We start from the raw sequence: 52,019 nt of genomic DNA on the forward strand, positions 1-52,019 counted from the left end.
ATACGGCATTTCAACAGCTTAATCTACGCTCACCGACCCTATCACGACACGCCGTGAATAATCCGGGCTAGCGCATCGCGCACCAATTTATGGTCGTCCGCGAGCAAAACCCGCATATGCCTCTCCCGGCGCCAGTTTGGTCAGAACGCCCGATTCGCCGCTATTTTCCCATATTCGTGCGCGCCACGAAATGGAGGCGTTCGCAGTCGCCAAGCGACGTCATGTGCCAACTGCCCACCCAACAAAAAAATGCAAATTCGACTGATCGTATCAATTGAAACAATTACCACTTGGCGATGTAAAAATCCTATTCATTGGAATATAGAACCTATCTTTTAGTATAGATACCCAATACATAATGGTGTCTTTGATATCCCTATGTTTCAATTAACTTTATAGTTAAGAAAGTATTATTTGCAGGTTCCATATTCCATGTGGGGAGCTTGCAAAAATGAGTATTACTAATGGTGGACCATTCCGTTTTCTTGGCGGATATGGCGCGCGCAATCGCTGCATTCGCAATGAATCGAACTCAGCCAAGCGAACCAGCTACATATTTGACCTCAGCGCCGCGCGCGTTTGCCGCGCTATCGTTCTTTCCCCCGTTTTTATCCTCGTGCTCGGCCTGGCAATTGGATTTATCGGCGTCGGCGAAGCCGCGGCCGGCGACACCACGTTCGCCTCAAATATGGATTCCGTCTCAGTCTTCGGCGCCAACGAATTGAAGGTTAAGAAATCCAATACCTTCCGTCGTTGGGACAGTATGCTGGAGCGTTATGCCGAACAAGAATTGCGCCTTGCCAAGGGACACGGTCGGATCAACGAAGAGCGTGGCTCGAAGCTGTGGGACGCCGTCATTAATAGCCTTAAAGATTTGGACCCTGTTACGCAGATTAAGGAAATTAATAGCTATTTCAATGCCTTCACCTATCAGTCCGATGCAAAAAATTATGCCATTCAGGATTACTGGGCGACCCCATTTCAGTTTCTAAGCCGGGCCAAAGGCGATTGTGAGGATTTCGCCGCAGCGAAATATCTGGCGCTCCGGGCGCTCGGATTCCATTCGAACCAACTGCGTCTCGTGGTTGGCTATGACCGCTCGCGCGGTAGCGCCCACACGGTGATCCTGGTCGTCGTCAAGGGCCGCGTGCTGACGCTCGACATTGGTGACGACAGCATTGTTGAGATGTCGGGCGTGAAACTGTTCGATCCGTTTTACTCGGTCACCGAGTCCGAAGGCTGGATGCACTTGAAGCGCGCTTGAGGGTGAACCGCAAGCTCCCTTCTCAAGCGCAAATCATGTGTAAGCAGCCAAATAGTGCCGCGCGGAGCCCGCCGGGTTAATCGGCGGCCGAGCGAAGGGCAGTTCTTATGGCGTCGATAAGTTCGCGTAACCCCACCGGCTTCAGAAGGACGGTGGAGACGCCGAGTCCTTTGAGCTCGCGCTCCATTTCGCCTGTGAAAAATCCGGTGACGACGACGATCGGAAGATTGGCATGTTGCGCGCGCGCTTCACGTACCAGCTCCGAGCCGCTGCCGCGCGGCATTTTGAGATCAGTGATCATGGCATCGGGCGGCTCCTCCGCCATCTGTTCGAGCGCGCTCACGCCGTCCGGTGCGGTCGTGACGCGGTAGCCTTCGAGGCCGAGAATGCGGGCGAGCATCTTCGACGCAACAGGCTCGTCTTCGACCAGCAGCAGATGGGTGCCGGATACGGTATCAGCGCTCATGACTCGCTGGATTCATTTACAATCGCGTAGGGCAGGGTGATAGAGAAGGACGTGCCTGCGCCACTAGCCGAGGCAGCCAGTTCGCCGCCCATCTCGCTGACGATGCTCTGACTGACGGAGAGCCCAAGGCCCATGCCCTGGCCGACTTCCTTGGTGGTGAAAAACGGTTCAAAGATTGAAACGAGCTTATCCTCAGGAATGCCGCCGCCATTGTCGCTCACCGTCACACATATATTCTCAGCCTGTTTGTCGTCGATCAGGGCTACAGAGATGCGACCCTTTGCGCCATTTGGGTCGGCCGCCAATCTATCCAAAATGGCGTCGTGTGCGTTGCTGAGGAGATTGACCAGCACCTGTTCGAGGCGGATGGGATGGCCCATGACGAGATGCGCCGTCTGTGGGATTTCGGCGTTGATTTCGATGTCTTTGACGCGGTATTGCTCGATCATCATCTCGACAGCGCGGCGGATTGAGGTGGCGGGGTCCATCAAGCAGGGCTCAAGCGCATCGTGCCGCCCAAATATGCGCAAGTGGCCAATAATATCGGCCATGCGCTGGCACTGCCCGACAATGATTTCGAAATGCTCGCGCTCGGTTTCGGGCTCGAGCGTTCCCGCATCAATTTCCATCAGGCAGCGGTCGGCGGCCATGCGGATAATGTAGAGCGGTTGGTTGAGCTCATGCGCCATGCCGGCGGCCATCTGGCCGAGGGTGGCGAGCTTCGAGGTTTGAATCAGCTGCGCCTCGACTTGCTTGCGGTCGCTGATGTCATCGATGATCGAGAGAAAATGCGTTACCTCGCCGTCGCTATCGCGAATGACGCTGGTCATGGCGCGGCACCAATAGGCGCCTCCATCGCCGCGCCGCAATTGAAATTCGCGCTGTGCCGAGCCGTCTTGCGTTGCTTCGGAAAGGATTTGCTCTGGATTCTGTGGCGGTGAGGCGGCGCGGTGCCAGGCGAATAGGTTGCCGCCAATAAAGTCTTCGCCGTTCAGGCCGGTGATGTCGCCGAAGCGCGAATTGACATACTCCACTGTGCCGTCCGGATCGGCGATCAGCACAGCATTGGGGCTTTGGGCGACGGCGCTCGAAAGTTTGTGGAGCTGGCGCTCCGCTTCCTTGCGCTCGGTAATGTCGAGCGACACCGTAATCACGTTGCGCACGCCGCCATCCTGATCGCGGAGCGGCGATTTTGTCGTGAGCAACGTGCGGGCGATGCCGCCGCCATCGTCGAAGCCTTCCTCGATCGAGGCGATCGTCTCGCCGCCCTCAAAAACCTGGTGGTCGATCTCTTGACTGCGGCGGCCGAAGTCTTGGCCCATCAGGTTGCCGACGGTCTTGCCCACCGCTTGCTCCGGTTCAACGCCGAGCGTTTCGGCGAGTTTGCGGTTAACGAATTCAAATTTGGAATTGCTGTCGGTGGCGCTAATCAGGGCGGGCACCGTATCGATCACCAGACGCAGCATTTCTTCGCTCTCGCGCAGCGCTTGATCGCCCAGGCGGGTTTTCTTTTCCAGCCTCTCCTGCAAGTGTGCGCCGTGGCGTTGCAGATCAAGCTGGTGGCGGCGCATCCGCAACAAATTGCGCAGCCGCGTGCCGAATTCGCGCGCATCGACCGGGCTGGTGATGAAGTCAGTGGCGCCGGCATCGAGAGCCCGGTAGCGGAACGATTTGTCTTCAAACGCGGTCACGATAATAACCGGTACATCGGCACAGTCTTTTTGCGTGCGGAAAGCTGCCGTGAAGGCGGCGCCGTCCATGGTGCCCATCTTGAAATCACTGATGACGATATCGGGGATATTGTCCTTGCACCATTCCAACGCCTTGATGGGATCGGCAAAACTTTGCACTTCGGCATCCGGCACGATCGACGCCGCCAAACGTGAATAGATGCGCCGGTTGGTAATCTGGTCGTCGATGATGGCGATCAGGGTCATGGCGCTGTCCGTCCGACTATCTGATGTCCGGCCTGAACCTTGCCGAGAATATCCTCGAGAATGCGCTTTTCGAACGCCGCGTAGGGGGCGAGCGCGATATCGCGCAGCTCCCGGCGCTCGGCAGGAGAGGTTTCACGAAATCGCTCATCCGCGGGCGCCTCGACGGCATCTATCCCTTGTTCGGCATGGTTCTTTTTATTACCCATTTCGCAGGCCATGTTTTCGCCGCAAGCACTCAGGTTAAATAGTATACTTTGCAACTAATTCAGCCAACCAAAGCTTGCTGCTCCATCTGCCAGGAGCATAATACCCGCATGAATTCTTGAGGAGAGAACGCATGACCGCTTGCATCGTTGGCTGGAGCCACACCCCGTTTGGCAAACATGAAAATGAAGATGTCGAATCATTGATCGTTAAGGCGGCGCAGGGCGCGCTTGCCGATGCGGGCCTGGAAGCGACGGATATCGACGAAATCCTCGTCGGACATTGCAATGCGGGCTTTTCGCGCCAGGAATTTACCGCCTCTCTTGCCTTACAAGCCGACGACGCCTTCCGCTTTATCCCGGCGACCCGAGTTGAAAATGCCTGCGCCACCGGCAGTTCCGCGATCTATCAGGGCATTAAGACGATTGAGGCCAAACGCGCGCGTTTTGTGCTGGTCATCGGCGTCGAGAAAATGACCGACACAAAAGGCCCGGCGATTGGCGAAAATCTGCTGCGCGCCTCTTATGTAAAGGAAGAGGCTGATATCGAGGGCGGCTTTGCCGGCGTCTTCGGCACCGTTGCCGAGAATTATTTTCAGCGCCATGGCGATCAATCGGACGCCCTGGCCAAGATCGCCACCAAGAACCACAAGAACGGCGCGCGCAATCCGTTGGCGCAGATCCAAAAAGACCTGGGCTATGATTTTTGCCGCAATGTCTCGGACAAAAATCCGCTCGTCGCCGGGCCGCTCAAGCGCACCGATTGCTCGCTCGTCTCCGACGGCGCCGCCGCCGTAATTCTGAGCGATGTCGAAACCGCGCTTCGTATGCCCAAGGCGGTGATCTTCCGCGCCGCCGCCCATGTGAACGACTATCTGCCGATGAGCCGGCGCGATATTCTGATGTTCGACGGCTGTGAGAAAGCCTGGGGCAAGGCCCTCGGCGATGCCCGCCTGACGCTCGACGATCTCGATTTCGTCGAAACCCATGACTGCTTCACCATCGCCGAGCTGATCGAATATGAGGCGATGGGCCTGACGCCGCGCGGCGAAGGCGCAAGAGCGATTCATGAAGGTTGGACGGAGATGGACGGCAAGCTGCCGGTGAATCCCTCGGGCGGCCTCAAATCAAAGGGCCACCCGATCGGCGCCACCGGCGTTTCGATGCATGTCCTCAGCGCCCAACAACTGACCGGCACCGCCGGTGGCATTCAGGTCAAGGACGCCAAACTCGCCGGGATTTTCAATATGGGCGGGACGGCGGTGGCCAACTTCTGCTCAATTTTGGAGCCGCTCAGATAGTGACAAAACCCTTTCCCCGCAGGGGAGAGGGCTTGGGAGAGGGGAGAACCAAAGCGCGCCAGCGCTAGGCGCCATCCGCAATGGCAAAAAGCGCTTCGCGCTTGGTTCGCCCCATCTCCCCAACCCCTCGTTCCCCTCCGGGGAAGAGCGGCTTGTCACGCTCCGACTCTAGTAAAGCTCCGACTTATCATCCACCGCGTGGCCCCTCTTTGGGATCAGCATGTTGCGCTCAAACGTCATAAACACCGTGCCGTCTTCTTTGTGGCCGGTGGTTTTGATTGTGACGATGCCGGCGGTCGGGCGGGATTTAGACTCGCGCTTGGAGAGCACTTCTGATTCGGCGTAGATCGTATCGCCGGCGAACACCGGGGCGGTCAGCTTGATATCGTCCCAGCCGAGATTGGCGATGGTTTTCTGGCTCACATCCGAGACGCTCATCCCGGCCACGACCGCGAGGGTGAAGGCGCTGTTCACCAGCGGTTTGCCGAACTCGCTGTCTTTCGCGTAGTTGAGGTCGAAATGCAACGGATGCTTGTTCATGGTGAGGAGCGTGAACCAGGTGTTGTCTGCCTGGGTAATGGTGCGCCCGGGCCGGTGTTCGTAAATATGGCCGATCTCGAAATCTTCATAGTAGCGGCCATAATCCTCACGGAAGCGGTTCGGGCCGACCTCTTTCATGCGTGCAACCATTTCGTCTCTCCCCTTTTCTAGTTTGCCGTTTGGTCAATAGGATCGCGGCAGCCCGAGCACATGCTGGGCCAAGTGATTATAAGCCATTTCCTGGCTGACCGGCGCGATCTGCAGCAGTCGAAGCTCACGGAAATAGCGCTCAACATCGAATTCACGCACATAGCCATAGCCGCCATGGGTTTGCACCGCGCGGTCAGCGGCAAAGAACGCGGCATCGGATGCCAGCACCTTTGCCATGTTTGATTCGGCGCCGCATGGCTCACCGCGGTCGAACAACCAGGCTGCCTTATAGGTCATCAGCCGCGCCGCTTCGAGGCGGCTATAGGCATCGGCGAGAGGAAATTGGATTGCCTGATTCTGGCCAATCGGGCGGCCGAACACGACGCGCTCCTTGGCATACTCGACCGCGCGGGCGACACAGGTATGGCCGAGGCCGACCGCTTGCGCGGCAACCGCGATGCGCTCCGGATTAAGCGTGTCGATCAGATAATGGAACCCACGCCCGACCTCGCCGCATACGTCGGCGGCGGGAATCTCCCAATCATCCATGAAGAATTGATAGGTCGGCACGGCGTTCCGCCCCATCTTGTGCATCTCATGTGCTTCGAGCGCGCCGGTGCTCCAGTCGAGTTCGGTGAAAAAAAGCGTGATGCCCTGGGTGCGCTTCTCGGCCTCCTCATACGGCGTTGTGCGCGCGACTAGCATGAGGATTTGCGATTCCTTGACGCGCGAGCAGAACGCCTTTTGGCCGTTGATGATATATGTGTCGTCGCCCGTCGGCACCGCCGATGTGGCGACGCGCGTGGTATCGAAGCCGATATCGGGCTCGGTGATGGCGAAGGCGATGAATTCGCCCTTGGCGATGCGCGGCAGCACCCGTTGTTTAAGCTCTTCCGAGCCATGCAGCATCAGCGGCCACGGCCCAAAGATGGAGGTGTGCACGGCGGTGGTGGCGTTGATGCCGGCATGGCGGCCGATTTCCTCGATCAGGATACAGCCTTCGGTGAGGCCCATGCCGGAGCCGCCATATTCCTCCGGAATGAGCGCGCCGAGCCAGCCGCCTTCCGCCATGGCGGTGCAGAACTCAATCGGCCATTCGGCCTTTTCCTCTTTCTCACGCCAATAGGCATTGTCGAACGGCAGTTTGTTGAGGAAATCCACAATGGCGGATTGCAGAATCTTCTGATCCTGGGTGAATTCGAAATTCATGCTGAGCTCCGTGTTTTTATATTAGACGACGCCGGAATCTTTGAGGCGCGCGCGCGCCGTTGCGTCATAACCGAGTGCCTGCAGAATTTCCTCGCTGTGCTCGCCGAGATCGGGCAGGTGATCGAACACCGGCGCTTGGCCCGTGATGCGGATCGGGCTTAAGAATTCCTTTAGCGGCCCGACTGAAGAACTCAGCTCGCCGATGGCGCCCCGCGCCTTCAACTGTGGATGTTCAAGCACTTCGCCCAGGGTGTTGACCCCGCCGCAGGGAATGCCGGCGGCGCGCAGGCGTTTCAACCATTCGGCCTTGGGCTGTCCCATAAACAGCTCGACCAGGCGGCCCTCAAGGCTGGCGCGGTTGGCGATGCGCGATTCATTGGTCTTGTAGCGCGGGTCGGCAAGCATCTCCGGCGCCTCGATCACTTCTTCGCAAAATTTGCGCCACGCCGGTTCGCTGAGCACGGCAATTGAAAACCACAGATCGTCGGCGGCTTTATAGGGGCCGTAGGGAGTAGAAGACCATGGCGCAGGCCCGTGCGGAGCGGCTCTTCGCCGCGGTGCCACATAAAGTGCGGCGCATAGCCGAGCAGCGTGGCGGCGCATTCCAGCATCGACACTTCGAACTCGCCGCCTTCGCCGCTCTGATGACGGCGGTTCAACAGACCCAGAATGCCGAGCGCGGCATAAAAGCCGGCGGTCTCATCGCAAATCGAGACGGGAATTTTGGCCGGCGCCTCGTCCGTGCCGGTCATCAGGATATAGCCGGCCTCGCCCTGGATGATCATGTCGTAGGCTTTTTCGTCGCGGTAGGGGCCGTCTTGACCGAAGCCCGAAATATGGCCGTAGATGATGTCCGGCTTAACCGCGCGCACTGCCTCGTAGTCGATGCCGAGGCGGGACATCGCGCCGGGTCGGAAGTTTTCTATCACCACATCGGCCTCGGCGGCGAGCTTGAGGAATATCTCGCGGCCCTCGTCGGACTTGAGGTTAAGTGTCAGAGATTTTTTGTTGCGGTTGAGAAAGACATGGGCGGCGGAAAAGCCGTTGCAAACGCTGTCCCAATGGCGCGACACATCGCCTTCCAGCGGCTCGACCTTGACGACCTCGGCCCCCATATCGGCCAACATGCGTGAACACCACGGCCCCGCGGCACCGATCTCGACGGCGAGGACTTTGATTCCGGCAAGCGGCGTCATCGCGTGCTGGCGGCGATTTTATCGGCGATCGCAAGCGCTCTTCGCATCGTCCGCACCACTGGCATTTCGACCACCTTGCCATCAAGCAGGGTGACGCCATGGGCGCTGCTCTCATAAGCTTCGATCACCCGGCGTGCGAAATCGATGGTTTCGGCGCTCGGCGAAAAGGCTTCGTTGATCGGCGGCAATTGAATCGGGTGGATCGCCGCCTTACCGGTAAAACCCATGCGCTGGGCGAGGCCCGCCTCGCGCTTTAGCCCGTCCTCGTCCTTGATATCGAGGCTCGGCACGTCGATCAGATCAAGTCCGGCGCTCGATGCGGCGTGAACAGCCCGGCCGCGGGCATAATGCAGCGCCTCCCAATCGAGCGATGAACCAAACTCGGCCGAAAGGTCGGCCGCGCCGAACAGCATGGTGTCGATGCGGTTGGAGGCGACCGCGATATCTAGCGCCGCCTCGAGCGCGCGGCCGGTTTCGATGATCACCATCAGCCGAGTTGCTTCGTAGCCGGCCTCATCCAAGAGTTCTGCCGCCCAGCGCACTTCCTCGGGCGAGTCGATCTTCGGCAGCAGCAGAGCAGGCGGTGGCGCGCCGAAATCGCATAGCGCCAATAGATCGCGCATCCCAAGCTGGCTTTTGATCGGGTTGATGCGCATGGCGCGCGCGGCGCTACCGCCAAGCGTAGCGTCGAACAGGGCAGGGATGGCCTTGTCGCGCGCCTCGACCTTGAAATCAGGCGCGACGCCGTCTTCGAGATCGATGCACACCATATCGGCCGGCCCAGAAAGCGCCTTGGCGAAACGCTCGGTGCGCAAGCCCGGGGTGAAGAGCAGGCTGCGGCGCAATACCGGGTCGCTATTTTGAAGCATATCCATTCCCTATTGGTTACCCATTTTATCATGCTTTACGCGCAAGCGCTTGAGATGGCGGATAACTTCCTGATTGCGCTCGGCGATGACGGCGGCGCTGCGTTCTGGAGTCCAGTCGTAAAATCCGCGCCCGGCCTCGGCGCCACTATCGCCGTCCAGGATCATACCGGTCAAATCCTCAGGCGTCTGACTGCTGTCGAGATCGGGGTATATATAGCGCGCCACACTGGCGACCAAGGAAAGACCGGCGAGATCGGCCTTCTCAAGTGGCCCTTCGGCCGCGAGGCGAAGCGCATAACCCTCTTTCACCACCTTGTCGATGTCTTCCGCATCGGCGACTCCGCTCCGCACCAGGGCGAAGGCCTCGCGCATTAGGGCAAATTGCAGGCGGTTAAACAAATGTCCGGCAAGGTCGCGTTTGAGACGGACCGGCTGTTTACCGAGACCGCTCACGAATGTGCAGAGCCGGTCCATGACGGTGCTATCCGTGGCACTGCCCGGTACCACTTCGACGACCGGCATCAAATGCGGTGGATTGGCGAAATGGGCTACCGCGATCCGCTCCTTCCGGCTGCATTGTGCGGCAATGATATTGACCGCCATGCCGGAAGTGGTGCTGGCGAGGATCGCCTCAGGCGGTGCAATGGCGTCAAGCGCCGCGAATAGCGCCTGCTTTTCGGCGGCAATCTCGGAAATTGCCTCAAACGCGACGTCGACATTCTGTGCCGCTACCGCAATGTCGGTGGTGAATGAGAGACGGCCGCGCCAGCCCTCGGCAGCACCAGGCAAAAGCTCCGCGTCGGCAAGCTCGCGATAGCCGATTTCGATAGCGCCCTCGGCCCCGGCCAGCGCTTCGCTGCGCCGCGCCGCAAGCACCGTATGATGGCCTGCGAGGGCCAAACAAAGCGCCAGGCTCGGCCCCATCGTGCCGCTCCCAATAACGAGCGTATTCATGGCTTGGTCGGTCACGGTTCGAGTTTGTTTTATTTGGCGCGCCGCTGTCCAGTGGATAGAGCCTCAGGCAACAAATTCACAAATATCTCAGGGTGAAAATGGCGATCGGTCTTGGCGTACCATGCCGGAGTTACGGCATTATTATTAATCTAATATATTAATAAAAACGTATATACATCTGTAAACAAATGAAAATATATTGATATTATTTCCAATATAAGGATGCGCGAAGACGGTTTTGATAGGTACGAGGATTTCGTCGGCGTCACTCGGGCCCTGCCGAAGCGGCCTACAGACACGTTCAGAGAAATATTGCTTGGGTGTTTGGGTTCCTGCGGACACAATGCGGCGCAGAAGCGAACAAAATTGGGGAGACGGGAACAATGGCGAATGGCAATGAAATCTGCCGCATGGACGCGGTTACGCTGGCTAGCAAGGTACGCGCCAAGGAGCTTTCGCCGGTCGAGGTGATCGACGCCAATATCGCGCGCATGGAAAAACTTGAGCCTGTGCTGCACGCCTTTTGCACCCCCGGGCCCGAGCTGGCGCGCGCCGCGGCCAAGCAGCTTGAGGCCGACATCATGGCGGGCAAGGATCCGGGGCCGCTTGCCGGGGTTCCGGTCAGCGTCAAGGATTTGATCTGTACGAAGGATTTGCCCACCGCTTCGGGCTCGTTCATCTATAAGGATTTCAATGGCGGCGTCGATGATATCGTGGTCGAGCGCCTGCGCGCCGCCGGCGCCATCGTCACCGGCAAAACTAATGTGCCCGAGTTCGGCTATAGCGGCGTCGGTCATAATCCGGTGTTTGAGACGACCCGCAATCCGTGGAATCTGGAGCGCACGCCGGGCGGTTCAAGCGCTGGCGCCGGCGCGGCGGTGGCGTCCGGCATGGGGCCGTTCGCGATCGGCAGCGACGGCGGCGGCTCGGTACGTATTCCGGCTTCGTTCAGCGGCCTGGTCGGCATCAAGGCATCGATGGGCCGCGTGCCGCTGTGGCCGGGCACAAAAGACGAGACCCTGCCCGGCGTCTCAAGCTGGGAAAGCCTCGAATGCATCGGCCCGATCAGCCGCACCGTCGCTGACAGTGCTCTCATGCTCTCCGTTATCTCCGGCCCTGACATGCGCGACCGGCGCACGCTGCCCGAGGCCAATTTCGATTGGATGGAAAGCCTTAAGGGCGACCTCAAGGGCCTCCGCGTTGCCTATAGCGCCGACTGGGGCTATGCGGCAGTTGATCCTGAAGTGCGCCAGATTGTCGGCGACGCGGCCCAGGTATTTGCCAGCGAACTCGGCTGCACCGTGGAAGAAGCCGATCCCGGTTGGGAAGATCCCTATGCCGCGTTCTGGGGCCTTGTCGCCGCCGAATCCGATCTGGTCGGATTGCGCAAGCTGGTCGATGAGCATGCTCATCATATGACGCCGCATCTCGTTGATTTCATCCGCGCACCGTGGACCGCGGAAGCTTTCACCGACGCCTTGATGGCGCGCAAAGCGGTCGCCAACAGATCGGCGGAATTCATGGCGAATTATGATTTGCTGCTGACGCCGACGCTCACGGTTCCGGCGTTTGGTCTGCATATCCAGGGCATCGAAAAGATCGACGGGCAGATTGTGCCGCCGTTCCAATGGCTGGCGTTTACCTTCCCCTTCAACATGACCGGTCAACCGGCGGCCTCCGTCCCCGCCGGCTTCACCAAAGACGGCCTGCCCGTTGGTTTACAAATCATCGGCCGCCATCTCGACGATCCGGCGGTAATTCGCGCCTGCGCCAATTTCGAGAAAGCCCGTCCCTGGGCCGATAAATGGCCGCCGTTGTTGGATGAGATGGGGCTGTAGCCGAAACCTGAAGCCATGACTGGCACAGTCTTCGCCGCTTTTAAGGAGACGTTGGCGCGCGCGGGCAAGGTGGCGTGACGGCGCGCTTGGCGCGCGGTTATGCAGGTGTCGCCGCTGCGGTGCCGGTTACCATTCCCTATGCGCGGCGCTCCGAACATGGCGTGCATTGGTGGTTTGGCCGAGCGCTCGCCGAACTCGTAAAACAATCGGGCATCGCCAAGCACGAGATCGACGGCCTGATCACCGCCAGCTACACACTCAGGCCCGATACCGCTGTGTCGCTGACCGAGTATTTCGGCCTCACTGTGCGCTGGCTCGAAGATTTACCGATGGGCGGCGCCTCGGGGCCGATTGCGCTCCGCCACGCCGCCCGCGCAGTCGAAGCTGGCGACGCCGAAATCGTGGCCTGTCTTGCCGCTGATGTTCTGGGCGGTAACGCCTTCGGTTCGTTGATGGAGAATTACAGCAGCTTTTCGCGCGACGGCGCGATGCCTTACGGCGAGGCCGGCCCCAATCTGCCTTTCGCCCTCATCACGCGCCATTATATGGAACGCACCGGCGCCACACGGGAGGATATGGGGCGTATCTGTGTTGCCGAGCGCCACAATGGAGCGGCATTTCCGCACGCGCTTTTAAAGAAGCCGCTGACCATCGAAGAATATTTGGGTTCGCGACCCATTGCTGAGCCGTTGCACCTTAACGATTGTGTCATGCCGTGCAGCGGGGCGGAGGCTTTCCTGGTGATGAGCGAAGACCGCGCGAAAGCTTGCCGGCTACCCTATGGGCGCATTCTGGCCGGCATAGAGCGCCACAACGCCTACCCCGAGAACGACGTGCAAATTTCTGGCGGCTGGGCAATGGATCGCGACGTCCTCTACCAGGCCGCCGGGCTCGGGCCGGGCGACATGGCGTTTCTCCAGGCTTATGACGATTATCCGGTAATCGTGATGTTCCAGCTTGAGGGCTTAGGCTTCTGTGCTGCCGGCGAAGCGCCGGCATTTGTCCGCGCGACCGACCTTACCGCCGATGGCAGCGGCCTGCCGCTCAATACCGGCGGCGGGCAATTGTCGCTCGGGCAGGCCGGCGCCGTCGGCGGCTTTGTCGGTATGACGGAAGGCCTGCGCCAAGTGACAGGGCAGGCGCTGGGCATTCAAGTGGAGAACGCCGGTGTCGGGCTGGTTTCAGGCTACGGCACAGTGAATTTCGACCGCGGCCTTTGTTCCTCGGCGGTTATTCTGGCTGCCGGGGGTGGCGGATGACAGCAGGCACCCTCAGTTTGCCGCATTGCCAGTCCTGCCACCGCGCGCATTGGCCGCCGCGTGAAATCTGCCCGCATTGTTTGAGCGAAACCGTCGCCTGGCAGCCGGCGGATAACGGTGGGCGGGTGCAGACAACGGCCACACTCCACCACAGCTTGTCGCCCAATTTTCGCCCGCATTTGCCTCTGCAGGTCGCAACGGTTTGGCTCGATTGCGGCGTGCGGGCGGTGGTGTTTTTGGCTGATGGGCCGCTGCCGGCCGGATCGCGCGTACATGTGGAATCCGCCGCCGGCCCGACTGGCAAAGAGGCTTTTGTAGCAACGCCGGGCGCGCCGCGATAAGTTTAGAAAAATCGAAAGGAACGTTATGTCGATAGGTCCAAATCTCCCCAGCGTCGCGCAATTGCTCGACATCGCCGAGGATTTCGGCATCGAAATGACGGCTGAGCGCGCCGGCGAATATCGCGACGCCATGTCGGGCGGCATCCGCGCGCTCAGGCGTATCGACGACATGGTCGAGGAGCGTCCGGAGGTCAAATATCCGCGCACGCCAGGACGCCGCGCGAGGCCGGAGGAAAATCCCTACAATGCCTGGTATTGGCTGACCGATATCAAGGGCGCTCCAAGCGGCCCGCTGGCCGGTGAGCGGGTTGGCATCAAAGACACGGTTTCCGTGGCCGGCGTGCCGATGATGAACGGCTCGCGGGTGCTCGAGGGCTACGTGCCGCAAATCGACGCCACGGTCGTCACCCGCTTGCTCGACGCCGGCGCGGTGATCGCCGGCAAAACCGCATCGTCAGATTTCTCGTTTTCTTCTGGCGGCCACACCAGCGCCTACGGCCCGGTCCGCAACCCGCACAACCCCACCCATTCACCGGGCGGCTCGTCGAAGGGCAGTGCTGCGGCACTTGCGGCCGGCGATGTCGAACTCGCGCTCGGTGGCGATCAGGGCGGTTCGATCCGTATCCCTGCCGCCTGGTGCGGGGTTGTGGGCCTCAAACAGACGTTTGGCCTGGTGCCCTATACCGGCTGCATGGGCATCGAAATGTCGCACGATATTGTCGGGCCGATGGCCAACAGCGTCGAGAATGTGGCGCGCCTCCTATCGGTGCTGGCCGGGCCAGACCCATTCGATCCACGCCAGCGCGGCGTCATCCCCGAGGATTATGTGCGCGACTATATGCCGGCCATCGGGCAAGGCTGTAAGGGGCTCAAAATTGGCGTGCTCGAGGAGGGTTTTGGCCATAAGGCGGACACCTGGCCCGACATTCAACTGCAGCCAAGCGACCGCCGTGTCGATGCCAAGGTGCGCGCCGCGCTGAAAGGTCTCAAGAAGAACGGCGCGGTGGTGCAGAAGGCTTCGGTGCCGATGCATTTTGATGGCATACGAATTTGGTTCGCGTTGGTGGCAGAAGGTGCGGTCGAGACGCTGTTTCACGGCTCCGGCCTCGGCACCAATTGGCAAGGGTATTACGACACGCCCATGCTCGATCACGTCGCGAGCAGCTTCCGCGCCCGACCGAACGACATCCCGCCAACGGTGATCAATGTCCTATTAATGGGCGAATATCTCAGGCGCCATTATCACGGGCGCTACTATGCCAAAGCCCAGAACCAGCGCGGCAGCCTGAAGCGCGCTTATGATGCGGCGCTGGAGGAGAATGACGTCCTGGTCATGCCAACCATTCCGCAACTGCCCGGGCCTATCCCGCCGCCCGACGCGCCGTTCAAGGAATATATGTTCCGCGCTCTCAATATGCTTAACAATGTCCCCCAATTCAGCACCACCGGCCATCCGGCGATCAGCGTACCCTGTGGCATGATCGATGGCATGCCCGTCGGCCTGCAGATTGTCGGTCGCCATTTCGATGACCTCACGGTGCTGCGCGTCGCCGACGCGGTCGAAAAGCTTGGTGATTGGCGCGCCAAATGAGAATGCGTTGACACGATGAGTTATCGTTTGGGCGTCGATATCGGCGGCACCTTCACCGATTTCGCCTTGTTCGACGAGGCGCGCGGCGAAATGTTCATCCATAAGCAACTGACCACGCCGGACGATCCGTCGCGCGCGGTGCTGGAAGGCTGCAAACATCTATTGGCGCGTAAGAATGTCGCCATCGCCGAGCTTGAATCGATCGCTCATGGCACCACGTTGGTGACCAACGCGGTCATCGAGCGCCGTGGTGCGCGCACCGGAATGGTGGTGAGCGAAGGCTTCCGCGACGTGCTCGATATGGCGCGCGAGACTCGCTACGAAGTGTTCGATCTTCGCCTAAAATTCCCCGAACCGCTGGTGCCGCGCCAACTCCGTCGCGAAGTGGCGGAGCGGGTGAAGTTCGACGGTTCAGTGGAAACTGCGCTCGATGAGGCAGCCGTCCACGCCGCCATCGCCGAACTGGTAGATGAGGGCATCGAGGCGCTGGCCATCTGTTTTCTCCATTCTTATGCCAACCCGGCGCATGAAAACGCGGCGCGGCAAGTGGCCGAGCGCGATTTTCCCGATCTCTACGTATCGACCTCGGCCGATATCTTTTCCAACATGCGCGAATTCGAGCGCTGGACCACGGCGACGATAAACGCCTACACCCAGCCGTTGTTCGACAGTTACTTGCAGCGCTTGGCGGATGGCCTGGAGGCGGCCGGGTTTTTGGGCCGCCTGCTGGTGATGACCTCATCCGGCGGCATGTTGACGCCCGACGTAGCGCGGCGCTATCCGGTGCGTGTGCTTGAATCCGGGCCGGCGGCGGGCGCGCTGATGTCAGCATTTCACGGCCGCGCGCTTAACCTTCCCGCGCTGTTGTCGTTCGACATGGGCGGCACCACAGCCAAGGGCGCTCTGGTAAACAATTTTCAGCCGCTCAAACAGTATGATCTCGAGATCGCGCGGCTACATGATTTTAAGCGCGGCAGCGGCTTGCCGGTCAAAGTGCCGGTGATCGACATGGTCGAAATCGGCTCGGGCGGCGGCAGCCTCGCCGAAGTTGACGAGCGCGGCCTGATCCGCGTCGGACCGCGCTCGGCTGGTGCCGATCCGGGCCCGGCGTGCTACGGCAAAGGCGGCAGCCAGGCGGCGTTGACCGATGCCAATTTGGTGCTGGGCTATCTCGACGCGGATTTTTTCCTCGGCGGCGATATGAAGCTCGACGTAGCAGCGGCACGCACCGCGATAGACACAAGCGTCGCCAAACTCCTCGGCGTAACGGTTGAGCGCGCCGCCTGGGGCATGCATGAAATTATCAATGAAGACGTGGCACGCGCCTTCCGCATCCATGCTTCTGAGCGCGGCTTCGATTATCGCGGCGCCAGCATGGTGGCATTCGGCGGATCGGGCCCGGCGCACGCCATGGGCGTGGCGCGCAAGCTAAAAATTTCACGCGTCGTCTTTCCGGCTGGCGCCGGCGTGATGTCGGCATTTGGTCTGTTGGTGAGCCCGCTCGCTTTTGAGCTGGCGCGTTCTGAGCCCTGTCTGATCACCTCCGTCGACAGTGAGGGATTCGCCGCTGGCTTCCGGGCGATGGAACAGGAGGCATCGGAACTCCTGCTCCAGGCTGGCGTTGGTGCTGCAGAAATTCGTCTGCGCCGCCGCCTCGATATGCGCTACCAAGGGCAAGGATATGAAGTCGAGGTCGACCTGCCGGACGGTGCTGCGATGGCGGATCTTTTTGCACGCCTGCCCGAGTTGTTTCGCCAGACCTATGCCGCGACTTTTTCCTCTAGTAGCCTGGACGAGCCGCTCGAAATCATCACCTGGAAGGTCGAGGCGGTCGGGCCGGACGTGAGCCTGGCCGACGGTTTTGTGCTGGAGGATGCCGCCGCGTCGGGGGACGCACGCAAAGGCAGCCGCAAAGCCTATTTCAACGATAGGTACCACGATTGCCCAGTTTATACGCGCGGCCTTCTGGCGCCGGGTACCGAGGTGATCGGCCCGGCGCTGATCGAAGAACGCGAATCGACCTGCGTGATTGGCCCGGGGGACGTGGTACGGGTCGATGAAAGGCGTAACCTGATCGCCGAATTGGCAGCGCAATCATGACCGCTAGGGGAAAACAATTGGACGCTATCAGCCTCGGCATCATGTGGGATCGATTGATTTCGATCACCGATGAGATCGTCTCGACCCTGGTGCGCACATCTTTTTCGACGATTGTGCGCGAGGCCTATGATCTAACCGCTGTGGTGACCGACGCCGAAGGGCATTTGCTCGCGCAAGGGCGCTGGAGCGCGCCACCCTTCATCGGCACCGCGCCGCTCACCATGGCCCACACCATGGCAAAATTTCCGCCGCACACGCTCAAGCCCGGCGATGTGCTGGCGACCAACGATCCCTGGATCGGCACCGGGCATATGTACGATATCACCGTGATGCGTCCGGTGTTCCGCGGCGAAAAGCTGGTCGGTTACACCATGAGCATCACCCATCTGCCCGATGTCGGCGGCACCGGCTTCGGTACCATGGCCACGGAAATCTATCATGAAGGACTGCGTCTGCCGCTTTGCAAACTGGTACGCGAGGGCGAGGTCGATCAGTTCATCCTCGATCTGATCGCCGTCAATGTGCGCGTGCCGGAACAGGTGATCGGCGATGTGATGGCCAATGTCGCCTGCAACGAGGTCGGCGGCCGGCAACTGCTCGAGTTCATGGAGGAGTACGACCTCGATGATCTCAGCGAATTGTCCGGCGCCATCCGCGACCAGTCGGAGCGTATGACGCGCGCGGCGATATTGAACATCCGCGACGGTACCTATCGCAACAGCATCCGTATCGAGGGCATCGACGAGGCCATCATCCTGGCCTGCCGTGTCGATGTCGAAGGCGACAGCGTGCGCATCGATATGGATGGCACCGATGCGGCCGTGCAACGCGGTATCAACGTGCCCTATTGCTACACCAACGCCATGTCGCTTTATTCCATGAAATGCCTGACCGTGCCGTCGCTGCCCAACAATGAAGGCTCGACCAAACCGATCCATGTCAGCGCACCCAAGGGCTGCATCCTTAATGCTCAGCCGCCGTCGCCAACTGGTGGGCGCCATATCATCGGCCATTTTGTGTCGCCGCTGATCTTTGGTGCTTTGGCCGAGGCCGCGCCGCAAGACGTGCAGGCCGATACCGGCATGATTGATCTGATGAATTTCGTCGGCACCCATAAAGACGGGCGCGGCGTCTCCACCATCTATTTTGCCGCCGGCGGTTTTGGCGCGCTCGATGGCCATGACGGCCCGGCGACAGTGCCTGGTCCGTCTAACATGGCGGTGGTGCCGACCGAAGTCTGGGAAGGGGTCACCAGCACGCTGGTTGAGCGGCGCGCCCTGCTGCCGGATTCAGGCGGTGCCGGCGCGGCGCGCGGCGGCCTCGGCCAGGAGATCATCATTCGCAATGACAGTGGCCACCCGATGACGGTTTTCTCGATGGCCAACCGCAGTGAGTTTCCGCCGATGGGCCTGTTGGGCGGTGGCAACGGTCCGTTGCGCGAGCATCTAGTCAATGGCAAGACGGTCCACCCCAAGGGCCAACAGGTGCTGGCGCCCGGCGACCGCGTGGCATTGCGCCAACCGGGCGGCGGCGGCTTCGGCCCGGCAAAGGATAGGCCGCGCGACAAAATTCTCGCCGATATCCGCAATGGCTATGTCACCCGCGAAGGGGCAAAGCGCGATTACGGCTTCGAAGAGAAGGAATAAATCGAAGATGGGCGGAATTCTCTTCAACAATTGCCGCATCTTCGATGGCGCCGCGATGGTGCCCGGCGAGAGTATGGCGGTGCTGGTCGAAGACGGCCGCATCAAGGAAATATCTGATCAGCCGATTTCGCTATCGGACGCCCGGCTGATTGAGGCCGAGGGACGGACGCTGATGCCGGGCCTGATTGATGCGCATTACCATGCGTTGCTGGCAGATTTGAACGTCGCCAATCTCGATATCATGCCGCCGTCGCTGCTGCATCAGCACGCCAATGTGAATTTGAAGGCGACGCTCGACAGAGGCTACACCAGCGTGCGCGATGCCGGCGGCGCCGATATTGGCCTGGTGCGGGCAGTGGAAGATGGTTTGATTCCCGGGCCACGCATTTTTCACGCCGGCAAGGCATTGAGCCAAACCGGCGGTCACGGCGATATGCGCCCCAACACACATTTCGAGCCCTGCGCCTGCGCCGCCTATCACGGCCCGATCTGCGCTGTTGCCGATGGCGTGGACGAAGTCCGGAAGGCGGCGCGCGAAGAACTGCGCAAGGGCGCAACGCAAATAAAGCTGATGCTGTCGGGCGGGGTGCTTTCCCCGTCAGACCCGGTGTGGATGGATCAATATTCGGAAGCCGAGATCCGCGCCGCAGTAGAGGAGGCGGCGACGCGACGCACCTATGTCATGGCCCACGCCCACACGGCAAGCGCGGCGCGGCGCTGCGTCGACTACGGCGTGCGCTCGATCGAACATGGCAGCTTGATTGATCGCGAGACGGCGGAATATGTCGCTGCCAGCGACGCCTATGTGGTGCCGACACTCTCAACCATTCACATGATGAAGGCGCGCGGCCCGAGCCTCGGCTTGCCCGCCATCTTCGCCGACAAACTCGGCACCCTGTTCGAAGACGCCCAACGCGCCGTCGCCCATTGTCAGGCCGCCGGCGTCAAGCTCGGCCTCGGCAGCGATTTAATCGGGCCGCTCCATGAATTTCAGGCAATGGAACTAGTGCTCCGTGCCGAAGTCACGTCAACAGCCGAGGCACTCACTGCCGCCACCCGAACCAATGCAGCACTGCTCAATAGGGCAGGGCAGTTGGGCACCGTCGCAACCGGCGCCATCGCCGATCTGCTGCTGGTGGACGGCGACCCCCTCGCCAATATCGATCTCCTGCAGCATCAGGGGGCGCATCTGTCCGTTATCATGAAGGCCGGCACCCTGCATAAATGCACGCTGTGAGCATCGACCCGGTTACGCTCGCCGTTTTGCAGGGCCGCTTCGAGCAGGTGGTTGATGAGATGGACGCGACGCTGTTCCGCAGCGCTTTCAATCCGATCATTGCCGAGGCGCATGACGCCTCGCACGGCATTTACCACCGCAATAGCGGCGCGACCCTGGCGCAAGGCAAGTCAGGCCTGCCGATCTTCGTCGGCGCCATGTCGTTCGCGGTGAAAATGGTGATCGACAAAGTGGCGCGCGGGGCGAGCCTCGGCGACGGCGATGTTTTTATTTTCAACGACCCCTATGAGGGCGGCACGCATCTTTCCGATTTCAAGCTGGTGCGGCCGATCTTCCGTGGCGGTGAACTTTATTGTTACATGGCATCGGTCGGCCATTGGCACGATGTCGGCGGCAATGTGCCGGGGAACTATAATCCCGCCGCCGTCGAGAGCTTCCAGGAAGGCATGCTGATCCCACCGGTCAAACTGATCGAAGGCGGCGCGCTGAATGAGGATATCGTCGATATCCTCAAAGCAAATTCACGCCAGCCGGTCAGCCTTTACGGCGATTTGAACGGCCAGATAAATGCCCTCGATCTCGGCGTCGGGCGGTTCTGCGAATTGCTCGACGAATATGGCGATGCGCTGGTGGAGGAGGCATTTACCGAATTGCGCGCGCGCGCCGCACGCCTGATGCGGGCGCATATCACCGCGCTGCCGGACGGCGTTTATTCCTGCGACGATTGGCTCGACAATGACGGCATCGTTGATGAACCGTTGCCCATCGCGCTCGATATGAAAATCCAAGGCGACTGCATGACGCTGGATTTTGCCCGCTCCGCGCCAGCCTGCGCCGGCCCCGTCAACATCTCGCGCGCGACCGCCATCGCCGCCTGCTATGTGGCGCTCAAACATATCTTCCGCGATGTGCCGGCCAATGCCGGCGTGCTCGAGCCGATCGAATTCGTCATCCCCGATGGCTCGATCCTGCATGCCACGGCGCCGCGGCCAGTCGGCGGGTATACTGAAACCATCCTACGTCTGATCGATGTGGTGTTCGGCGCCTTGGCCGAAGCCGCGCCAGAGCGCTCCAACGGCTGCGCCTATGGCACCATCAACGCGCTCTCGCTCACCGGGCATCGCGAAGATGGCCGGCGCTGGGTGATGTTCTCGTTTTTCGGCGGCGGCCATGGCGGCCACCCTGAAGGCGACGGCCTCAGTCACGGCAATGCACCGATCTCGACTGCCACCATTCCGCCAGTCGAAATTCTAGAGGCCGCCTATCCCGTGATGTTCAGCCAATGGGCGCTGCGGGTCGATAGCGGCGGGCCAGGCCGGCATCGCGGCGGCCTTGGCGGTGTCTATGAGATTGAACTATTGGAGCGCTCGGCGGACGTGTTTTTGTTTGGCGAGCGCGGGCGCTATCCCCCGCAAGGCGTGGTCGGCGGCGGTCCCGGTGCCTGCAATATATTTGAATATGACAGTGACGGTGGCAGACGCACGCCGCCGCTGGTTTCCAAAATGACCGGGCTGAAGATCACCCGTGGCCAGCGCTTGCGCCTCGAAAGTCCAGGTGGCGGCGGCTATGGCAACGCCTTCGAACGCACACCTGACGCGGTCGCGGAAGACGTGCGCCTCGGCTATGTCAGCCGCGATGCTGCGGCCCGCGACTACGGTGTGGCGCTCGATGAACAGGGGCAGGTAGACGCGGCGGCAACGCAAGCCTACCGAACGGCGGCACGAACATGAGCGCCGGCGTTATCGTTGGTGTTGATGTCGGCGGCACCTTCACTGATGTGTTCGCCATTGACCGCGCGAGCGGCCGCGCCACCATCGTCAAAGTACCTACGACACCCGACAACCAGGCGGATGGCTTCGCGCGTGGCGTCAGCCAAGCTGCAGGCGCAGTGGCGGGTATAGAGACCATCGTGCATGGCACCACGGTCGGCACCAACGCGCTCCTCCAACGGCGCGGCGGGCGCACCGGCATGATCGTCACCACGGGATTTCGCGACGTGCTTGAAATGCGGCGTCGCGACCGACCGGAAACTTGGGGCCTGTGGGGCAGCTATGCGCCGGTAGTGCCACGCGATTTCAGCCTCGAAGTCGCAGAGCGCACCCTGGCAGACGGCACCGTGCGCCAAGTGGTTGATGGCGCGGAAGTGCGTGCGGCGGCGGCGCAATTGGCGGCGCAGGGCGCCGAGGCGCTGGTGATCTTTTTCGTTAACTCCTACGCCAACAACGCCAATGAACGGGCCGCGTTGGCAGCGGCGCGCGATGTTTGGCCGAATGACTTCGTCATGGCGTCGAGCGAAATTCTACCTGAAATCCGCGAGTTCGAGCGCGCCTCGACGGCTGCCCTTAACGCTTACCTGCAACCGGTCTTGGGCCATTATCTCGAGCGCCTGGAAGCGGCTTTGGCGGCGGACGGGTTTGGCGGTGAAGTGTTTATCCACCAATCCAATGGCGGCATTATGCATGTGGCAACGGCGCGCCGGTTGCCGATTCGTACCGCGCTGTCGGGGCCGGCAGCGGGTGTCGTCGCCGGCGGCCATATCGCCCGCGCCGCCGGTTTTGATAACGTCATCACTTGCGACATGGGCGGCACCAGTTTTGATGTCTCGGTCGTCACCAACGGCGTGCACGCCACCAGTCCGCAAACATCGATTGATTTTGGCCTGGTCATCCGCACCCCGATGGTCGAGATCACCACCATCGGCGCCGGCGGCGGCTCGATCGCCTGGGTCGATGGCGGCGGGCTGTTGCGGGTCGGGCCTGAATCGGCTGGGTCGGACCCCGGGCCGGTGTGTTATGGCTTGGGCAATTCACGCCCAACCGTGACGGATGCCAATGTGGTGCTCGGCCGCATCAATGCCGAGCGCCCGATCGGCGATAAACTCCAGCGCCTCGACAAGGCGGCGGCAGCGGCGGCGATCCATGCCCATGTCGGGGTGCCACTCGGGCTCGATGTGACAGCCGCTGCCGCCGCCATCATCCGGGTTGCCAACGGCCTCATGGCCGGCGCTATCCGCCTCGTCTCCATCGAGCGCGGGCATGATCCGCGCAAATTCGTTGCCATGATGTTCGGCGGCGGCGGCGCGCTCCATGCCGGCGCGTTGCTGCACGAGGTCGGCCTCGCCGAGGCGTTGGTGCCGCGCTATCCCGGCGTGATCAGCGCGCTTGGCTGCGCCATCGCGGATATGCGCCACGATGCGGTGGTGACGGTCAACTGGCTGTTGCCAGAACTCGACCTGACGGACATGAAGGCGCGCATGGCGGCGATGGCACGCGAGGGTGGTGATCTTGTCGGCGCGGGCGCGAGTTATTCATACGCCGCTGATATGTCGTATCAAGGTCAGAGCCATACGGTCGATGTAAAACTGACCGATGGCCCCGATAGCGATGCGGCGGCTCTCCGCAGCGCTTTTGAGGCGCGCTACCGTGAGGTCTATGGCCGCCTGCTCGACGGCATTCCCATCCGCCTGCTGAATTTGCGCCTGACCGCGTTGGTGCCGCGCGAAGGGTTCGACCTTGCGGTGCTCGCCCCGCCGGCTGATGCCAGCCTGGAAAACGCGCGCGCCGGCAGCCGTCCGGTATGGTCCGACGGAGAGTGGCGCGATACCGCGATCTATGATCGCCTTGCGCTCCCGGCCGGTGCTATCGTGCCGGGGCCGGCCATCCTAGAACAGCCGGACGCAACGATCTTCATTGATCCCGGTCTGATTGGCGAAGTCGACAGTTTTGGAAATCTCGTTATGGCGCGAAGCAATGACTAAAACCGGTGAGATGCATCTAAACGCTTTGCGCGATGGGCGCGAGGTGTTTTTAAAAGGCGAGCGGGTTGAGGACGTCACGAGCCACCCGGCGTACCGCAATTCAGTGGCGACCTCGGCTCGGCTCTATGATTTTCAGGCGGCACCGGAGAATGTCGAGGCCTTGACCTTCGTGTCACCCGATAGCGGTGGGCAGGTCAATCGCTGCTGGCAGCTCGCGGAAAACTACGAAGAGCTGGTGGCGCGTCGCCGCGCCCTGGAAAGATGGGCCGAATGTCATTTCGGCTTTTTCGGGCGTTCGCCGGACCATGTCGCTTCGGGCCTCGCTGGGATGATCATGGGCGGTACAGCCTTCGACGAATGGAACCCGGCGCGCGCCGGCGCGCTGCGCGATTATTTCCGCTACGCGCGCGATAACGATCTGTACTTAAGCTATGTCATCATAAATCCCCAGGCTGACCGCTCAAAGAGCGCTGGCGATCAGGACGATCCGTTCCTCACCGCCCGGCTGGTCGACGAGGATGCCGAGGGCATCACCGTTCGCGGCGCCAAGATGCTGGGTACCAGCTGCATCATGTCGAACGAAGTCTGGGTGACCACGATCCAACCCTTGAAGGAAGGTGAAGAGCCTTACGCGCTTTCCTTCGCCATCCCGATGAACCAAAAGGGTTTAAAGATCCTGTCGCGCAAGTCTTACGAAGAAGCGGCAGTCTCGGAGTTCGACAATCCGCTTTCCTACCGTTTTGATGAGAATGACGCGGTGCTCTATTTCGATGATGTCAAAGTGCCGTGGGAGCGAGTGTTTATCGCCGGTGACGTGACCATGTGCAGCCAGCAATTCCACGTCACGCCGTCGCATGTGCACCAAAACTACCAATGCCAAATTCGCCTCAATGTGAAGATGCGCTTCTTGCTTGGCTTGGCCCATAAGGTCGCTGAGGCCAACGGCATCATCGGCCTGCCGTCGGTGCGCGAGATGTTGGGTCAATTGGCGGCGGACGCGGCCCTGGTCGATGCCATGTTGAACGCGATGGAAGTGAAGGGACAACAATGGGGGCGCTATTTCGTCGTTGATCGCCACACCCTCTACGCTGCCCAGGTGCAAACCCAACAGCTTTATCCGCGCGTAATCGCCACGCTTCGGGAATTGGCTGGTGGTGGGATGATCATGCTGCCGTCTGCGGCGGCGGATTTCGCTAACCCGGAAATCGCCAAATATATTCAGCGCACTCAGGGGTCACCGGTGTTTGAACCGGAGGAGCGGGTAAAATTTTTCAAACTGGCATGGGATGCAGTGGGCAGCGAATTCGCCTCGCGCCATGTGCAATATGAGATGTTCTATGCTGGCGCCAGCTTCGTCACCAAGGGACATTCCTATCGCACCTATGATTGGGACAGCGCGGCCGAGCTCATGGGCCGCATGATGAATAGTTACAGCCTGCAAGACTCGCTCGACAAATCGAGCGAAAAATAGGGAGACAAAACGCAATGGCTATCGATAAACAGCACCTTGAATTCCATGCCCTCGATATGGAGGCAGGATGGGAGACGCCGCCTGGTTATCCGCTCGGCATCGAGCAGAAAATTTTGGCCGGCAATCTCGACGAAGACAAGAAAACCGGCGGGCGGACGCGGCTGCTGCGCATCAAGCCCGGTGTCTACACCACAGCGCCCTTCCGTCATGATTATTGGGAAGAGGTCTATCTGCTGTCGGGCGATTTAACCGTCGGTAATGACGCCGCCGGAGAGGGCGGTGAGAACTTCAAGCCACCGACCTATGCTTGCCGACCGCCCGAGACCGACCATGGGCCGTTTAAATCAGAAGGCGGCTGCGTGATGTTCGAAATTCACTATTACGATCCAGCCTGACGCTCGAACATCGGTTGGCCGATGACCTCCTGCCCCTATTCAAAGCACGCTTCTTAAGTCGCGGTATCTACGACACACTTTCACAGGCTAGAATTGCCAGGTCTTCAATCAGGCTACAGGAGCACCCGATGACCGAATATGCAGTCGACCCGGCGCGAATGGCGCTCATCAATGTGGATATGCAGGTTGCATTTATCGAAGGCACGCCGCTCTCGGCCCCCGATGGCCTCGCCCTGTTGCCGGTCGTGAATCGTTTGGCAGAAGCCTGCCGCCAGGCCGGCATCATGGTCATCCATACCCGCCACGTGACCAGGCCAGATGGCAGCAATCTCGGAACCATGGGTGAGCTGGTCGATGCGGTGCGCGAGGGCTATATTATGAATGGCTCCGAGACTGCTAAGCTGCATCCCGGGCTCGAGGTCAGGGCCGGCGACATCGTTCTCGAAAAACCGCGTTACGGCGCCTTCAGCGGCACCGACCTCGACAATGTGCTGCGCGCCAACGGCGTCGACACCATCATCGTCAGCGGCATTTGCACAAATATCTGCTGCGAGACGACGACGCGCGAAGCCGGCATGCGCGACTATCACGTCTTCTTCATGGAGGACGGTACGGAGACGTTCCCAGCCGGCGGCCTGACCGTGGAAGAAATCAAGCGCGCCGTGCACACCACCCTCGGGCTCGCCTTCGCCAATGTCGTCCCTGTTGACGACATGATTTCCCGTATCGAACGCGCCAGCGGTAAGGCGGTGGCAGCCGAATAGGACAAATTCCGAGCGGGTAGAATCACCTGTGACGACGCATTTGCTTGAATTAAAAGTGCTTCAGCCGGCGATTGGCAACTCGATAATATCGTAGCCGCCCCAAATACGGCGGTCCAGAACCGGATCAACGAGTTCGAACTCAAATCTCTCGGCTGGCGCGACGCCGCCGATTGCTGGCAGGGTGCCGCCGAACATGACGGTGCCCGGGGGTAGCGCCTGGCCGTCGGTATAGCGCCCGATAAGGTCGTCCGGCGCGCGCATCGCAGCGACGCTGCCTTCCTGATAGAGCCGCCGTGCGCCTTGCGATATCGCCCAAGACCGTACCACCAGCTCGTCCCAATGGCCGGCGACTTCGGCATAGGGCCACACGCGGCTCGAAATCGGCTTGTCGCACATTTGTTTGGAAACCGTGATCCCGTACGTTTCCACCTCTCGGTCGGTGTGATCAGAGCCAACGCCGATGTAAAGGCCAGTCGCGTTTTGCAGGAGCACGAACTCGACCTCGCCGCTCGATTGTCCGCCGCTGGTTTCAATGGCATCGGCCAAGGTCAGGCGCGCGGCGGCGACGCGGTAAAATAGGGGCGTCGCGGCCGGGCGGGTGACGCCAAGTTTTTCCAATTCCTGAATATGCTCTTCCATTTTCGCCGTATCGCGTCCAGTCCAACCGGCGATGACCGCCTGTTCGACCGAGATCCTGAGTGGCTGACTTGTGCTGCGGCTTTTTAGGGTGAGCGGTAGAATTGTTTGCGGCGCCATCTTAAAGTCCTTTCGGTACGGTAATTTATTCCCGGTAAGTTATTTTGCGGAAAAACGCGACAGCGCCACCGCAATCTGCCCTGCCACGGCCGCGTTTGCCGTGGCCAGCGCCTGGTTTGCCGCCAGCGTGCGGCTGGCGCTCAACGCGCCGATATGTTGCAGCAGATAGGGCGTAATTGCCTTTCCGCTCACCTGATCGGCCGCCGCCGCCGCTTCAGCGTGCGCCGTCCAGGCGTCAAGCTCCGGCCACGGAATGGCGAACTCCTCGGCGATCGGGTTGGCGATCACGATGCTGCTGTCGAGGCCCAACTCACGATGACCGTGCAACAGCCGCGCCGCTTCCTCCGGCCCATCAACGCGCTGTTCCAAGGCTATGCCGCAATCGCGCGCATAGAAAGCGGGGAATTGATTTGTTCCGTAGCCGATCACCGGAACGCCATGACTTTCAAGTACCTCCAGAGTTTTCGGCAAATCGAGAATAGATTTGGCGCCGCTGCATATAACGCCGATTCCATGGCTGCCAAGCGCCGCTAAATCCTGCGAAACATCGAATGTCTCGGGCGCGCCGCGGTGAACGCCACCGATGCCGCCTGTGGCAAACAGCTTAATTCCAACTGCGGCGGCGCAGTGCAGCGTGGCGGAGACAGTTGTGCCGCCGCATTCCGGCGCCCCCCCGTGGCGCTTGATCGCGCTGGAAAGGTCGCGCAAACTCACTTTGAGAGCGTTTTTGGAACGGGCGAATATCTCCAGCAATGAGGCGCCGCAACCAATATGAATTTTGCCGCGATATATGCCAATTGTTGCGGGCACTGCGCCTTGCGCGGTGACGGCGGCCTCCATCGCATGTGCCGTTTCTAGATTCTGCGGCCACGGAAGACCGTGCGAAATGAGCGAGGTTTCCAGCGCCACGACCGCCCGCCCTTCGTCCAACGCCGCGCGGACGGGAGGGGAACATTCATAATATTTCATATGGCTATTGTATTTTTTGATATTGATGGTGTTTACAAGGTTGGTTATGATAATGTACTAACTGGATAAGCATTCCATTTGATCTAATTTGCTTGGTCTAAATTTATTGTTTAGTGATTATTAACTTAAACGGATAATACTTTAGGTTAATCGACCATCTTGACTGCGGACGAGCCTACCGCGCCGTCCCGAAGAATTCAGTTCTTTATCGGAACGGACCAAATTGATTGTCGCAGACGTAAAAGCGCCGCTTTGGTTTGATAACGAATCGAGAAGCATATGAAGTACCTAGTTGCCGATGATCATGCGGTTTTTCGCGTTGGTCTCCTCCATTTATTGCAGAGACTAGATCCCGAAGCGAACGTCTTGGAAGCAAGCGACTACGGCGAGGCGCTCGACATCACCGCGCGTGAAGAGAGTCTGGATTTGATCCTGGTTGATTTGCTGATGCCCGGTTCGGACGGCTTCAGCGGCATTTCCAGCTTACGTGATCAGGCCCGCGCGGTACCGATCATCGTCGTTTCGGCGCGGGAAAATTCGGCCGATGTTCAGGCCGCCCTCGACAATGGCGCGATGGGATATTTGCCGAAATCTTCCTCTTCGGAAGTCATGCTGAACGCCATCCGGTTGGTTCTGGCGGGCGGTATGTATTTGCCGCCGGCGCTGCTGGGACATCGCCATGGAGATCAACCCGCCGATCGCCTGGAAGCCAGTTTCGGCCTACCGCGCCTGTCGGAACAAGTCGCGCGCAGTCTGACGCGGCGCCAGCGCGACGTCATGCGGCTCCTGGCGTTGGGGCGCTCCAACAAAGCCATCGCACAGGAACTTGATCTGGCGGAAGGCACCGTAAAAGTGCATGTGTCCGCCATATTCAAGGCGCTGAATGTCACAAACCGCACCGAAGCGGTGATCATTGCAGGGAAGTTCGAGGCCGAAGAGAACAGTTAACTCCGCCAATCAGCGCCAACCGGCTTGAAGATTGGCGCCATTCAGCGCAAATTTACATGATCATTCACTATAGGGACGGTGCCGATGTCGATCGTGCGGCATTTAATGTGGAACGTTTTCAGACGCGCTGCGGCAAACCCAAGGGTGCAGCAGAAGGCGGTTAAGACTGCTGTGACCGTCGATAAGGCCCTGACCGAAACCGCTGACAAAATTGTCGGGTTCGCAGTCGAGAAAGACCCTGTGCGCGAAGCCGGGCGGATGTTTGGCAAGTTGATGTCCGGCGGCAACGACAAGGATTAGGCGTGCGCTGCTCGCCATTCAATCGACTTTAAAGAAATATATCTCCGCCATTCGGGCTCAAACATTGGCCGACATAATGGTCCGCGTCGCTTGATGCGAGGAAGACAAAAGTTGGCGCGATCTCCTGGACCACGCCGAAGCGGCCACGCGGAATGGACTGGCGTATCGCTTCAATAAGGCTTGGATCCATGCCATCGAGGATCGGCGTCGTCGTTGCGCCGGGCGCCACGCAATTCACATTCACCCCGCGGCTGCCAATTTCCAGAGACAAAGAGCGCGTAAAGGAAACGATCGCGGCCTTGCTAGCGGTGTAGTGGGCAAGGCCCGGCGCGCCCTTATAGGCCAGTTGCGAGGCGGTGTTGATAATCTTGCCGTGGCCCTGGGCATACATCAGCGGTAGCACTTTGTGGGTGGCGAGAAAGACGCTGCGCAAATTGACCGCGATCATTTCGTCCCACATCTCGACGGTCATATCTTCCACCATCGCGGTGCGCCCGATGCCGGCATTGTTTACCAAAATATCGATATGGCCGAACGCTTCCATGAACTGGTCGACCATCGCCGCGTTCTCGTCCGCCTTCGACACGTCGGCGCGGATGGCGATCGCTCGGCGGCCGCGTTTCTCAACCTCTGCCACCACAGCGCGGGCGTTCTCGGCCTGCGAATCATCGGGATAGTTGACCGCCACGTCGGCGCCTTCGTCGGCGAAAGAGCACGCCACTTCTTTTCCGATGCCGCTGCTGGCGCCGGTGATCAAAGCGGTTTTGTCTTGCAGTTTGCCCATGGTGATCTTCCCAATGTTTACTGTTGGCCGGAACTCAAAAGTTTTTCGGCTTCCGCTTGGAAGCGCTCGTAATAGTCTAGGGTCGCTTTTTCATCGTCGATCACGTCGCGATGTTTGAAACAATGTACCAGATGGCCGCCACCGATGTCGTCCGCATCGGGCATGCGCTCTGAGCAATGCGCTTCCACGAACGGGCAGCGACTGGCGAGATAACAGCCATTCGGCAGATCGATGGGGCTCGGAATTTCGCCTTGCAGGCTGACCTCCGAATGGCGCTCTAAACGTGGGTTCGGCAATAAAACCGAGGACAGCAGCCCGATGCTATAGGGGTGGCGTGGCCGGCTGAAAATATCCTGCGAAGAGCCCTGCTCGACGATCATGCCGAGATACATTACCGCGACGCGGTGGCTCAAATAGCGCACCGTGCTGAGATCGTGCGATATGAACAGATAGGCTGTGTTCAATTCCTTTTGCAGCGCGATCAACAGATCGATGACTTCTGAGCGTGCGGTCGGGTCGAGCGCCGATGTTGGCTCATCCAGAACGATGAGTTCGGGGTCTGTGATGATGGCTCGCGCGATGCCGACGCGCTGCTGTTGGCCAGCGCTTAATTCCGCCGGATATTGATAGAGCGCCTCTTCTTCAAGGCCGACACGCCGCGCCATTTCGCGCACCTGTTTGTCGCGGTCCTCGCGCGCGCTGCCGAGCGAACGCAGCGGCTCGCCGATGGTCACGCCAATGCGAATTCTAGGGTCAAGGGATTCCGCCGGTTCCTGAAAAACCAATTGGATTTTGCCTCTAAGGTGGCGGCTTCGCACGTTGTTGCGCTTGTCGATGCGATTGCCCTGAAAATTGATTTCGCCGCCAGTCGGATCGATCAACCCGAGAATGCTCCGCCCAACCGTGGTCTTGCCCGAGCCAGATTCTCCGACCAGCGCGAGCGTTTCGCCGCGCGAGACGGTGAAGCTAACATTGTTGACTGCCTGAACCACAGACCGCGAACCGGCGATCGGAAAATGCTTCACCAGATTTTGCACTGAAAGAACAACAGACATGGGCTAGCGCTCCACCGGGTGATGGCAGCGCACGCTATGCCCCGGCCCCATGACGCGCATTTTTGGATGCTCTTTAAGGCAGGTGTCGCTGGCGCGCACGCAGCGCCCAGCGAACAGACAGCCGCGTCCCGCCTCGGCGCCCGCTACCAATTCCGCCGGTTTTGACCACATGCCGCGCAATTTCGGATTGTGCGAAAAAGCCGATAGCAGCATCACACTGTAAGGGTGCTGAGGATTGTCAAAAAAGCTGGCTGTATCGGCGATCTCGACGATCTCTCCGGAGTAAATGATGGCGACCTGGTGGCAATAATGCGCCGTGATGCCGATGTCGCGCGTGATGAACAGCAACGAGGCGCTATGTTGCTGCACCAAATCCTGTAACAGCTCCAACACCTGGGTTTGCACCGTAACGTCGAGGCCACTGGTGGCGTCGTCGGATATGATGAAGCGCGGCGAGCAAATCAAGGCGATCGCCATGACCACGCGCTGCGCCATACCACCGCTCAATTCGTGCGGATACGCCTTGAAGCGCCGCTTTGGGTCGGGAATTTGCACCGCGTCGAGCATCGCCATCGCCATGGCGTCGGCCTCCTTGCGCGGCAGTGACAGGTGATAGCGCGCCACGTTGGCGATTTGCTTGCCGACCGTCACCAGCGGGTTGAGCTCGGTGCGTGGATTGGGAATGACCATGGCGATGTCGTTGCCGCGGATAGCGCGCAATTCCGCTTCGTTGAGGGTGCTCAAATCGCGCCCGTCAAATTCGATGCGCCCTTTATCGACCCGGCCAGGGCGTGAAATCAGCTGCATGATCGAGCGTGCCAACGTCGTCTTGCCGGAGCCCGATTCGCCAACCAGGCCGATGTTTTCACCTTCAAGTACCTTGAGGTCGATTCCCCGGAGCGCGCGCACCGGCGCGGTTTCATAAACTGGGTAGGAGACATGCAAATCCTCAATATTGAGGATCGTGGCGGGTTCGGGGGTAGTCGCCATGCTTAACCCCTAACCCTGGGGTCGATGGCAAAATAAATCAGATCGACGATCAGATATATGATCAGCGACAGCACGGCAGCGAAAAACACGAAGCCGAGGACCGGGTTGATATCGGCGTTTAGCACGCCCTGCACGGCATATTGGCCGGCGCCGCCCCAGCTAAAGACAATCTCCACCAGCACCGCACCACCGATCAAAAAGCCATACAACACGCTGACGATGGTGACCACCGAGGGCAGCGAGTTGCGCAGTGCATGGCGAACGATGACCGATTTCGGCAGGCCGCACATTTCCTCATAGCGGCTGTAATCGGATTCGAGCATGCGGTCCATCGTCGATTGGGTCATTTTGAGAATGGGTCCGCCACTGATCAAGCCGAGCGTGATGACCGGTAATATGAGATGGCCGACAGCCGAGACGAATGCCGACCAATTGCCGTCCAACAAGCTGTCAATCAGCAGCGCACCGGTGACGGTGGGCGGTGCGAGGATGAAAAAATCAAGTCGGCCGAGAGGCGCCGGCACCCAACCGAGGATCGTGTAGAACAGAAATATCAAGACGAGGGCAAGCCAAAAATCGGGCAGAGCGCCGGCGAGAAGGCCGTAATAATCAGAGAATTTCGCCACGATGCCGCGCTTTAAATAAGCCGCGCCAACACCGAGCGGCACACCGATCAAAAGGCCAAGCAATAGACCCAGAGTGATCAATTCAAGTGTCGCCGGCATACGCTGGAAAAGATCCTCGGTGACCGGCCGCGTGGTTTGCCACGATTTGCCGAGATCACCGTGCAGCGCCAGATTCTTGATATAGATGAAAAATTGTTCGGGTAGGCTGCGGTCGAAGCCCATTTCGGTGCGCAGTTCCGCGAGCGTGGATTCTGTTGCGAGCGGCCCCAGCATCATCACCGCCGGGTCGCCCGGAATGAGCTTCACCAGAAAGAAGCTGACCAGCGTAATACCGAACAGCTGCGGCACAATGAACAGCATACGCTTGCCGATATATCTCAGTACCCGCATGTCAGGCTTCCTTGACGCGGCGCTCGCGCATGCTACCGGTCATGGCGCGGCGCCGCGCTGGATCGGCCAAGACCTCGACGCTGGCGCCCACCAGGGCAAATCCAAATACGGTGACGGCCAGGGCAATACCCGGGAAAACCGACGGCCACCATTGGCCGGTGATAATATTTTGGAAGCCCGAGGCAATCATGCTGCCCCATTCAGGCGTCGGCGCAACAACGCCAGCGCCGACGAAGCTGAGGCCCGCCGTTAGCAGCACCGACCAGCCGATATTCACCGAAAGCTGTGCCAACACCGGCGCCATCGAATTCGGTATGATATGGCGCAGAATAATGTACCTGTCTGGCGTGCCGGCAACGTAAGACGCCTCAACGAAGCGCATGCGTCGGATCGACATGACCTGGCTGCGCATCAGGCGGAGATAAATCGGAATGTTCAAAAAGGCGATTGCGGCGATGATGCTTTGCAGGCTCTGCCCAAATATCGCCACCAAGGCGATAGCGAAAACAAATACCGGAAAGGCCTGCAGCACATCGGCGGAGCGCATGACGAAACCGGAAAAGAAACTCGGCGCGCCGCCAACTTCTTGGTAATAGCCAACCGCAGCACCGATCAGCGAGCCAACGATTGCGGAGATCGCCGTTCCGGCGATGGCAATGGTGAGGTCGATACGCGGGGCATAGAGGATGCGGGTGAAGATATCCATGCCGGTTGCGTCGGTGCCGAGAAGATGGCGCCAGCTCGGCGCTTGCAGAAAATCATCCGGATTCGCCGTTTCCGGCGGATAGGGCGCGATCAGCGGCGCGAATATCGCCATCAGGATGACTGTCGCAACAATGCCATATCCAACGGCAAACAGCGGCCGTGCCCTGAGCACATCGAGCAGGTAGCGCAGGCGGCTCAAATAGATATCGACGCGCCGCTCGTCCGCGTGCAGACCCGGCCCAGCCATCATGTCATGCTTGGGTGTGCGCCCGTCCGCGCCGTCGCCTTGTGAGTTCGTCATGTTTTACATGCGCCAGGATGCCGGGCCGCAGGTGCGGCCCGGCACGTCTTCAGCGGCTGACTTAGCTCGCCCTGTAGAAGTCCTGGAAGCGCATATTGTTCGACGTGTAATAGGTCCACCCCATCAGATCGGCTGAACGCGCCATGGTGTAGTTCGGGAACACACCAAATACCCAAGGCGCCTCTCTCATGACGTGCTTCTGCACCTCATCCATCATCTCCAAACGGGCCGCCTGATCAGCGGTTTTTGCCGCCGCGTCGATCAACTCGTCAACCCGTGCATTCTCATAATTGCTGTAGTTGATGAAGGATTTGGAGTGGAAGTAGAGATTCATCGAATACCCAGGGTCCGGGCACCACGGCGAATCCACATAGAAGATCATCGGTTGCTTGCGCTCAGTGACGTTGTTGTAGAACGTCGCCGCCGGGACCTTCTTGAGCTCGAGATTGACGCCGATCTCTTTGAGCGCACTCTGATAGAGAATGGCCGTCGGCTCCTGCACCGGATCGCCGGCATTGTAGGCGAGGGATGTGGTGAAGCCATCGCCCAGACCGGCACCCTTGAGCAGTTCACGCGCTTGCTCGAGGTCGTGTTTGCCATATTCCCAATAGTCGGCGTTATAACCAGGGTAGATGTCCGGCATGCAGGCAGTGAGCGGACTGGCAAGACCCTGAAATACGGCCTTGATGACCTGCTCTTGCGGGAAGGCGAAATTCATCGCCCGCCGTACATCGATGCTGTCGAACGGCTCGATCTTGGCGTTGAGCTCGATCCAGATCATGAACGTCGCCGGAATCGTCTCGACCGCCACGTTCGGTGCGTTTCTGAGCTGGAGGATTTCTAGCGGCTGGAGATATTGGGCGATATCGACGGCGCCGCCCTGCAGCAGTTGCACGCGGTTGGCCGAGGTCGGCACTTCCTTGAAGATGACGTTCTCCATCTTCGGCTTGCCGCCCCAATAATCGGCCCGGCCTTTGTAGACTGCCTGTTGGCCGCGCACCAGCGAGGCCAGTTCATAGGGGCCATGGCCCGCCGAATTATTCTCCAGGAAGCTCCTGCTCCAGGGGTCGTCGTCGGTGGCGACTTCCTTGAGCTTCTTGGAATCATAGATCGGGTTGTAGAGGTTGGGCTGAAGCTTCAGCAGCAATGGATTGGGATGGTCGAGCTTAAAGGTGACCGTGTGGCTGCCTTCGGCGGTAATCTGTTCCGGCCGTGTGAGGCTGATGGTGTTGGCCAAAAATCCGCCGATCGCGCCGAGCCCCAATTTGCGATGCCAGGTCCAGACCACATCCTCGGCAGTCAACTCGTTGCCCCAATTGCTCTTCACGCCCTTGCGCAAATGAAAGCGCGCCCATGTGCCGTCGGGGGCGATTTCCCAGCTTTCGGCCAATTTGCCGACCATGTTCACGCCGCCCGGCTTGTCGGGATAATCGGTGATGTCCTCGCGCGACGCGGTGGAGATCCCGGCATCCGGCTTCTTTTCGAATTCAACCAGGGAATCATAGAGACACGCGACGGCTTCGAAAGTGCCGAGACTGACGTCAAATTCAGAATCGAGGCTTTGCGGTGTTGCCGGCGCGGCAACTACCATGGTGTTGGCCCGGTCCTGCGCTTGCGCTTGGCCGAGGCTGAGCGCACCCGGTGCCAGCGCGGCGCCGGCGACGGCGGCGCTGCCTTTGAGAATAGAACGGCGGCTAACTTTAAATGTGCGGCTATCATCCTGTGGCATGAAAATCTCCCTATTTCTTCCGTGGACTTTTGCTACCCCGTGGCGAGTTGGGATAGAGTGCATGTTCAATGCCTGAAATATATATCAATCGCCTGGGATAGCCATCTCTGGATTTAGCTTTTTTGTGTATTTTGCAAAAAAAAGTGTACGCGATTTTTGGGCGCCGTTGAGCCGCAAAAAATTTACACATAAGGAACATACGAAATAAGCGTTTCCACGCCTGGCGGCAGCCGCCCGCCAATTCTTGGCTTCGGCTTTCGGCCGTTCTTTTTCCTGGCCGGCGTGCATGGCGTGGTGGCGCTGTTGCTGTGGCTCGCCATCCAGGCCGACAGTTTAAGCGCGCCCGGCCATTGGCCGGGTGTGACCTGGCATGGCCATGAGATGCTGTTCGGCTATGCGCCGGCGGTATTGGCCGGATTCTTGCTGACTGCAGTGCCCAACTGGATCGGCGTGCCGCCGCTGCACCGCGGCGCCTTGGCGGCGCTGGTGGTGCTGTGGCTCGCCGGGCGGGCGGCCGTCGCGCTCGCCGGATATCTACCGATGCTTGCCGTCGCCGCGATCGACGCCGCGTTTCTCCCCGCTGTGATGGCGACCTTGCTGCCACCGCTGATTGCGCGCAAACAGTGGCGCAATGTGATTTTCATGATTCCGCTGACGGCGCTTACATTGACCAATCTGGCGCTGCATTTCAGTGTCGCCGGTGAACTCGATGTCCTGCCGCGCGATGCCTTCATCGTCGCCACCGGCTTGTTTGCGCTGTTCATCACCGTGATGGGCGGGCGCATCATTCCTTCCTTCACCGCCAATACTTTGCGCGCACGCGGCGAAGAACCTGGCCTGCGCAATATCGCGCCGCTCAATGTCGTCTCCATCGCCGCCGTGGCCGTAATGATCGTCGTCGATGCCGTAGCGCCGCTTTCCGTGGCCGGCGGCGCGATCAGCCTTTTCGCGGCGCTTGCTGTCTTCGCCCGTCTCTCCGGCTGGCAAAGTTGGCGCACGCGTGGTGAGCCGCTGTTGTGGATCTTGCATCTCGGTTATCTGGCACTTGCCGCCGGACTGGCTCTCAAGGGCGTCGCCGCCTTGACCGAGGCTGTGCCGCTCGATGTCGGCCTGCATATGCTGACAGTCGGCGCCATCGGGATGCTGACCTACGGCGTCATGACGCGGGTCGTCCTCGGCCATACCGGCCGCACGCTGAAACTGCGGCCAAGCATCGTCACCGCTTACTATCTCCTGCTCGCCGCTCTCATCCTGCGGCTGATCGCGCCGTTCCTGCCCGAACGCCTTTACAATGGCGATTTGCACCTGTCGGGCGGGCTGTGGTCTGCGGCGTTTATCCTGTTCCTGGTCGTCTATGCCCCGATGCTGTGGCGCGCCCGGCCGGACGGAAAAAGCGGCTGAGACAGGCGGCGGACGTTGGGCTAAAGTGCCTGTCGAGAATCAGCCCGCGAATAGATGAGAGATCAGCATGAGAAGCCCGATTACGCCAAAAACCCTCCAATCCGTCGCTGCCGAGCTTGCCGGACAACCGATCAGCGCAGAAAAAGCCGCGGCCCACGCCGAGATGTTCGAAAGCATCATGAAGTCGATCGAGAGCTTGCGCGACCTGCCGATCAAGAATGTTGAGCCGGCCGTGGTCTTTCGCCCGGTCGAGCGTGGGGGCGTTTCCAGATGAGCGATATCACCGAACTTTCGATTGCCGACCTGTCCCTGGGTTTCCGCGATAAGTCATTCTCTCCAGTTGATGCCGCTCAGGCCTATTTCACCCGCATCGCCAAACATAACGACAAGGTCAACGCCTTCGTGACCCTGCGTGAAGAAGATGCGATGGCCGAAGCCAAACAGGCCGAGACGGAAATTGCCGCCGGCAAGTGGCGCGGCCCGATGCATGGCATACCAATCGGCCATAAAGATCTCTACCAAACCGCCGGTGTCCGCTCGACCGCGGGCTCGCGCGTGCTGGAAAATGATGTGCCAGACACCGATGCCACCGCAGTTACGCGGCTCAAGCAAGCTGGCGCGGTAATGCTCGGCAAGCTCAACACCCATGAGTTCGCCTACGGCCCGACCAATGATTCTTCCATGTTCGGCCCGTGCCGCAATCCGTGGGACAATGCGCGCTTCAGTGGCGGTTCAAGCGGTGGCTCTGGCGCGGCAGTGGCGCTACGCCTTTGTGCTGGGGCGACCGGCTCCGACACCGGCGGCTCGATCCGCATGCCGTCGGCATGCTGTGGCATCACCGGCCTGAAACCGACCTATGGCCGCGCCAGCCGCGCCGGCATTTACCCACTGTGCTGGACCATGGATCATCCGGGGCCGATGACGCGTTCGGCCGAGGATGCGGCGCTGATGTTTCAGCCCATGCCGGGGCCGGATGGGCAGGACGCCGCGGTTGCAGACCGCGCCGTGCCCGATTATGCCGCCGCACTTACGGGCGATATCAAAGGCCTCAAGATCGGCGTGCCGAATCATTATTTCTTCGACCGCGCCATCCCCGAAATCGCCGCAGCGGCGATGGATGCGATTGCCGTGCTCGAAGGTCTCGGCGCGGAAGTGCGCGAGGTCGATATTGCGCATATCGATTATGCTGCGGCTGCGGCGCTGGTGCTTTATCTCTCTGAGGGCACGGCCTATCACGACGATCATATCGCCACCATTGGCGAACTCTATACCGATCAAGTCAGGCTCTTTCTTGAAATCGGCAATTACGTTCTCGCCAAAGATTATCTCCACGCCCAGCGCTACCGCACCTTGCTCGGCCACGCTATGGCCGATGTGCTGGCGGAGGTCGATGTGCTGTGTACGCCGACGCTGCCGATCACCGCGCAGCCGCTCGGCCAGGAAGCCATCGACATTCGCGGTGAGACGGATTCGGTGTTCGGCGCCATCCTGCGCAATACCGAGCCGTTCGACCTGACCGGCCTACCGGCGCTTGTCGTGCCGTGCGGCAACGCCTCGGACGGCATGCCGATGAGCCTGCAAATCGCCGGGCGTCCATTTGACGAATCCGGCGTGCTCAAGGTCGGCCACGCATTTCAGCAGGCGAGCGATTGGCACCTCCGCCGGCCGCCGGACTAAGAAAAGGAAAGACGCGCTATGTCCGCTCGTCCGCAGCGAAAAATTACCAAGATTCTCGTCGCCAACCGCAGTGAAATCGCCATCCGGGTCATGCGCGCGGCGACCGAACTGGGCATCCGCACCGTCGCCATCTATTCGCAGGAGGACCGCTTCGCCCTGCATCGTTTCAAGGCGGATGAAAGCTATTTGGTCGGTGCGGGCAAGGGGCCGGTCGAAGCTTATTTAAGCATCGAGGATGTGCTGCGCATCGCCTGTGACGCTAAAGTTGATGCCATCCATCCGGGCTATGGTCTGCTATCAGAAAACCCGGATTTCGCCGACGCCTGCGCGGCGGCAAATATTCTCTTCATCGGGCCGACGCCGGATGCCATGCGTTTGCTCGGCAACAAGGTCTCGGCGCGGGCCCTCGCTGAGCGTGCCGGCGCGCCGGTCATGCCGGCGACCGGGCCGCTGCCGCACGATCTCGCCGGCGCCCAGGCGTTGGCGGCTGAGGTCGGTTATCCCCTCATGTTGAAGGCCAGTTGGGGCGGCGGCGGGCGCGGTATGCGAGTGATCGAGGACGAAGCCGCGCTGGCCGAGGGGCTCGACGCAGCGCGGCGCGAAGCCGCTGCGGCGTTTGGCAATGATGAGGTCTATCTCGAAAAACTGGTGCGCCGCGCGCGCCATGTCGAGGTGCAGATTTTCGGTGATAGCCACGGCAATATCGTGCATTTGCATGAGCGTGATTGCACCATGCAGCGGCGCAACCAAAAGGTGGTTGAGCGCGCACCGGCACCCTATCTCGATGCTGAGCAGCGCGCCGGTCTGCACAGCGCTGCCGTGCGTATTGGCCATGCGGCGGAGTACAGCAATGCCGGCACCGTCGAATTCCTCATGGATGTCGACACCGGCGCGTTTTATTTCATCGAGGTCAATCCGCGTATTCAGGTCGAGCACACGGTCACCGAAGTGGTAACCGGAATCGATCTGGTGAAGGCCCAGATCCGCATCACCCAGGGCGCGAAAATCGGCACGCCCGAAAGCGGCATGCCCGTGCAGGAAGAAATCCGCGTAAACGGCAATGCCATCCAATGCCGGGTGACGACGGAAGATCCGGAGAATAATTTCATTCCGGATTACGGTCGCCTGACCGCCTATCGCGGCGCCACCGGCTTCGGTATCCGGCTCGACGGCGGCACCGCCTATTCGGGCGCAGTGATCACCCCGTTTTACGATTCTCTGTTGGAGAAAGTAACCGCTTGGGCGCCGACTCCCGACGAAGCGATTGCGCGCATGGACCGGGCGCTGCGGGAGTTCCGCATCCGCGGCGTGCGCACCAATTTGATGTTTCTCGAAACCCTCCTCAGCCATCCCAAATTCCGCGGTGGCGATTACACCACCCGCTTTATTGACGAGACGCCGGAGCTATTCCATTTTGCCAAGCGGCGCGACCGTGCGACGCGGCTGTTACGCTTCATCGGCGAAGTGATCGTGAATGGCAATCCAGAGGTCGCGGGCCGCCCTGTCGGCCCGCAGGCCAGGCTGCCGGTTAAGCCCGCTGGTCCAGGTGCCGGTGGCGGTGAGATACAGCCCGGATCACGCCAGCGCTTGGCCGAACTGGGGCCCGCCGGTTTTGCCACTTGGATGCGTGCTCAGGATCAAGTTTTGATCACCGACACCAGCCTCCGCGATGCCCATCAATCGCTCTTGGCAACTCGTATGCGGAGCTATGATCTGCTGGCGGCGGCACCGGCTTATGCCCGCCTTCTTCCTGATCTGTTGTCGGTCGAATGCTGGGGCGGCGCCACCTTCGACGTGGCGATGCGCTTCCTCAAGGAAGACCCGTGGCAGCGCCTGAGTGCGTTCCGCGAGGCGATGCCCAATCTCCTTCTGCAAATGCTGCTGAGGTCTTCCAACGGCGTCGGCTACACCAACTATCCCGATAATGTTGTGCGCTATTTTGTGCAGCAGGCGGCCGAAGGCGGGATCGATCTGTTCCGGGTTTTCGATTCCCTAAATTGGGTGGAAAACATGCGCGTCGCCATGGATGCGGTGATTGAATCCGGAAAACTATGCGAAGCGGCAATTTGTTACACCGGCGACATTTCTGACCCGGCCCGCTCTAAATACGATCTCGCCTATTATCTCAGCATGGCACGCGAGCTTGAAGCGGCGGGCGCGCACATCATCGCGGTCAAGGATATGGCCGGCCTGTGCAAACCGGCAGCGGCGACCATCCTGATCAAGGCACTCAAACAAGAGACCGACCTGCCGATTCATTTTCATACGCATGACACCAGCGGCATCGCCGCCGCCAGCGTAATCGCCGCGGTCGAAGCCGGCGTTGACGCGGTGGATTTGGCGATGGACGCGCTCTCCGGCTTGACCTCGCAACCGAGCTTCGGCTCGGTCAATTCGGCGCTGGAGCACACGCCGCGCGCCACTGGCCTCGATCAAGGCGCGGTGCGTGAGTTATCGCATTATTGGGAGCAGGTGCGGCGCGGCTATTACGCCTTCGAAAGCGATATTCGCGCCGGCACTTCAGACGTTTACATCCACGCCATGCCGGGCGGGCAGTACACCAATCTCCGGGAGCAGGCGCGTGGGCTCGGCGTTGCCGATGAACGCTGGCCGGAAGTAGCGGCGGCCTATGCCGAGGTCAATGAGATGTTCGGCGATATCGTCAAAGTGACGCCGAGTTCCAAGGTCGTGGGCGATATGGCGCTCTTTATGGTGACCAGCGGCCTGACGCCCAAAGACGTGCAAAATCCGGAGCGTGATATCGCCTTTCCGGAATCGGTGGTGTCGTTTTTCGCCGGCGAATTGGGCCAACCTTACGGTGGCTTCCCGGAGGCATTGCAGAAGAAGGTGCTGAAAGGCCGCGCGCCGTTGACGGTGCGTCCCGGCTCTGTGTTGGCCGATGCGGACCTGTCGGCGCTCCGTGCAGAGGCGGAGCATAAGGTCGGCCGGCATATCCGCGATACCGAATTCGCCTCTTACCTGATGTATCCCACGGTATTTGCCGACTATGCCGCGCACCGCCGGCGCTTTGGCGATCTCAGCGTGCTGCCGACCCAAACTTTCTTCTACGGCATGACGCCGGGCGATGAAGTCACGCTCGATATTGGGCGCGGCCGGCAGTTTATCATCCGCTTTCTGGCTCTTGCGGAGGCCGACGACAAAGGCCGACGCACGGTATTTTTCGAACTCAACGGTCAGCCGCGTACGGTTCAAGTGGAAGATCTAAGCGCCGGCGCAACCCATGAAGCGCTGCCCAAAGCGGAAGAGGGCAATACGGCGCATGTCGCGGCGCCGATGCCGGGCATGGTGGTCAAGGTGTTCCATAGCGCGGGCGAGAAGGTGGCGAAGGGCGACGTGCTGTTTGCCATCGAGGCGATGAAGATGGAGACCGCGGTGCACGCCGAGCGCGCCGGCATCGTGCAGCGTATAGTCACGCAAGCCGGGGTGACGGTCGAGGCCAAAGACCTGATGATGGAATTGGCCGACGAATCTTAACGGGAGCGGAATCATGGCGACGCAAAAAGCGGATCTAACTGAGGCGGCGGAAGCGGTTCTCCTGCGCAGGGACCAGGGCGGCATCACCACGCTGACCTTGAACCGGCCAAAATCCGGCAACAGCCTGTCACATGAATTGGTGCACGCGTTGCAGGCGGCATGGGACGAAATCGATGGCGACGCGAGCGTGCGCGTCGTTGTCCTGGCCGCCTCGGGCCGTTTGTTTTGCACTGGCCACGACCTCAATGAATCGATCGACGCCATGGCAGACCCGCCGGTAAAGCTGGCGGGCAACCGCGCCTGCTCGCGCATGATGCAAAGCATGCTCAAGCTTTCCAAACCGATCATCGCCAAGGTGCACGGCGTGGCGACGGCGGCGGGATGTCAGCTCATGGCGACCTGCGATCTTGCTGTTGCTTCAACCGAAGCGCGTTTCGCCACACCGGGCGTAAACATCGGCCTCTGGTGTCTGTCGCCGCAAGTGGCATTGAGCCGCACCATCGCGCCCAAGCACGCCATGCAGATGCTGCTGACCGGCAAGCTGCACGACGCCGAAACCGCGCTCCGCTTTGGCCTTATCAACGAGGCAGTGGCGCCCGATCAGTTGGACGCGCGGGTCGATGAATTGGCGGCAGAAATCGCCAGCAAATCACCGCATTCCCTCGCCATGGGCAAGCGCTCCTTCTACCGCCAGCTCACCATGCCGCTCGACGAAGCCTATGAGTATGTCGACGAAGTTATCGTCCGCGCCATTCAATCGGAAGACGCGAAAGAGGGAATTTCCGCCTTCCTAGAAAAGCGCAAACCGGAATGGACGGGCCGCTAGGGCTGTTCAGTAATCTCTGTGAGCGCCCGCTGCCGCTTTATACATTTAGCCTATAAAACCGCGATGCCAAGCTGGAGCATGCTCAGCACATGGTTCAGCTGAAATTTCCACGTCCGCCGGTCTCTCAGCTTGCGGCGAGCCACGCCTCCGCGTCTTCAGCCTCTTGGAGTGTAAAACTCTTGATCTCAACGCCGGGGAACAGTGCGCCCTCGATCTCGGCAGCGGTTCGGAGCCAGCTTGCATCGCTGAGGACTGCGCAACGATCAAATTTACCGAGCAGTCCGAATAGCTTCGGAAGGCGCGAGAACTCGACGCCGATGGCCCCGAGGGTCGGTATGGAAAGCTCGGTGATCGTGTAGAGCATCCGCCCGTTGGTTATGTCCTCGGACTTCGCGGTCAAATCGTCGAGAGCAACGCGCATCGTCTCTGAGTCCAACGTTCCGCTGAGCTCGATATCGATGCGGTTCGGCGTCGGTTTGGTAACTGTCAGCATCGGAAACTCCCACAATCGGTGTTTCGAAACGCCGCTCCCCAACTAACCGTGGAGATCGGCTGGCCGCCTGGCGGCACGACTGCTTTGTTGAGCTATGCAGACGTTTGCTACGCGACACCAGCTTAATGTGGCCAACCTCCTTGCGGCAATCAAGGGCTGAAATCACTATTGGCCCCAGGCGGAAGAGCGCGACACTTTCGGTGTCAGTTGAAAAGTATCGATCTATTGGTGGAAATTTTTCGAGCGGCTGGCCGCCCGCTTTCTCCATTTATTTCAGATCGGATAGGCGCTCCGCCGTGACCCCCATGGAAAGCCCCTCTATGTCCTCCCAATTTCTATAGTTACGTTTGATTGCCACGGAGATTTTGTTGCTCATAGCAATGGTCCTAAATGTGCAAATGTGACCCAGATCAATGTAGGGCTCGGCTCCAGCCTTTAGTGTCTTGAGCAATAGTCGGCCGGCGGGAGTTTGCATGATGCGCTCCTGCCTCATGCCAAAGCCGTGCATTTTGGGAGGCCTTTCTCGATGCCACCAATAACTTCCGAGAAGCCCATTGCAGCCGTTCATGTAATTTCTACCGGTTCAGCCGAACAGCATAAGGAGCACCGCTACGGCAGCAAGCTTCCACGAATATGGTGGGCATTGGCGTCACGGAGCTGGGTAGAAGTTCCGATCAATGTTTACGTGATTGAGCATCGCGATGGCCTCGTGTTGTTCGATGCCGGTCTAGATCCAGCGATAGCGTCGGATCCAAACTATGTGACTCAGGCGATCGGCCGATTTTTCCTGCGCAAGGTCTTTCGCATTCACATCGGGCCGGATGACGCGCTAAGCAAAAAGCTTGAAGGACTGGGGCACGCCCCCGCCGACGTCCGCAGGGTCGTCGTCTCCCACCTACACTTCGATCATATTGGCTGTATCAAGGAGGTCTCCCAGGCCGAATTGCTCGTAAGTCGTGAAGAGTGGAAACGGTTATCCAGGCCGCATCCCGAACGGGATTGGATATTGCGCGAGCACGTCGAATTGCCGGGCGCCAACTGGCAGCCGATAGACTTTGTCCCGACCGAGGATGCGTTGATTGCACCCTTCGGAGCTTGTTACGACGTGATGGGGGATGGCTCGATGGTGTTGCTGCCTACCCCCGGCCACACACCGGGGTCCCTATCCATGCTGGTGCGATCGGATGGGTTTCCGCCGCTGCTGCTTGTGGGAGACCTCACCTATGAAGTCGATTTGTTGATGAGAGACCAGGTCCCCGGGGTCGGCGACAAAACTCAGCTGCGGTCGTCCTTCGCCAAAGTTCGTGCCCTAAAAAAGCAATTGCCAGACCTTGTCATCTTGGCAAGCCACGACCCCGCGGCTGAGGGAGCGTTGAGATCAGCATCAAGCTTAATGCAAATCGAGGGAGCTGAAGGTCATGCACATTGATTACGACGTAATCGTGATCGGATCGGGTTTGGGCGGATTGACCGCTGGAGCCCTGTTCGCGAGGGCCGGTCACCGGGTATTGATCCTGGAGCGCAACGCGGAATTCGGCGGGGCGGCGACAACCTATCAGCATGGGTCGTTGACCATTGAAGCCTCGCTGCATGAAACGACCGACCCGCATAATCCGCGCGATTGGAAGTCACGCGCCTTTCGAGCGCTCGGCATCCTCGATGATCTCGAGTTCGTACCCGTTGGTGATTTCTACCAGGTCCGTGGCCGTCTCTTCGACCCGCCGTTCTCTCTGCCGCACGGATTCGATGCGGTAGAGAAGGCGCTGGCCGCACGCTTTCCCAGCCATCGCAAGGCCTTCCGGCGCCTCTTCGAGCGCATGGAAGCGGTCCAGAACGCCACGGCACTGGTGGGCGAGCAGCATGACAGTCTGTGGTGGTTCCTGCATGCGCCCATGCTGCCGTTGAAACTCTGGCCATTATTACGGGGCATGCGGCAGAGCGTGTCCGACGTGTTTACGGAGCTGTTCGGCGACGACGAGTTGCCGAAGATTGCCCTCGCCGCAAATCTGGCGTACCACGCGGACGATCCCGATAAGCTGTGGTGGATCCTGTACGCGGTCCTATGGGGGGAATTCCTTGCCAGTGGCGGGACCTACATCCGGGGCGGCTCGGGAACGCTCAGCCGCCGGCTCGTTGGTGTCGTCGAGGAAGAAGGGGGTGCGGCGCAGTCTGGCCGTACCGTGACCGATATCCTTCTGGACGAAGATGGCCATGCGGTCGGTGTCGCGCATGCGGCATCTGACGGCAGCGATCGCCAAGAGGAACGGGCGCCTGTCCTGTTCGGCAACGCCGCGCCCGCGGTATTGGCGGACGCTCTTCCCCCGGAAGCACGGGAGAGGTTCTCGCGGCAATATGAGGGGCGGAAACAATCGATCTCCCTGTTTACCGTGTCTCTGGGGCTGAACCGGCGCCCCAGCGAGTTGGGGTTCACGCATTACTCCACCATGCTGATTCCCGATTGGCTGGAGTCACTTTCGGATTATTCACGCAGCGCGATATTGCTTGCCGACCCGCCCGCCGAGCGCATGCCGGTCATGAGCGTTGTTGACTACAGCGCTGTCGACAGCGGTCTGAACCCGCAAGGCCCATACCTGGTTTCCGTCGTCGGCGTCGATCGCGTGGCGAACTGGGAGGGGCTCGACGAACAGGCTTACCAGTCCAAACGAGATACTTGGCTTGCCGCGATCATCGCCGAGATCAATCGGACATTCCCCGGATTCGCCGACGCCGTGGTGCAGCGGGAAATGGCGACTGCGCTCACCATGCGGCGCTACCTCAATACGCCCGAAGGTGCTGTTTATGGATTTGCGGCAGAGCCGCCTTCTGGCAGGCGAACAGCGCGCACCGAGAAAGCGGTGGAAACGAACGTTCCCGGGTTGTGGTTGGCATCGGCTTATGGCGGTTTCGGCGGCTTTACCGGCGCAATGATGACGGGTTGGCAGGCGGCGCAGGCGGCATTAAGGGCGAGCCGATAGAACCCTGCTGGTTTTGGTTTGGATCCTGTCTGGGCCTCAGTGAATGCCAGCCTCTGGTAAACCTGTTGAATACTGGCGGAAGGACGGGGATTCGAACGCCGGAGCGACTGTCAGAGAAGCGAGCAACCCTCAATCAGAAGTGATCTGGGAAATGGGGGATAGTATTGTCGGTGCGGTCGGGCATTTCGTTGCACCGATCATGCCGGTAAGCCAGGCCAGCAGCATCTAGCTCAGAATATCGTTGATCACTGTCGCCGAGACGATGGTCTGGCCGATACGGTGATCGAGTAAGTTGAGGTCGTATAGCATTCACACTGTCGCCGGGACTGCGGTTATCGCCAATGCAATGTCGATGAAAAGACATTGCTCGATGCGTAGCGGTGACTCCGGCAGAAAGATCCGTCCCAGCTCCACGCCGAGTGCGCGCGGGAGCACCATGCCGCCGAACGCGACCGCCAGCGACGTTGCTGAGCGCCCGAATACCCTGTGCGGTTGTATCTCCACGCCGACAAACAACATGAGAAAAAACATGCCGAGATCGGTGATGGTATTGAATATCTGGTTGCCGTTGAGACCGGAGAGGGAGGGAAAGGTATCGGGGAATCTGGTACCGACGGCGCTGAGCGAGACGCCGGCGATCAGTTCGCCGATGAGGGAAGATGATGGCGACAGTTGTTCCGCCCCTTCGCCGAAGGCGCGCGTGGCGGCCAGGAGGGTGAGGACGACGTAAAAAGCTCCATCCTAACATTCCGGAGTGCGCCGGCGATCATCGTGGTAGGCGCTGCAATTTTCGAAGCTGTAAGCGCCCTTGCGGAAGGCCGGTGTAAGCGCCGAAGCGCCGCCGGCATCGCGCGGAGCGCGCCGTCAGCTCTGCTCGGGATACCAATATTCCGGTGCCGGGCGCTCAAAATCGGCGGGGCGGTCGATCACTTCGATGGTGGTGCCGCTCGCCTCCAGCGTGTCGTAATAGCAAAAGCGGACGCGCTTCCAACTGCCTTCCATGATCGGCTCGAAGCCGCGCGACCTAAAATTTGCGTGGCATTCGTCCCACGTCATACCGAGATCGCTTAGCAACACGCCGACATGCTGCACGCCTTCTTGGTTGCGCTCCAAATAATCCTTATAGATGCTCGGCCCCTCAAGCGGCTGAATGATTTCCCAATTGAGCGCGCCGGTCCAAGCCAGGGCCAGACGCATACTGAATTTTGCTGGCTTGCCGCGATAGCTGGTGTCGAAGAGGTCCGGCGCGCGGTACTCATTTACCCACCACGGGCCGATGCCGAGTTGATCTGCATAGCGCCGCACCATGGCGTCCAAATCGCGCGTGACGATGCAAATTTGCCGCGTCTCAGGAATGAAATCATTGGCCAGACTAAGTGTCGCGGGATCGGGGCTGGTCATGTCAGGGGCCTCCTTCAACCGGCCTGCACGGCGCGCCAAACGCGCTCCGGCGTGAGCGGCATGTCGATATGCTCGACGCCGCGCACGGCCAGGGCGTCCAACACCGCATTGACCACCGCTGGCACCGACGGAATGCAACCGGCTTCGCCGCAGCCTTTGACGCCGAATACATTTTGGTTGGTGAGCACCTCATTGGTGGCGAGGTAGAACTCCGGCATGTCGTCGGCGCGCGGCATGCAATAATCCATGAACGAACCGCTGATCAATTGGCCGCTCTCGGAATCATAATTGCAGTTTTCGAACACCGCCTGGCCCAATCCCTGAGCGAGGCCGCCATGAATCTGGCCTTCCAGCAACTGCGGATTGACGACGCGGCCGAAATCATTGACCGCGGTGTAGCTATCAAGCGTCAGCGCACCGGTTTCGGGGTCCACTTCTACTTCGCAAATATGACAGCCGTTGGGCAAGGTCGGATCGGAAATCTCCGATTGCGCGCTCTCGTCCAGCCCCGGCGTCATGCCTTCGGGCAAGTTGGTGGCAACGCGGGCCTTCGCGGCAAGCGCCATCACGTCGATTGAGCGGTCGGTCCCGGCGACGGTAAATGCACCGTCGTCGAAGCGGATATCCGCCACCGATGTTTCGAGTAGATGGGCGGCGAGCCGTTTGCCCTTCTCGATGATCTTGTCAGCGCCAAGCTTGACCGCCACACCGACCATATAGGTTGAGCGCGATCCGCCGGTTCCACCGCCTTGCGGCAGACTATCGCTGTCGCCCTCTTCGTAGAAAATCTTGTCGAACGGCACACCGAGGGTCTCGTTGAGGAACTGCGCAAAGATCGTGCTATGGCCCTGGCCGGAGGATTTGGTGCCGGCGGTCAGAGTGACACTGTCGTCGCCATTGAAGCGGATCGATACACTCTCATTCGGATCGCCGACTGTGGATTCGACATAGAGCGCCATGCCGATGCCGCGCAATCTGCCGCGTTCGAGAGCCAGCGCACGGCGCTGATTAAAGCCGAACCAATCGGCAAACTTCATGCAGCTGTCCATGTTCTCTTCGAACTGACCACAATCATATTCGATGCCCATCGGGCTGGTGTAAGGCATCTGCTCTGACGGGATGATGTTGCGGCGGCGAATTTCAATTGCGCCGAGGCCGGTCTCGCGCGCTGCCTTATCAACCAAGCGCTCCACCACATAGACGCTTTCCGGAATGCCGGCGCCGCGGTACGCATCGGTGAATACGGTGTTGGTCAACACGCCGCGCACTTCGGCATGGATCGCCGGCGTGCGGTAGGCATTGGCGAGCATACGGGTGTAGAGAAGGGTCGGGCTGACCGGTCCCAAATTCGATACATAGGCGCCGAGATTGGCTGTGGTGCTGACGCGAATGCCGAGGAAATTGGCTTCTGCGTCGAGCGCCAGTTCGGCATGGGTGACGTGATCGCGCGCCTGAGTGTCGCTGACCATGCCCTCGCCGCGCTCGCTCATCCATCGCACCGGGCGCCCGGTCTTGCGCGCCGCCCAAGCGATCAGCGGTTGCTCGGGGTGGACCATATGTTTCATGCCGAATCCGCCGCCGAGGGCTGGCGAGAGAATGCGCACCGCGTCTTGCTCAACGCTGAGAATATTGGCGACGATGGCACGCGTGTCGAACGGATGCTGGGTATTGGTGTGCAGCGTGTAGCGCCCACTGGCTTGATCGAAAATGCCGAGCGCGCCGCGCGTCTCGATCGGGTTGACGATCACGCGGCTATTCACCAAATCGACCGCGACAACACGCGCTGCATTGTTGAACGCCGCGTCCACGGCGTCGCGGTCGCCATGCTCCCAGACGAAAGACAAATTGCCAGGCGCCTCAGGCCACAGTGTCGGCGCGTCTGGTGCTTCAGCGCGGCCGGTTTCCACCACGCACGGCAGCGCGCGGTATGTCACCGCAATTTGTTCTGCCGCGTCTCGTGCTTGGCTCGACGTCTCGGCAATCACCATCACCACCGCCTCACCGACGTGACGCACGCGCTCCGCAGGCAAAAGGTAATTGGGCGGATAATAGGCACGACTGCCGTCGGGTCGATTTAACGGCACGAAGGCGTCCATGTTGCATGGCACGGTACCGAGCCCGTCGGCTTCGACATCGGCGCCAGTAAAGATCGCCACCACGCCGGGCATCGCCAGAGCTGCGGTGCAATCGATGTTTCCAATTTCCGCATGGGCATGCTCCGAGCGCAAGAAATGTGCGTGCGTCTGGCCGGGCAGGTTGAGGTCATCTTGAAATTTGCCCGCGCCGCGCAGCAAATCATTGTCTTCTTTGCGTTTGACCGATTGTCCGACACCGAATTTTGCCATGTCTTGTTTCTCCCTGTTCCCTGTCACGCCGACCCGTGGCGGTAATAATATGCCAATGCACAAGCCAACGACACGTCGTTGTTTAGTTATTTAGGCCGTGGCGAAGAATCTCTTTGACCGCCCGGATGCGCTGTCACACTCTTTCGCTCCAACATTAACCCACGAGATGAGGATAACCATGGCCGAACCCACATTGGAACAACAAGTCGCACGCTTAACTGCGATCGAGGACATCAAACAGTTGAAGGCGCAGTACTGCGCTTATTGCGATGACGGCTACGACCCAGAGGGTATTGGCGCCCAGTTCGTCGAAGACGGTATCTGGGACGGTGCCGCTTTCGGCCGCCATGTGGGCAGGGCGGCGATAAAGGAGTTTTTCAGCGGTATTTCAGGCGATATCACCTTCGCCGGTCATCTGGTGCTGAACCCGATCATCACTGTGGACGGCGATACCGCCAACGGCAAATGGTGGTTGATCATGCCATGCACCACAAACGAAGATGGCAAGAAGGAAGCGAAATGGTTGGCGGCGGAATATAACGATGACTACGTCAAGCAAGACGGGCGCTGGCTGTTCAAGCATCTCCGTCTAGAAATTAGATTCTTTGCGCCCCATCTCGAGGGCTGGGCGGCGATGACCTAAGAGAGCGCTTGAGCCACCGCACAATATTAGGGGCGCCTCAGGCGCCCCTAATTCGTTGCTCTAAAGATTGGCTGGCGCGCTGCTGATCAGGACTGGCGCTTCATGGCCGCGGAAGCGCTGATATCTGCCTTGAACGGAAAATAGATCTCTTGGTTGCCGGTGATGCCGGTGCGCCGGAAGATAAGGATCAGAAGTAGGATCAGACCAACGCCGACTTCGGCGGAGCTGCTCGGGATGGTGATCCCGGCCACTCCGCTCTCCAGGCGCCGGAGAACGTCGATCACGACGGTGAGCAAGACCACGCCAATCACCGCCCCGGACAGACTTTGCATGCCGCCGACGACGAGCATAGAGAGCGTGATGAAAGTCATGCCGAGATAAAAACTGTCGACCGTCAGCATGCCGAGGAAATGGCCGAACAGGCCACCGGCCATACCGCAGAAGAAAGCGCTCACAACAAAGGCGAGCAACCGTTGCCCAAAGACATTGACGCCGGCCGCCTTGGCAGCGACCTCGTCGTCCCGCGAGGCGCGCAGCGCCAATCCATATTTAGAGCGCGAGTACAAGAATGCCCCGGTGAGTGCGATGACGGCATAGACATATCCGACCCAGGGCGTCGTCGTCGTCGGCAGGCCGATGACGGAGCTGGCGCCGGACGTCCATGTGCTCCAACGGAGATAAGCAGAATAGAGCACCATCATAAAGGCAAAGGTGCCGATCGA

At 60.0% G+C, this 52,019-nt stretch carries 45 protein-coding genes and 1 pseudogene; 24 read left to right on the top strand and 22 right to left on the bottom strand.

The genetic code is table 11. From position 1 onward, the window contains the following. Positions 1 to 451: 451 nt before the first annotated feature. Positions 452 to 1,264 (top strand): transglutaminase-like cysteine peptidase, encoded by an 813-nt coding sequence (locus O3A94_11655; GenBank protein ID MDA1356907.1) that lies wholly within the window; start codon positions 452 to 454, stop codon positions 1,262 to 1,264. A 76-nt stretch (positions 1,265 to 1,340) separates the two neighbouring features. Here the strand turns inward: O3A94_11655 and O3A94_11660 are convergent, their stop codons facing one another. From O3A94_11660 to O3A94_11670, 3 genes are read right to left on the bottom strand one after another with little or no spacing between them, the layout of a single operon-like run. Further along, positions 1,341 to 1,730 carry a response regulator gene (locus O3A94_11660; GenBank protein ID MDA1356908.1) on the bottom strand — a complete coding sequence of 130 codons (390 nt, stop codon included), beginning with the start codon at positions 1,728 to 1,730 and terminating at the stop codon, positions 1,341 to 1,343. After that, a complete protein-coding gene (locus tag O3A94_11665) occupies positions 1,727 to 3,667 on the bottom strand; it encodes a PAS domain S-box protein (GenBank protein MDA1356909.1) in 1,941 nt (646 codons plus the stop codon). The genes O3A94_11660 and O3A94_11665 overlap by 4 nt, the downstream gene beginning before the upstream one ends. Continuing rightward, positions 3,664 to 3,873, bottom strand: a complete 210-nt coding sequence (locus tag O3A94_11670; protein ID MDA1356910.1) for a hypothetical protein — start codon at positions 3,871 to 3,873, stop codon at positions 3,664 to 3,666. Before O3A94_11670 ends, O3A94_11665 begins: the two co-directional genes overlap by 4 nt. Positions 3,874 to 4,004: 131 nt before the next feature. Between O3A94_11670 and O3A94_11675 the strand changes: the two genes are divergently transcribed. Next, positions 4,005 to 5,171 (top strand): acetyl-CoA acetyltransferase, encoded by a 1,167-nt coding sequence (locus tag O3A94_11675; GenBank protein ID MDA1356911.1) that lies wholly within the window; start codon positions 4,005 to 4,007, stop codon positions 5,169 to 5,171. A gap of 168 nt (positions 5,172 to 5,339) precedes the next feature. Here the strand turns inward: O3A94_11675 and O3A94_11680 are convergent, their stop codons facing one another. The 6 genes and pseudogenes from O3A94_11680 to O3A94_11705 form a co-directional block, all read right to left on the bottom strand. Then, positions 5,340 to 5,861 (bottom strand): MaoC family dehydratase, encoded by a 522-nt coding sequence (locus O3A94_11680; GenBank protein MDA1356912.1) that lies wholly within the window; start codon positions 5,859 to 5,861, stop codon positions 5,340 to 5,342. A gap of 33 nt (positions 5,862 to 5,894) precedes the next feature. Beyond that, positions 5,895 to 7,070 carry an acyl-CoA/acyl-ACP dehydrogenase gene (locus O3A94_11685; protein ID MDA1356913.1) on the bottom strand — a complete coding sequence of 392 codons (1,176 nt, stop codon included), beginning with the start codon at positions 7,068 to 7,070 and terminating at the stop codon, positions 5,895 to 5,897. A 21-nt stretch (positions 7,071 to 7,091) separates the two neighbouring features. After that, entirely contained in the window at positions 7,092 to 7,673 is a 582-nt protein-coding gene (locus O3A94_11690) for a CoA transferase (protein MDA1356914.1), read from the bottom strand. Beyond that, positions 7,601 to 8,266, bottom strand: a pseudogene (locus O3A94_11695) (CaiB/BaiF CoA-transferase family protein). The gene O3A94_11690 and the pseudogene O3A94_11695 overlap by 73 nt, the downstream one beginning before the upstream one ends. Beyond that, on the bottom strand, positions 8,263 to 9,135 hold the full coding sequence (locus O3A94_11700; protein ID MDA1356915.1) for a CoA ester lyase: 873 nt from the start codon (positions 9,133 to 9,135) through the stop codon (positions 8,263 to 8,265). Before O3A94_11700 ends, O3A94_11695 begins: the two are co-directional and overlap by 4 nt. Positions 9,136 to 9,144: 9 nt before the next feature. Then, positions 9,145 to 10,089 (bottom strand): 3-hydroxyacyl-CoA dehydrogenase NAD-binding domain-containing protein, encoded by a 945-nt coding sequence (locus tag O3A94_11705; GenBank protein MDA1356916.1) that lies wholly within the window; start codon positions 10,087 to 10,089, stop codon positions 9,145 to 9,147. A gap of 383 nt (positions 10,090 to 10,472) precedes the next feature. On the opposite strand from O3A94_11705, the gene O3A94_11710 reads away from it, so the two are divergent. The 12 genes from O3A94_11710 to O3A94_11765 all read left to right on the top strand — a co-directional run bounded on the left by O3A94_11710 (position 10,473) and on the right by O3A94_11765 (position 26,488). Beyond that, positions 10,473 to 11,927: an amidase family protein gene (locus O3A94_11710; GenBank protein ID MDA1356917.1), complete on the top strand. Its 1,455-nt coding sequence runs from the start codon at positions 10,473 to 10,475 to the stop codon at positions 11,925 to 11,927. Between the two features lie 74 nt (positions 11,928 to 12,001). Continuing rightward, positions 12,002 to 13,186 carry a thiolase family protein gene (locus tag O3A94_11715; protein MDA1356918.1) on the top strand — a complete coding sequence of 395 codons (1,185 nt, stop codon included), beginning with the start codon at positions 12,002 to 12,004 and terminating at the stop codon, positions 13,184 to 13,186. After that, on the top strand, positions 13,183 to 13,527 hold the full coding sequence (locus tag O3A94_11720) for a zinc ribbon domain-containing protein (protein MDA1356919.1): 345 nt from the start codon (positions 13,183 to 13,185) through the stop codon (positions 13,525 to 13,527). Before O3A94_11715 ends, O3A94_11720 begins: the two co-directional genes overlap by 4 nt. Before the next feature lie 25 nt (positions 13,528 to 13,552). Beyond that, positions 13,553 to 15,118 (top strand): amidase, encoded by a 1,566-nt coding sequence (locus tag O3A94_11725; GenBank protein ID MDA1356920.1) that lies wholly within the window; start codon positions 13,553 to 13,555, stop codon positions 15,116 to 15,118. 15 nt (positions 15,119 to 15,133) lie between these two features. Next, a complete protein-coding gene (locus tag O3A94_11730) occupies positions 15,134 to 17,218 on the top strand; it encodes a hydantoinase/oxoprolinase family protein (protein MDA1356921.1) in 2,085 nt (694 codons plus the stop codon). Then, a complete protein-coding gene (locus O3A94_11735) occupies positions 17,215 to 18,864 on the top strand; it encodes a hydantoinase B/oxoprolinase family protein (GenBank protein ID MDA1356922.1) in 1,650 nt (549 codons plus the stop codon). The genes O3A94_11730 and O3A94_11735 overlap by 4 nt, the downstream gene beginning before the upstream one ends. Before the next feature lie 7 nt (positions 18,865 to 18,871). Then, on the top strand, positions 18,872 to 20,101 hold the full coding sequence (locus O3A94_11740) for an amidohydrolase family protein (GenBank protein ID MDA1356923.1): 1,230 nt from the start codon (positions 18,872 to 18,874) through the stop codon (positions 20,099 to 20,101). Continuing rightward, positions 20,089 to 21,831 (top strand): hydantoinase B/oxoprolinase family protein, encoded by a 1,743-nt coding sequence (locus tag O3A94_11745; GenBank protein MDA1356924.1) that lies wholly within the window; start codon positions 20,089 to 20,091, stop codon positions 21,829 to 21,831. Before O3A94_11740 ends, O3A94_11745 begins: the two co-directional genes overlap by 13 nt. Continuing rightward, on the top strand, positions 21,828 to 23,858 hold the full coding sequence (locus O3A94_11750) for a hydantoinase/oxoprolinase family protein (GenBank protein ID MDA1356925.1): 2,031 nt from the start codon (positions 21,828 to 21,830) through the stop codon (positions 23,856 to 23,858). Before O3A94_11745 ends, O3A94_11750 begins: the two co-directional genes overlap by 4 nt. Continuing rightward, positions 23,851 to 25,329: a 4-hydroxyphenylacetate 3-monooxygenase gene (locus O3A94_11755; GenBank protein ID MDA1356926.1), complete on the top strand. Its 1,479-nt coding sequence runs from the start codon at positions 23,851 to 23,853 to the stop codon at positions 25,327 to 25,329. The genes O3A94_11750 and O3A94_11755 overlap by 8 nt, the downstream gene beginning before the upstream one ends. Positions 25,330 to 25,343: 14 nt before the next feature. After that, positions 25,344 to 25,724 carry a cupin domain-containing protein gene (locus O3A94_11760; protein ID MDA1356927.1) on the top strand — a complete coding sequence of 127 codons (381 nt, stop codon included), beginning with the start codon at positions 25,344 to 25,346 and terminating at the stop codon, positions 25,722 to 25,724. A 128-nt stretch (positions 25,725 to 25,852) separates the two neighbouring features. Continuing rightward, the gene (locus O3A94_11765; GenBank protein MDA1356928.1) at positions 25,853 to 26,488 is read left to right on the top strand and encodes a cysteine hydrolase; all 636 of its coding nucleotides are present in this window, start codon (positions 25,853 to 25,855) and stop codon (positions 26,486 to 26,488) included. A 60-nt stretch (positions 26,489 to 26,548) separates the two neighbouring features. Here the strand turns inward: O3A94_11765 and O3A94_11770 are convergent, their stop codons facing one another. Next, positions 26,549 to 27,244, bottom strand: a complete 696-nt coding sequence (locus O3A94_11770) for a DUF2848 domain-containing protein (protein ID MDA1356929.1) — start codon at positions 27,242 to 27,244, stop codon at positions 26,549 to 26,551. Positions 27,245 to 27,283: 39 nt separating this feature from the next. Next, entirely contained in the window at positions 27,284 to 28,213 is a 930-nt protein-coding gene (locus O3A94_11775; protein MDA1356930.1) for a pseudouridine-5'-phosphate glycosidase, read from the bottom strand. Positions 28,214 to 28,492: 279 nt separating this feature from the next. Here O3A94_11775 and O3A94_11780 point away from each other — a divergent pair, with 279 nt between their 5' ends. Continuing rightward, positions 28,493 to 29,161, top strand: coding sequence for a response regulator transcription factor (locus O3A94_11780; GenBank protein MDA1356931.1), 669 nt, complete (start codon positions 28,493 to 28,495; stop codon positions 29,159 to 29,161). Between the two features lie 171 nt (positions 29,162 to 29,332). Further along, positions 29,333 to 29,461 carry a hypothetical protein gene (locus tag O3A94_11785; GenBank protein MDA1356932.1) on the top strand — a complete coding sequence of 43 codons (129 nt, stop codon included), beginning with the start codon at positions 29,333 to 29,335 and terminating at the stop codon, positions 29,459 to 29,461. A 28-nt stretch (positions 29,462 to 29,489) separates the two neighbouring features. On the opposite strand, the gene O3A94_11790 is transcribed toward O3A94_11785, so the two are convergent. The 6 genes from O3A94_11790 to O3A94_11815 all read right to left on the bottom strand — a co-directional run bounded on the left by O3A94_11790 (position 29,490) and on the right by O3A94_11815 (position 36,041). After that, positions 29,490 to 30,245, bottom strand: a complete 756-nt coding sequence (locus O3A94_11790; GenBank protein MDA1356933.1) for a 3-oxoacyl-ACP reductase FabG — start codon at positions 30,243 to 30,245, stop codon at positions 29,490 to 29,492. Between the two features lie 17 nt (positions 30,246 to 30,262). Beyond that, the gene (locus O3A94_11795; protein MDA1356934.1) at positions 30,263 to 31,300 is read right to left on the bottom strand and encodes an ABC transporter ATP-binding protein; all 1,038 of its coding nucleotides are present in this window, start codon (positions 31,298 to 31,300) and stop codon (positions 30,263 to 30,265) included. 3 nt (positions 31,301 to 31,303) lie between these two features. Next, positions 31,304 to 32,290, bottom strand: coding sequence for an ABC transporter ATP-binding protein (locus O3A94_11800; GenBank protein ID MDA1356935.1), 987 nt, complete (start codon positions 32,288 to 32,290; stop codon positions 31,304 to 31,306). A 2-nt stretch (positions 32,291 to 32,292) separates the two neighbouring features. After that, on the bottom strand, positions 32,293 to 33,306 hold the full coding sequence (locus O3A94_11805; GenBank protein ID MDA1356936.1) for an ABC transporter permease: 1,014 nt from the start codon (positions 33,304 to 33,306) through the stop codon (positions 32,293 to 32,295). A gap of 1 nt (position 33,307) precedes the next feature. Beyond that, the gene (locus O3A94_11810; protein ID MDA1356937.1) at positions 33,308 to 34,312 is read right to left on the bottom strand and encodes an ABC transporter permease; all 1,005 of its coding nucleotides are present in this window, start codon (positions 34,310 to 34,312) and stop codon (positions 33,308 to 33,310) included. Between the two features lie 61 nt (positions 34,313 to 34,373). Beyond that, complete coding sequence (locus O3A94_11815; protein ID MDA1356938.1) at positions 34,374 to 36,041, bottom strand: ABC transporter substrate-binding protein; 1,668 nt, start codon at positions 36,039 to 36,041, stop codon at positions 34,374 to 34,376. A 240-nt stretch (positions 36,042 to 36,281) separates the two neighbouring features. On the opposite strand from O3A94_11815, the gene O3A94_11820 reads away from it, so the two are divergent. The 5 genes from O3A94_11820 to O3A94_11840 all read left to right on the top strand — a co-directional run bounded on the left by O3A94_11820 (position 36,282) and on the right by O3A94_11840 (position 43,440). Beyond that, positions 36,282 to 37,442, top strand: a complete 1,161-nt coding sequence (locus O3A94_11820; protein MDA1356939.1) for an NnrS family protein — start codon at positions 36,282 to 36,284, stop codon at positions 37,440 to 37,442. Between the two features lie 67 nt (positions 37,443 to 37,509). Beyond that, positions 37,510 to 37,716 (top strand): hypothetical protein, encoded by a 207-nt coding sequence (locus tag O3A94_11825; protein ID MDA1356940.1) that lies wholly within the window; start codon positions 37,510 to 37,512, stop codon positions 37,714 to 37,716. Next, entirely contained in the window at positions 37,713 to 39,119 is a 1,407-nt protein-coding gene (locus tag O3A94_11830) for an amidase (protein MDA1356941.1), read from the top strand. Before O3A94_11825 ends, O3A94_11830 begins: the two co-directional genes overlap by 4 nt. 18 nt (positions 39,120 to 39,137) lie before the next feature. Further along, positions 39,138 to 42,614, top strand: a complete 3,477-nt coding sequence (locus O3A94_11835) for a pyruvate carboxylase (protein MDA1356942.1) — start codon at positions 39,138 to 39,140, stop codon at positions 42,612 to 42,614. A 13-nt stretch (positions 42,615 to 42,627) separates the two neighbouring features. Beyond that, positions 42,628 to 43,440 carry an enoyl-CoA hydratase gene (locus O3A94_11840; protein ID MDA1356943.1) on the top strand — a complete coding sequence of 271 codons (813 nt, stop codon included), beginning with the start codon at positions 42,628 to 42,630 and terminating at the stop codon, positions 43,438 to 43,440. 124 nt (positions 43,441 to 43,564) lie between these two features. On the opposite strand, the gene O3A94_11845 is transcribed toward O3A94_11840, so the two are convergent. After that, complete coding sequence (locus O3A94_11845; protein ID MDA1356944.1) at positions 43,565 to 43,933, bottom strand: STAS/SEC14 domain-containing protein; 369 nt, start codon at positions 43,931 to 43,933, stop codon at positions 43,565 to 43,567. A gap of 469 nt (positions 43,934 to 44,402) precedes the next feature. Here O3A94_11845 and O3A94_11850 point away from each other — a divergent pair, with 469 nt between their 5' ends. Together O3A94_11850 and O3A94_11855 are read left to right on the top strand one after the other, a co-directional pair. Continuing rightward, positions 44,403 to 45,362: an N-acyl homoserine lactonase family protein gene (locus tag O3A94_11850; protein MDA1356945.1), complete on the top strand. Its 960-nt coding sequence runs from the start codon at positions 44,403 to 44,405 to the stop codon at positions 45,360 to 45,362. Beyond that, positions 45,352 to 46,908 (top strand): NAD(P)/FAD-dependent oxidoreductase, encoded by a 1,557-nt coding sequence (locus O3A94_11855; protein MDA1356946.1) that lies wholly within the window; start codon positions 45,352 to 45,354, stop codon positions 46,906 to 46,908. The genes O3A94_11850 and O3A94_11855 overlap by 11 nt, the downstream gene beginning before the upstream one ends. 309 nt (positions 46,909 to 47,217) lie before the next feature. Here O3A94_11855 and O3A94_11860 read toward each other — a convergent pair whose 3' ends face one another. The 3 genes from O3A94_11860 to O3A94_11870 form a co-directional block, all read right to left on the bottom strand. Next, positions 47,218 to 47,580: a cation:proton antiporter gene (locus tag O3A94_11860; protein ID MDA1356947.1), complete on the bottom strand. Its 363-nt coding sequence runs from the start codon at positions 47,578 to 47,580 to the stop codon at positions 47,218 to 47,220. A 192-nt stretch (positions 47,581 to 47,772) separates the two neighbouring features. Then, on the bottom strand, positions 47,773 to 48,309 hold the full coding sequence (locus O3A94_11865) for a VOC family protein (GenBank protein ID MDA1356948.1): 537 nt from the start codon (positions 48,307 to 48,309) through the stop codon (positions 47,773 to 47,775). Positions 48,310 to 48,323: 14 nt separating this feature from the next. Then, complete coding sequence (locus tag O3A94_11870) at positions 48,324 to 50,654, bottom strand: xanthine dehydrogenase family protein molybdopterin-binding subunit (protein ID MDA1356949.1); 2,331 nt, start codon at positions 50,652 to 50,654, stop codon at positions 48,324 to 48,326. A gap of 178 nt (positions 50,655 to 50,832) precedes the next feature. Here O3A94_11870 and O3A94_11875 point away from each other — a divergent pair, with 178 nt between their 5' ends. Continuing rightward, on the top strand, positions 50,833 to 51,297 hold the full coding sequence (locus O3A94_11875) for a nuclear transport factor 2 family protein (protein MDA1356950.1): 465 nt from the start codon (positions 50,833 to 50,835) through the stop codon (positions 51,295 to 51,297). Between the two features lie 86 nt (positions 51,298 to 51,383). On the opposite strand, the gene O3A94_11880 is transcribed toward O3A94_11875, so the two are convergent. Further along, a partial coding sequence (locus O3A94_11880) for a branched-chain amino acid ABC transporter permease (protein ID MDA1356951.1) occupies positions 51,384 to 52,019 on the bottom strand: 636 nt, incomplete at its 5' end.

The sequence above is a fragment of the Pseudomonadota bacterium genome, assembly GCA_027624955.1.
In the GTDB taxonomy this organism is placed as follows: Bacteria; Pseudomonadota; Alphaproteobacteria; order UBA828; family UBA828; genus PTKB01.

What these genes read in the sequence shown, in the direction of transcription:
- O3A94_11840 (MDA1356943.1), top strand. Translation starts at nt 42,628, where the DNA reads ATGGCGACGCAAAAAGCGGATCTAACTGAGGCGGCGGAAGCGGTTCTC.
- O3A94_11685 (MDA1356913.1), bottom strand. Translation starts at nt 7,070, where the DNA reads ATGAATTTCGAATTCACCCAGGATCAGAAGATTCTGCAATCCGCCATT.
- O3A94_11745 (MDA1356924.1), top strand. Translation starts at nt 20,089, where the DNA reads ATGCACGCTGTGAGCATCGACCCGGTTACGCTCGCCGTTTTGCAGGGC.
- O3A94_11710 (MDA1356917.1), top strand. Translation starts at nt 10,473, where the DNA reads ATGGCGAATGGCAATGAAATCTGCCGCATGGACGCGGTTACGCTGGCT.
- O3A94_11670 (MDA1356910.1), bottom strand. Translation starts at nt 3,873, where the DNA reads ATGGGTAATAAAAAGAACCATGCCGAACAAGGGATAGATGCCGTCGAG.
- O3A94_11705 (MDA1356916.1), bottom strand. Translation starts at nt 10,089, where the DNA reads ATGAATACGCTCGTTATTGGGAGCGGCACGATGGGGCCGAGCCTGGCG.
- O3A94_11700 (MDA1356915.1), bottom strand. Translation starts at nt 9,135, where the DNA reads ATGCTTCAAAATAGCGACCCGGTATTGCGCCGCAGCCTGCTCTTCACC.
- O3A94_11675 (MDA1356911.1), top strand. Translation starts at nt 4,005, where the DNA reads ATGACCGCTTGCATCGTTGGCTGGAGCCACACCCCGTTTGGCAAACAT.
- O3A94_11770 (MDA1356929.1), bottom strand. Translation starts at nt 27,244, where the DNA reads ATGGCGCCGCAAACAATTCTACCGCTCACCCTAAAAAGCCGCAGCACA.
- O3A94_11800 (MDA1356935.1), bottom strand. Translation starts at nt 32,290, where the DNA reads ATGGCGACTACCCCCGAACCCGCCACGATCCTCAATATTGAGGATTTG.
- O3A94_11655 (MDA1356907.1), top strand. Translation starts at nt 452, where the DNA reads ATGAGTATTACTAATGGTGGACCATTCCGTTTTCTTGGCGGATATGGC.
- O3A94_11735 (MDA1356922.1), top strand. Translation starts at nt 17,215, where the DNA reads ATGACCGCTAGGGGAAAACAATTGGACGCTATCAGCCTCGGCATCATG.
- O3A94_11720 (MDA1356919.1), top strand. Translation starts at nt 13,183, where the DNA reads ATGACAGCAGGCACCCTCAGTTTGCCGCATTGCCAGTCCTGCCACCGC.
- O3A94_11780 (MDA1356931.1), top strand. Translation starts at nt 28,493, where the DNA reads ATGAAGTACCTAGTTGCCGATGATCATGCGGTTTTTCGCGTTGGTCTC.
- O3A94_11765 (MDA1356928.1), top strand. Translation starts at nt 25,853, where the DNA reads ATGACCGAATATGCAGTCGACCCGGCGCGAATGGCGCTCATCAATGTG.
- O3A94_11665 (MDA1356909.1), bottom strand. Translation starts at nt 3,667, where the DNA reads ATGACCCTGATCGCCATCATCGACGACCAGATTACCAACCGGCGCATC.
- O3A94_11790 (MDA1356933.1), bottom strand. Translation starts at nt 30,245, where the DNA reads ATGGGCAAACTGCAAGACAAAACCGCTTTGATCACCGGCGCCAGCAGC.
- O3A94_11845 (MDA1356944.1), bottom strand. Translation starts at nt 43,933, where the DNA reads ATGCTGACAGTTACCAAACCGACGCCGAACCGCATCGATATCGAGCTC.
- O3A94_11775 (MDA1356930.1), bottom strand. Translation starts at nt 28,213, where the DNA reads ATGAAATATTATGAATGTTCCCCTCCCGTCCGCGCGGCGTTGGACGAA.
- O3A94_11825 (MDA1356940.1), top strand. Translation starts at nt 37,510, where the DNA reads ATGAGAAGCCCGATTACGCCAAAAACCCTCCAATCCGTCGCTGCCGAG.
- O3A94_11660 (MDA1356908.1), bottom strand. Translation starts at nt 1,730, where the DNA reads ATGAGCGCTGATACCGTATCCGGCACCCATCTGCTGCTGGTCGAAGAC.
- O3A94_11835 (MDA1356942.1), top strand. Translation starts at nt 39,138, where the DNA reads ATGTCCGCTCGTCCGCAGCGAAAAATTACCAAGATTCTCGTCGCCAAC.
- O3A94_11795 (MDA1356934.1), bottom strand. Translation starts at nt 31,300, where the DNA reads ATGTCTGTTGTTCTTTCAGTGCAAAATCTGGTGAAGCATTTTCCGATC.
- O3A94_11690 (MDA1356914.1), bottom strand. Translation starts at nt 7,673, where the DNA reads ATGCGCCGCCACGCTGCTCGGCTATGCGCCGCACTTTATGTGGCACCG.
- O3A94_11760 (MDA1356927.1), top strand. Translation starts at nt 25,344, where the DNA reads ATGGCTATCGATAAACAGCACCTTGAATTCCATGCCCTCGATATGGAG.
- O3A94_11725 (MDA1356920.1), top strand. Translation starts at nt 13,553, where the DNA reads ATGTCGATAGGTCCAAATCTCCCCAGCGTCGCGCAATTGCTCGACATC.
- O3A94_11680 (MDA1356912.1), bottom strand. Translation starts at nt 5,861, where the DNA reads ATGGTTGCACGCATGAAAGAGGTCGGCCCGAACCGCTTCCGTGAGGAT.
- O3A94_11865 (MDA1356948.1), bottom strand. Translation starts at nt 48,309, where the DNA reads ATGACCAGCCCCGATCCCGCGACACTTAGTCTGGCCAATGATTTCATT.
- O3A94_11805 (MDA1356936.1), bottom strand. Translation starts at nt 33,306, where the DNA reads ATGCGGGTACTGAGATATATCGGCAAGCGTATGCTGTTCATTGTGCCG.
- O3A94_11750 (MDA1356925.1), top strand. Translation starts at nt 21,828, where the DNA reads ATGAGCGCCGGCGTTATCGTTGGTGTTGATGTCGGCGGCACCTTCACT.
- O3A94_11830 (MDA1356941.1), top strand. Translation starts at nt 37,713, where the DNA reads ATGAGCGATATCACCGAACTTTCGATTGCCGACCTGTCCCTGGGTTTC.
- O3A94_11810 (MDA1356937.1), bottom strand. Translation starts at nt 34,312, where the DNA reads ATGACGAACTCACAAGGCGACGGCGCGGACGGGCGCACACCCAAGCAT.
- O3A94_11870 (MDA1356949.1), bottom strand. Translation starts at nt 50,654, where the DNA reads ATGGCAAAATTCGGTGTCGGACAATCGGTCAAACGCAAAGAAGACAAT.
- O3A94_11815 (MDA1356938.1), bottom strand. Translation starts at nt 36,041, where the DNA reads ATGCCACAGGATGATAGCCGCACATTTAAAGTTAGCCGCCGTTCTATT.
- O3A94_11855 (MDA1356946.1), top strand. Translation starts at nt 45,352, where the DNA reads ATGCACATTGATTACGACGTAATCGTGATCGGATCGGGTTTGGGCGGA.
- O3A94_11875 (MDA1356950.1), top strand. Translation starts at nt 50,833, where the DNA reads ATGGCCGAACCCACATTGGAACAACAAGTCGCACGCTTAACTGCGATC.
- O3A94_11755 (MDA1356926.1), top strand. Translation starts at nt 23,851, where the DNA reads ATGACTAAAACCGGTGAGATGCATCTAAACGCTTTGCGCGATGGGCGC.
- O3A94_11740 (MDA1356923.1), top strand. Translation starts at nt 18,872, where the DNA reads ATGGGCGGAATTCTCTTCAACAATTGCCGCATCTTCGATGGCGCCGCG.
- O3A94_11730 (MDA1356921.1), top strand. Translation starts at nt 15,134, where the DNA reads ATGAGTTATCGTTTGGGCGTCGATATCGGCGGCACCTTCACCGATTTC.